Annotated in this window: 44 protein-coding genes and 4 tRNA genes; 33 read left to right on the top strand and 15 right to left on the bottom strand. The window is 47.6% G+C overall.

All coding sequences use genetic code 11. The annotated features are described in order from the left end of the window. Positions 1 to 435 (top strand): RNA-guided endonuclease InsQ/TnpB family protein (locus tag EHN07_RS13320; RefSeq protein ID WP_148085471.1); only part of this gene is annotated, 435 nt, incomplete at its 5' end. Between the two features lie 39 nt (positions 436 to 474). Here the strand turns inward: EHN07_RS13320 and EHN07_RS13315 are convergent. Beyond that, positions 475 to 1,389: a LysR family transcriptional regulator gene (locus tag EHN07_RS13315; protein ID WP_124024594.1), complete on the bottom strand. Its 915-nt coding sequence runs from the start codon at positions 1,387 to 1,389 to the stop codon at positions 475 to 477. 111 nt (positions 1,390 to 1,500) lie between these two features. Here EHN07_RS13315 and EHN07_RS13310 point away from each other — a divergent pair, with 111 nt between their 5' ends. The 8 genes from EHN07_RS13310 (at position 1,501) to EHN07_RS13275 (ending at position 7,578) form a co-directional block, all read left to right on the top strand. Continuing rightward, complete coding sequence (locus EHN07_RS13310; RefSeq protein WP_124024593.1) at positions 1,501 to 2,508, top strand: zinc-binding alcohol dehydrogenase family protein; 1,008 nt, start codon at positions 1,501 to 1,503, stop codon at positions 2,506 to 2,508. A 27-nt stretch (positions 2,509 to 2,535) separates the two neighbouring features. Continuing rightward, positions 2,536 to 3,189, top strand: coding sequence for an oxygen-insensitive NAD(P)H nitroreductase (nfsB, locus tag EHN07_RS13305; RefSeq protein ID WP_124024592.1), 654 nt, complete (start codon positions 2,536 to 2,538; stop codon positions 3,187 to 3,189). A 2-nt stretch (positions 3,190 to 3,191) separates the two neighbouring features. Then, positions 3,192 to 3,494, top strand: a complete 303-nt coding sequence (locus EHN07_RS13300; protein WP_124024591.1) for a putative quinol monooxygenase — start codon at positions 3,192 to 3,194, stop codon at positions 3,492 to 3,494. 308 nt (positions 3,495 to 3,802) lie between these two features. After that, complete coding sequence (locus tag EHN07_RS13295; protein WP_124024590.1) at positions 3,803 to 4,714, top strand: LysR family transcriptional regulator; 912 nt, start codon at positions 3,803 to 3,805, stop codon at positions 4,712 to 4,714. A 117-nt stretch (positions 4,715 to 4,831) separates the two neighbouring features. Beyond that, complete coding sequence (locus EHN07_RS13290) at positions 4,832 to 6,007, top strand: MFS transporter (RefSeq protein ID WP_124024589.1); 1,176 nt, start codon at positions 4,832 to 4,834, stop codon at positions 6,005 to 6,007. Between the two features lie 2 nt (positions 6,008 to 6,009). Then, a complete protein-coding gene (locus EHN07_RS13285) occupies positions 6,010 to 6,411 on the top strand; it encodes a VOC family protein (RefSeq protein ID WP_124024588.1) in 402 nt (133 codons plus the stop codon). Beyond that, the gene (locus tag EHN07_RS13280) at positions 6,408 to 6,773 is read left to right on the top strand and encodes a cupin domain-containing protein (protein WP_124024587.1); all 366 of its coding nucleotides are present in this window, start codon (positions 6,408 to 6,410) and stop codon (positions 6,771 to 6,773) included. Before EHN07_RS13285 ends, EHN07_RS13280 begins: the two co-directional genes overlap by 4 nt. Before the next feature lie 28 nt (positions 6,774 to 6,801). Next, complete coding sequence (locus tag EHN07_RS13275; RefSeq protein ID WP_124024586.1) at positions 6,802 to 7,578, top strand: glycine betaine ABC transporter substrate-binding protein; 777 nt, start codon at positions 6,802 to 6,804, stop codon at positions 7,576 to 7,578. Positions 7,579 to 7,640: 62 nt separating this feature from the next. Here the strand turns inward: EHN07_RS13275 and EHN07_RS13270 are convergent, their stop codons facing one another. From EHN07_RS13270 to EHN07_RS13260, 3 genes are all read right to left on the bottom strand, one after another. Further along, on the bottom strand, positions 7,641 to 8,456 hold the full coding sequence (locus EHN07_RS13270) for a DoxX family protein (protein ID WP_167467311.1): 816 nt from the start codon (positions 8,454 to 8,456) through the stop codon (positions 7,641 to 7,643). Positions 8,457 to 8,714: 258 nt separating this feature from the next. After that, positions 8,715 to 10,892 carry a catalase/peroxidase HPI gene (katG, locus tag EHN07_RS13265; RefSeq protein ID WP_124024584.1) on the bottom strand — a complete coding sequence of 726 codons (2,178 nt, stop codon included), beginning with the start codon at positions 10,890 to 10,892 and terminating at the stop codon, positions 8,715 to 8,717. Positions 10,893 to 11,350: 458 nt separating this feature from the next. After that, positions 11,351 to 11,426, bottom strand: a tRNA-Asn gene (locus EHN07_RS13260). Positions 11,427 to 11,946: 520 nt separating this feature from the next. On the opposite strand from EHN07_RS13260, the gene nac reads away from it, so the two are divergent. From nac to EHN07_RS13235, 5 genes are all read left to right on the top strand, one after another. Continuing rightward, on the top strand, positions 11,947 to 12,864 hold the full coding sequence (nac, locus tag EHN07_RS13255; RefSeq protein WP_124024583.1) for a nitrogen assimilation transcriptional regulator NAC: 918 nt from the start codon (positions 11,947 to 11,949) through the stop codon (positions 12,862 to 12,864). Positions 12,865 to 12,969: 105 nt separating this feature from the next. Continuing rightward, complete coding sequence (gene cbl, locus EHN07_RS13250; protein WP_124024582.1) at positions 12,970 to 13,914, top strand: HTH-type transcriptional regulator Cbl; 945 nt, start codon at positions 12,970 to 12,972, stop codon at positions 13,912 to 13,914. Between the two features lie 197 nt (positions 13,915 to 14,111). Further along, positions 14,112 to 14,187, top strand: a tRNA-Gly gene (locus tag EHN07_RS13245). 49 nt (positions 14,188 to 14,236) lie between these two features. After that, a tRNA-Cys gene (locus tag EHN07_RS13240) sits at positions 14,237 to 14,310 on the top strand. A 12-nt stretch (positions 14,311 to 14,322) separates the two neighbouring features. Beyond that, positions 14,323 to 14,409: transfer RNA gene (locus tag EHN07_RS13235), tRNA-Leu, on the top strand. 242 nt (positions 14,410 to 14,651) lie between these two features. On the opposite strand, the gene EHN07_RS13225 is transcribed toward EHN07_RS13235, so the two are convergent. Then, the gene (locus tag EHN07_RS13225; protein WP_064554573.1) at positions 14,652 to 15,392 is read right to left on the bottom strand and encodes a hypothetical protein; all 741 of its coding nucleotides are present in this window, start codon (positions 15,390 to 15,392) and stop codon (positions 14,652 to 14,654) included. Positions 15,393 to 15,472: 80 nt separating this feature from the next. On the opposite strand from EHN07_RS13225, the gene EHN07_RS13220 reads away from it, so the two are divergent. The 7 genes from EHN07_RS13220 (at position 15,473) to EHN07_RS13185 (ending at position 19,859) form a co-directional block, all read left to right on the top strand. After that, the gene (locus tag EHN07_RS13220) at positions 15,473 to 16,675 is read left to right on the top strand and encodes a site-specific integrase (protein ID WP_064554571.1); all 1,203 of its coding nucleotides are present in this window, start codon (positions 15,473 to 15,475) and stop codon (positions 16,673 to 16,675) included. A 376-nt stretch (positions 16,676 to 17,051) separates the two neighbouring features. Further along, entirely contained in the window at positions 17,052 to 17,423 is a 372-nt protein-coding gene (locus EHN07_RS13210) for a hypothetical protein (RefSeq protein WP_244202400.1), read from the top strand. A 25-nt stretch (positions 17,424 to 17,448) separates the two neighbouring features. Beyond that, positions 17,449 to 17,979 (top strand): hypothetical protein, encoded by a 531-nt coding sequence (locus tag EHN07_RS13205; RefSeq protein WP_064554567.1) that lies wholly within the window; start codon positions 17,449 to 17,451, stop codon positions 17,977 to 17,979. Between the two features lie 72 nt (positions 17,980 to 18,051). Beyond that, positions 18,052 to 18,486 carry a DUF2787 family protein gene (locus tag EHN07_RS13200; protein WP_064554565.1) on the top strand — a complete coding sequence of 145 codons (435 nt, stop codon included), beginning with the start codon at positions 18,052 to 18,054 and terminating at the stop codon, positions 18,484 to 18,486. A gap of 295 nt (positions 18,487 to 18,781) precedes the next feature. Then, positions 18,782 to 19,018 carry a DeoR family transcriptional regulator gene (locus tag EHN07_RS20895; protein WP_080473482.1) on the top strand — a complete coding sequence of 79 codons (237 nt, stop codon included), beginning with the start codon at positions 18,782 to 18,784 and terminating at the stop codon, positions 19,016 to 19,018. 85 nt (positions 19,019 to 19,103) lie between these two features. Next, positions 19,104 to 19,424 carry a hypothetical protein gene (locus tag EHN07_RS13190; protein WP_064554563.1) on the top strand — a complete coding sequence of 107 codons (321 nt, stop codon included), beginning with the start codon at positions 19,104 to 19,106 and terminating at the stop codon, positions 19,422 to 19,424. A 42-nt stretch (positions 19,425 to 19,466) separates the two neighbouring features. Further along, entirely contained in the window at positions 19,467 to 19,859 is a 393-nt protein-coding gene (locus tag EHN07_RS13185) for a hypothetical protein (RefSeq protein ID WP_064554561.1), read from the top strand. A gap of 59 nt (positions 19,860 to 19,918) precedes the next feature. Here EHN07_RS13185 and EHN07_RS13180 read toward each other — a convergent pair whose 3' ends face one another. From EHN07_RS13180 to EHN07_RS13145, 7 genes are all read right to left on the bottom strand, one after another. Further along, positions 19,919 to 20,806 carry a GTPase family protein gene (locus tag EHN07_RS13180; RefSeq protein WP_064554559.1) on the bottom strand — a complete coding sequence of 296 codons (888 nt, stop codon included), beginning with the start codon at positions 20,804 to 20,806 and terminating at the stop codon, positions 19,919 to 19,921. Further along, complete coding sequence (locus EHN07_RS13170; RefSeq protein ID WP_244202399.1) at positions 20,799 to 22,124, bottom strand: helix-turn-helix transcriptional regulator; 1,326 nt, start codon at positions 22,122 to 22,124, stop codon at positions 20,799 to 20,801. The genes EHN07_RS13180 and EHN07_RS13170 overlap by 8 nt, the downstream gene beginning before the upstream one ends. Before the next feature lie 262 nt (positions 22,125 to 22,386). Further along, on the bottom strand, positions 22,387 to 24,987 hold the full coding sequence (locus EHN07_RS13165; RefSeq protein ID WP_425267187.1) for a hypothetical protein: 2,601 nt from the start codon (positions 24,985 to 24,987) through the stop codon (positions 22,387 to 22,389). A 61-nt stretch (positions 24,988 to 25,048) separates the two neighbouring features. Continuing rightward, a complete protein-coding gene (locus EHN07_RS13160) occupies positions 25,049 to 25,651 on the bottom strand; it encodes a hypothetical protein (protein WP_064554555.1) in 603 nt (200 codons plus the stop codon). 31 nt (positions 25,652 to 25,682) lie between these two features. Next, positions 25,683 to 25,871 carry a helix-turn-helix transcriptional regulator gene (locus tag EHN07_RS13155; protein WP_048206749.1) on the bottom strand — a complete coding sequence of 63 codons (189 nt, stop codon included), beginning with the start codon at positions 25,869 to 25,871 and terminating at the stop codon, positions 25,683 to 25,685. A gap of 135 nt (positions 25,872 to 26,006) precedes the next feature. Continuing rightward, positions 26,007 to 27,128 carry a tyrosine-type recombinase/integrase gene (locus tag EHN07_RS13150; protein WP_064554554.1) on the bottom strand — a complete coding sequence of 374 codons (1,122 nt, stop codon included), beginning with the start codon at positions 27,126 to 27,128 and terminating at the stop codon, positions 26,007 to 26,009. A 148-nt stretch (positions 27,129 to 27,276) separates the two neighbouring features. Next, positions 27,277 to 28,425 (bottom strand): hypothetical protein, encoded by a 1,149-nt coding sequence (locus EHN07_RS13145; RefSeq protein WP_064554552.1) that lies wholly within the window; start codon positions 28,423 to 28,425, stop codon positions 27,277 to 27,279. A 330-nt stretch (positions 28,426 to 28,755) separates the two neighbouring features. Between EHN07_RS13145 and EHN07_RS13140 the strand changes: the two genes are divergently transcribed. The 10 genes from EHN07_RS13140 (at position 28,756) to EHN07_RS13095 (ending at position 43,501) form a co-directional block, all read left to right on the top strand. Further along, positions 28,756 to 30,279 (top strand): type I restriction-modification system subunit M, encoded by a 1,524-nt coding sequence (locus EHN07_RS13140; RefSeq protein ID WP_064554550.1) that lies wholly within the window; start codon positions 28,756 to 28,758, stop codon positions 30,277 to 30,279. Next, positions 30,269 to 31,498: a restriction endonuclease subunit S gene (locus EHN07_RS13135; protein WP_064554548.1), complete on the top strand. Its 1,230-nt coding sequence runs from the start codon at positions 30,269 to 30,271 to the stop codon at positions 31,496 to 31,498. The genes EHN07_RS13140 and EHN07_RS13135 overlap by 11 nt, the downstream gene beginning before the upstream one ends. After that, the gene (locus EHN07_RS13130) at positions 31,495 to 32,178 is read left to right on the top strand and encodes a YecA/YgfB family protein (RefSeq protein WP_064554547.1); all 684 of its coding nucleotides are present in this window, start codon (positions 31,495 to 31,497) and stop codon (positions 32,176 to 32,178) included. Before EHN07_RS13135 ends, EHN07_RS13130 begins: the two co-directional genes overlap by 4 nt. Further along, the gene (locus EHN07_RS13125) at positions 32,123 to 33,985 is read left to right on the top strand and encodes a cold shock domain-containing protein (protein WP_244202398.1); all 1,863 of its coding nucleotides are present in this window, start codon (positions 32,123 to 32,125) and stop codon (positions 33,983 to 33,985) included. The genes EHN07_RS13130 and EHN07_RS13125 overlap by 56 nt, the downstream gene beginning before the upstream one ends. Before the next feature lie 70 nt (positions 33,986 to 34,055). After that, positions 34,056 to 37,340, top strand: coding sequence for a type I restriction endonuclease subunit R (locus EHN07_RS13120; RefSeq protein WP_064554542.1), 3,285 nt, complete (start codon positions 34,056 to 34,058; stop codon positions 37,338 to 37,340). After that, on the top strand, positions 37,337 to 38,092 hold the full coding sequence (locus EHN07_RS13115; RefSeq protein ID WP_064554541.1) for a M48 family metallopeptidase: 756 nt from the start codon (positions 37,337 to 37,339) through the stop codon (positions 38,090 to 38,092). Before EHN07_RS13120 ends, EHN07_RS13115 begins: the two co-directional genes overlap by 4 nt. A gap of 58 nt (positions 38,093 to 38,150) precedes the next feature. Continuing rightward, positions 38,151 to 39,989 carry a DUF262 domain-containing protein gene (locus tag EHN07_RS13110; RefSeq protein ID WP_064554539.1) on the top strand — a complete coding sequence of 613 codons (1,839 nt, stop codon included), beginning with the start codon at positions 38,151 to 38,153 and terminating at the stop codon, positions 39,987 to 39,989. Positions 39,990 to 40,047: 58 nt separating this feature from the next. Further along, positions 40,048 to 41,175, top strand: coding sequence for a PD-(D/E)XK nuclease family protein (locus EHN07_RS13105; protein WP_124024581.1), 1,128 nt, complete (start codon positions 40,048 to 40,050; stop codon positions 41,173 to 41,175). Between the two features lie 104 nt (positions 41,176 to 41,279). Then, on the top strand, positions 41,280 to 42,461 hold the full coding sequence (locus tag EHN07_RS13100) for a restriction endonuclease (RefSeq protein ID WP_124024580.1): 1,182 nt from the start codon (positions 41,280 to 41,282) through the stop codon (positions 42,459 to 42,461). Positions 42,462 to 42,916: 455 nt separating this feature from the next. Then, on the top strand, positions 42,917 to 43,501 hold the full coding sequence (locus EHN07_RS13095; RefSeq protein WP_124024579.1) for a UPF0149 family protein: 585 nt from the start codon (positions 42,917 to 42,919) through the stop codon (positions 43,499 to 43,501). Positions 43,502 to 43,945: 444 nt separating this feature from the next. Here EHN07_RS13095 and ftnA read toward each other — a convergent pair whose 3' ends face one another. Both ftnA and yecR read right to left on the bottom strand, forming a co-directional pair. Next, positions 43,946 to 44,443 (bottom strand): non-heme ferritin, encoded by a 498-nt coding sequence (gene ftnA / locus EHN07_RS13090; RefSeq protein ID WP_124024578.1) that lies wholly within the window; start codon positions 44,441 to 44,443, stop codon positions 43,946 to 43,948. Positions 44,444 to 44,668: 225 nt separating this feature from the next. Beyond that, positions 44,669 to 45,013 (bottom strand): YecR family lipoprotein, encoded by a 345-nt coding sequence (yecR, locus tag EHN07_RS13085; protein ID WP_124024577.1) that lies wholly within the window; start codon positions 45,011 to 45,013, stop codon positions 44,669 to 44,671. A 333-nt stretch (positions 45,014 to 45,346) separates the two neighbouring features. On the opposite strand from yecR, the gene EHN07_RS13080 reads away from it, so the two are divergent. Beyond that, positions 45,347 to 45,985, top strand: a complete 639-nt coding sequence (locus EHN07_RS13080; protein ID WP_124024576.1) for an RpiB/LacA/LacB family sugar-phosphate isomerase — start codon at positions 45,347 to 45,349, stop codon at positions 45,983 to 45,985. Positions 45,986 to 46,043: 58 nt separating this feature from the next. Here EHN07_RS13080 and EHN07_RS13075 read toward each other — a convergent pair whose 3' ends face one another. Then, complete coding sequence (locus EHN07_RS13075; RefSeq protein WP_124024575.1) at positions 46,044 to 47,462, bottom strand: MFS transporter; 1,419 nt, start codon at positions 47,460 to 47,462, stop codon at positions 46,044 to 46,046. Between the two features lie 215 nt (positions 47,463 to 47,677). Here EHN07_RS13075 and azuC point away from each other — a divergent pair, with 215 nt between their 5' ends. Then, entirely contained in the window at positions 47,678 to 47,761 is an 84-nt protein-coding gene (gene azuC / locus EHN07_RS13070; protein WP_124024595.1) for a stress response protein AzuC, read from the top strand. Positions 47,762 to 47,794 lie beyond the last annotated feature (33 nt).

Genomic DNA, 47,794 nt, shown 5'->3' with positions numbered 1-47,794 from the left:
AAAAACCACGCCATGATCGTCATTGAAGACTTGAAGGTTGCCAACATGTCAAAGTCGGCAGCGGGTACGGTAAGCCAACATGGGCGCAACGTCCGGGCAAAAACCGGCTTAAACCGTTCGATATTAGATCAGGGCTGGCACGAGCTTCGCCGCCAGCTTGAGTACAAACAGCTTTGGCGGGGTGGTCAAGTGTTGGCGATAAACCCAGCCTATACGAGTCAAAAATGTGCTTGCTGTGGTCATACAGCGAAAGAGAACCGGCAGACACAAAGCAAGTTCAAGTGTCTGGAATGTGGATATAGCGCGAACGCCGATATCAATGGCGCACGTAATATTTTAGCGGCGGGGCACGCCGCGCTAGCCTGTGGAGAGATGGCAGTTTTAGGCCGCTTGATGAAGCAGGAACCCACCGAGGCGAGTCGGACTTCGGTCTGAACGCTGCAGGAATCCTCGCCCTTTAGGGCGGGGAGGATGTCAATTAACGGGCAGCAGCGCTTGCAGCACATCGCAGCGCTGTTTTACCGCTTCATGCAATAACCTTACGGTGGTGGAAAGCTGTTTACGGTGTGGGCAAATCATATTTAACGGCACGCTGTCACCCTGGTACTGAGGCAGAATAATTTTCAGCCGCCCCTCGTTCACATCTGCGCTGACATCCAGCCAGGATTTATACGCAATCCCTTCGCCCGCAATGGCTAAGCGGCGAATAACTTCGGCATCGTCGCTCATCATCGCGCTTTTTACCGCCACATGGTGCGTGTCGCCGTCGAGGCTTAATATCCATTTGTCATAAACCCGTCCGCGCAGGGCGTAGGTTAATGCGTCATGCTGGGCCAGTTCGCTGATGGATTTCGGTTCACCGAAGCGCTCAAGATAAGCCGGCGCTGCCACCACTACGCGGCGGTTAAGCGGTGCCAGCGGAAGCGCCACAAACGAGGCGTCATCATTGTTACCATAGCGAAAAGCGATATCCACCGGATCTTTGAAAACGTCCGTCACCTGGTCTGAGAACAGGATTTTTAAATGCAACGCCGGGTGTTCGCGGCGAAATGCCTGGAAAACGGTGAGTAACATATTGCGCCCGAGATCGGACGGCACCGCAATTTGCAGCACGCCGCGCACCTCATCAGAGGCAGGCTGAATTTGCTCAAACCCGGCTTCCAGCGTTTGTAGTGCGCTAATGGCGTAAGGCAGCCAGGTTTCGCCTTCCGGGGTCAGCCGCAGGCTGCGTGTGGACCGGGCAAAGAGACGAATATTCAGCGTCTGCTCAAGGCGCTTGATGGCGGTGCTGACCTGCGCGGGCTGTAATCCTGCTTCACGTGCGGTATCGCTAAAACTGTTTAACGCAGCGGCCCTGACAAACAAAGTGAGGTCTTCCAACCTGAGCATTTTAACTCTCCGAGTATAAGTGTTGTTTCCTGAGGACTATTTTTCGCCCGTGGCCTACCTTGTACCATGAGTTCAATCATATGATGAACCCTTTAATCTCTGGAGCACACCATGAAAGCTATCGCCATTACTCAGGCCGCTCAGGCAGGCAGCAATCTACAATTTCTCAGCGAGATCGACTTACCGACACCTGTCGCGTCAGGCCATGATCTGCTGGTGGAAGTCAAAGCGATTTCCGTTAACCCGGTAGATACCAAAGTGCGTGCCGGTTTTAAAGCTGACCAGCCGCGCGTGTTGGGTTGGGATGCGGTAGGCGTGGTGGTGGCAGTGGGTGAAGCCGTCACGCTGTTTAAGCCGGGCGACGAAGTCTGGTATGCCGGTTCGCTTACTCGCCCTGGCAGCAACAGCGAATATCAGCTGGTGGATGAACGTATTGCCGCGCTGAAGCCGAAATCCGTTGATAACGCCTCGGCTGCTGCTCTGCCATTAACCGCCATCACCGCCTGGGAGATGTTATTCGACCGCCTGGGCGTTGCAGAAGGCGGCAATGAGAATGATGTGCTGCTGATTGTCGGCGCGGCGGGCGGGGTGGGTTCAATTCTTACCCAGCTGGCGCGCAAGCTGACCAACATCACGGTTATCGGTACCGCCTCGCGTCCGCAAAGCCAGCAATGGGTGTCCGAACTTGGCGCCCATCATGTTATCGACCACAGCAAACCGCTGAGCGAAGAGCTGGCGCGTATTGGGGTGAAAAACGTGACCCACGTAGCCAGCCTGACGCACACCGATCAGCACTATACGCAATTGATTGAAGCGTTAGCTCCGCAGGGAAAACTGGCGTTGATTGACGATCCCGACACCCTGGATGCGCGCCCGCTGAAAGCCAAAAGCATTTCCCTGCACTGGGAGTTTATGTTTACCCGTTCGATGTTTGAAACCAGCGACATGATTGAACAGAACCGTCTGTTAACGCGCGTTGCCAGCCTGATTGATCAGGGCGTGCTGCAAACGACGCTGGGCGAGCATTTTGGCACCATTAATGCCGCAAACCTGCGTCGTGCCCATGAATTAATTGAAACCAACCGTGCGGTGGGTAAAATCGTGCTTGAAGGTTTCTAATTAATTAAAAATCATAGAGAAATAGCGATGGATATTATTCAGTCTGCGGCATCACGTTATTCAACCAAAGCGTTTGATCCGAGCAAGAAAATTAATGCTGAGCAGATCGACAAGGTAAAAGAGTTGCTGCGTCTTAGCCCGTCCAGCACCAACGTGCAGCCGTGGCACTTCATTCTGGCCAGCACCGATGAAGCAAAGGCGCGTATTGCCAAAGCGACTTCCGGTTTTTACGTGTTTAACGAGCGTAAAGTGCTTGATGCCTCTCACGTGGTGGTGTTCTGCGCCAAAACAGCGATTGATGAAACGCACCTTGCTAAACTGCTCAACCAGGAAAGCCACGATGGCCGTTTTGCCAACCCGCAGGCGATGGAAGGGCAGCACAAAGGGCGCTCATACTTTGTGAATATGCACCGCTTTGATTTGAAAGATGCGCAACACTGGATGGAAAAGCAGGTTTACCTCAACGTCGGGAACTTCCTGCTGGGCGTCTCGGCGCTGAATATTGATGCGGTGCCCGTCGAAGGTTTTGACGCCCGCATTCTGGATGAAGAGTTTGGCCTGCGTGAAAAAGGTTTCACCAGTCTGGTTATCGTGCCAATTGGTTATCGTAGCGAGACAGACTTTAATGCGGCACTGCCAAAATCGCGTCTCAACTTTAATGAAATTTTAACGGAATGCTAACTATGAGTGATAACACCCTGTCGATTATCGCGGTGCTGAAAGCCAAAGAAGGGCAACGTGATAACCTGAAGTCTGCGTTGCAGGCGCTGGTTCTGCCAACGCGCCAGGAAGCGGGCTGCCTTGATTATGCTTTGTTCCAGCTCGAGGAGACGCCGGATGTCTTTTACGTGCGTGAGTCCTGGAAAGGGCAGGAAGCGCTGGATACCCATATTGCACTGCCGCATTTCCAGGCGTTTGTCCAGCAGATGGATGCGTTGCTGGCAGAGCCTTTACAGCTGGTGCGTTTGAACGCGGTTGAGCCGTAAATACCCGATCTGTTTCCAACCTGGCCGTTGCCATCAGGTAACGGCTTTAGTGGTGTGCGCCAGCACGCGTCGACGAGTCATCTTCCCTTCATTCTTGTAGACGTCACCTGGTGCCATCCTGCACTCGCTTTGCGGACCCTCTCTCTGTAGCGCCTGTGGGCTATAACGATATGTTTTCTAACCCGATGACATCAGGGTGTCAGACGGCATGTTTGCTGCTGCAAGGCTGATTATGGCTTGACTCTATCTCACGTAAACCGCTTTATAATGCCGGTGAAAGCTGATTTTTTATTCAGGAAAATAAAATAATGGGCAAGCTCGAAGATCTTACTTTACTGGTGGAAGTGGTAGAGGCGGGTGGGCTGGCGGCTGCAGGAAGGCGGATGAATCTCTCTCCGGCCACTATGACCGCGAGGCTCAAAGCGCTGGAAGAGCGTTACCAGACCCGATTTTTTAACCGCTCCACCCGATCCATCGCGTTGACCCGCGCCGGGGAGGACTTTTATCACGCCGCGCTTCGCGTGCTGGAAGAAATGGCGCAGGCCGAATCGAAACTGACACAAAAAGAGGGCGTGCTGAGCGGCAGCCTGCGGATTTCAGCACCGTCTGATTTTGGCCGTCAGTACCTGTCGCCCGCGCTGCTGGATTTTTCCCGCCTGCATCCGGAAGTCAGAAGCTCGGTTTATCTCAGCGAGAACATAGTGGATTTGATTGCTAACCGTCTGGATATGAGCGTGCGTTTCGGCAATCTCCCGGACAGTAATCTGGTAACGAAATTTATTCGCCCTAATCACCGGGTGCTGGTTGCCGCCAAAAATTACCTTGAAACACATGGTGTACCTCAGCATCCGGCTGAGCTGCACGGACATCGCTGCCTGGTCATGGAGCAGCGCGGCACGCTGATGAACGAGTGGCGCTTTGAAGAGCAGGGGGAGCCTGCTGTCGTGCGGGTCACGCCTGCGATGGTGTGTGATGACGGGGCATTATTGCGCCAGTGGGTACTGGCCGGGGCGGGGATCGCCAGCAAATCGTGGTGGGATGTAAAACGCGATGTGGAGCAGGGGCGGCTCACGGTGCTGTTTGCTGACACCTTTATCGGCTTCAGCCGTCATGACAAAAAACAGGTTGGCCTCCAGTTTGTCTACCCGCAGCGGCGTTTCCAGCCCCAGCAGGTGACCGCTTTCAGCGAATTTTTTATCCACTGGCTGGAGAATGAATAACTCGCCCCCCCGTATATTGTTTATAAAAATAAAATAATTAATTCTATTTTATCGCCATTATCAAAAGTAAATACGTAGCCCAGAATGGCTCTTATCATTTATCTGACAGAGCCATTTATGAAACCGCAACGTATTCCTTTACAGGTCTGGATCCTGACCTTATCCGCTTTTGCTATCGGCACCGCTGAATTTGTCGTCGCCGGGTTATTAACCACCCTGGCCCACTCGCTGAATATCAGCGACGGCCAGGCGGGAAATGTTATCACCGCTTACGCCATGGCGATTGTTATCGGCGGGCCGGTGCTGACGCTGTGGCTTGCCCGCTTTGAAAAACGTAACGTGTTGGCCGGGCTGATGGTGATGTTTATTGCCGCCAATCTCGTCAGCGCCTTAGCTACCAGCTATTCGGTGCTGCTGGTCAGCCGGGTGCTGGCAGGTCTGGTTCAGGGGCCGTTTTACGGGATCGGCGCGGTGGTGGCGACGCGGCTGGTGGCCGAGAGTCTTGCCGGACGCGCTGTCGGGCAGATGTTTGCCGGATTGACGCTGGCAAACGTGCTGGGCGTGCCGTTCGGTTCGTGGATTGGCAATATCTTCGGCTGGAACGTGACGTTTTATGTCGTTGCAGCCCTTGGTGCAGTGGCGCTGGTTGCCATCATGCTGACGATTGAACGCCAGCCGATTGAGCAGGCCAGAAGTATTCGTCAGCAGCTGAAGGCATTTCGCCACGGACCGTTGCTGGCAAGCCTTGCGATTACCGTTCTGTGCTGGACCGGCTTTATGACCCTGTACGGCTATATTGCGCCGCTGGCCGAGCAGGTGGCCGGTTACAGCGTCCAGGCGTTAACCGTGCTGCTGTTTGTGGTGGGTATCGGCCTGGTGGTGGGCAATCATATCGGAGGGATTACTGCTGACCGCAACCTGCGGCATGCACAGCTGTTATGGCCGCTACTGATGGTCGCCTCGCTGGTGATTGTCGGCCTGGTCAGCAGCCACTACTGGTTGTTTATGGCGGCTACGTTCCTGTTCGGCATTGCCTCCTTTGGCAACGTCCCTCCGCTGCAGATGAGTGTCCTGAAACACGGCAGTGCGGCACCAGAGCTGGCAGGCACCGCCAACATCTCGGCCTTTAACCTTGCCAACGCGCTGGGCGGTATTATTGGCGGACTGACGGTAGATAGCACGTTGGGCGCGGTGGGTATTCCTTGGGTGGCCACACTGATTCCCGTTGCCGGAATTGCATTTGTGCTCTTTAACCGGCGTAACAGCAGCCTGAAGGTCCAGGCAGTGAGGTAATTATGTATATCGACCATATCACTTTCCGCACTCATGACATGGACGGCACGCGTGATTTTTTTATCTCGGTGTTTGATTTACAGGTCGGGCAACGCCCGGCGCTTATTCACAGCCGTATTCCCGGTTACTGGCTGTACTCCCAGGGTAAACCGCTGGTACATATCATTCCTGCCAGAGTACAGGGGGCGCCGTTGCCCTTCGCCGCGTTAAAAGAAGGTATCGACCATGTGGCGTTTCATCTTGAAGGCTACGGTGCCTTTCGCGAAAAGCTCGATGGTCTGGGGATCAATTATTCCCTGATGGACCTGGCCGATATTCAGGAGCGGCGGATTTTTATGCGGGCGCCCGGCGGGCAGTTAATTGAAGCGGTGTTCAGTGAGGCTGTGCCAGAGGTAACACAATGAATAACTTCATTTTTCCACAAGCGGTAAACCACGATCGGATTGGCACCTCGCTGGTGCTGGAAACCGAGCAGATGCGGGTCTGGCAAATCCATCTTGAACCGGGAGAAACGCTTCCTGCGCATCGTCATGACAGGCCCTATTTCTGGACCGTATTAACCGATGGAAAAGCTTGTTCGCGTTACGGGGACGGGCGGGTGGTGAATATCGTCTATCGGCGCGGCGAGTCAAAAAACTTTCCGGACCTGAATGCTGAGACCATGTTTGTGCATGACATCACTAACACCGGAGAGGCGGCGCTGATATTTGTGACGGTGGAATTTACGCCTCCTGTCGGCGATCGGCAAATGAAGTCGTCCTCCTGAATATATTGTCCAAAGAGGTAACGAACGAATGAAAAAGATACGCATCGGCCATATCGGATTAAGCTTTCATGCGGCCAGCGCGGCGCTGGTAGAGCAGGTTTTTGAAAAACATGGCTGGCAGGTTGAAAACAGCGCCAGTCCACATCAGGAGATGTTTGAGCGCTACGGGCGAGGCGAGGTTGATATGCTGGTCTCGGCCTGGCTACCGGCCAGCCATGAGGTATATCTGGCCCCTTTTATTGATAATACGGTTAAGCTGGGCGTACTTTATCATCCCTACTGTATCTGGGGCGTGCCTGATTATGTTCCTGAACGGGATGTCGCCTCGGTTGAGGATTTACTAAAACCGGAGGTGCAGGCGAGGATGGAAAAACGTGTTCAGGGAATTAATCCCGGAGCCGGTATTAGCCGCTTTTCCCGTGCCATTATGGAAGAATATGCGCTCGAACAGGCAGGGTACCAGTTTCATAACGGCCGTGAAGAAGAGTGTTACGGTGCCTTTGAGCAGGGCGTAAAGGAAGAGCGCTGGATGGTTATCCCGCTGTGGCACCCGCAGTTTTTACATCACCGTTATGCTATTCGCGCGCTACGGGAGCCGAAAGGTTTACTTGGCGGTCAGGATGAAGCCACGCTGATTGCGTCAAAGTCTGTGGTCGAAAACTTTTCCACCCCCCTACTGGCAGAGCTGCGGGCGTTGTCGCCTGGCAATGCGGCTATCAGCGAACTGGATTATCAAATTTGCCGACAGCATAAAACTCCGCGTCAGGCGGCGCAATTGTGGAGCCAGCGCCAGTCTCTTAAATAAGCGACAGTATTCTCAGCCCGCCAGTAACGGCAAGCCAGGCTTGCCGTTATTGGTTAAAGCGGTTAATCAAAATCATTTAAACGTGCATCGACGCCCGAAAACAGGTTAAGGAACGGCTGAAAAGCCAGCTTCCATTCATGATCCAGAGATAGCTGACCCGCCGAATTTGGTAATAAGAAGGGAAGGGTGACCATAAAGTAGAAGAAGGGAAACTCCCATCCGCCACCCGGCATCATCCAGGTATAACCAATGCCAAAATGCCCACTCATCACTTCCGCAGCCACCAGATACAGCGCCGCAATAAATGCCCCGGCTCGCGTCAACAGCCCAAAGCCAATTAATATGGCTGAAGTCAGTTCGACCAGACCGCCAATAACGATCAGGGTTACAGCGAAGTTTTCGCTAAGTACGGTGCCGAAAGTGTGCATTCCCACGACATTCTGAAAGAAGCTGACCAGACCGGCATCATGTGAAGAGCGAAACAGCTTTTCGGTACAGTGGGTCAGAAAATTAAACCCGACAAACATTCTGAAAAAAGAGAGTGCCGCCTCCTGCGTGCCGTATTTTTCGATACCTTCCCGGAACACAATCGCGGCCTGTATCAGTAAAGGGATAAAGGTGATTGCCGTTAACCATCCCACCTGCGACCAGTCGTGCTGGTCAGCATTACGCACCACTATCACGGTAAAAAATAACGTTAACATAAAGCTGATAAGCCGGTTCTTGCGCCAGAGCCATGCGCTGAGCGGGATCAGCAGAGAAAAGATAATCATCACCACCATGGACCAGACGCCATCATACTGCCCGATATAAGCTATGGCCGAAATGAAAGAAACCAGCCCGGTTAATATAGTCAGATAATATATTCTGGATTTCATTTTATTCACCTTGTTTTCTTGCGGACGATTTATTTTAACTAGCGGAGCAGGAACGTATTTTCCTTTTTCAGGAGTAATGCGAATAGAAAAATGCTCAATGCATACCATGATTTATTAATCGGAAGGGCTTACGCAGCCTGCTTTTTCTGGTGGCAGTTGACTGTTATTAAAATATAGTAATATTGGTATCTTATCTTTATTGTTTTTTTTGGAAAGGCTCAGGCAGGTGGGTAATATATTACCCACCTTAGACCACTGTTATACTAAATCAAAACGATCCAGATTCATGACGCGCGTCCATGCAGCGATGAAATCATGAATAAATTTGTCCAGGGCATCATCACTGGCATAGACTTCCGCCAGCGCGCGGAGCACAGAATGGGAACCAAATATAAGATCTGCACGGCTTGCATGATATTTGACGACGCCACTATGACGATCGCGACCTTCAAATAATTCAGCTGAATTATCCAGCGGAAACCATTCCGTTCTCATATCCAGCAGGTTGATAAAAAAGTCATTTGTTAACACTGCTGGCCGGTCGGTGAGTACCCCAGTCTGGCTACCATCATAATTAATGCCTAATACCCGCAGCCCGCCAATCAGCACCGTCAGTTCCGGTGCGGTGAGCGTTAACTGCTGTGCTTTATCAATCAGGAACGCTTCTGTTAAGGAATGCGTGACGCCGCGCTGGTAGTTGCGGAACCCGTCTGCTACAGGTTCCATCACGCTGAATGACGCAATATCGGTATGTTCCTGAAGCGCATCGACCCTGCCCGGCGTAAAGGGGACATCCAGGCTAAAACCCGCTTCGCGAACAGCCTTTTCTATCCCCACGGAGCCTGCCAGCACAATAATATCCGCCAGTGAGGCCAGCTGGGTTTTCTGTTGTATCTGGCTTAATACCGGCAGGGCGCTGACAGCGATTTTGTTTACCTCCCACTCTTTTTGCGGTGCCAGCCTGAGCCTTGCACCATTTGCGCCACCACGCTTATCACCCCCGCGAAATGTGGAAGCGGAGGCCCATGCCACAGAAACCAGTTCACTGATGGACAAATCAGACTCGGAAATTAACCTTTTTAATTCCGCAATATCTTCCGGTTCAGGATGATAAACGGCCTCTGGCAGAGGGTCCTGCCATATCAGATCTTGATGAGGAACTTCCGGACCCAGATAACGCGATTTTGGCCCCATATCGCGGTGAGTCAGTTTAAACCAGGCGCGTGCAAACGCCTCATTAAACGCCTGGGGATCGTTCAGAAAACGACGGGATATCGCTTCAAAATCGGGGTCATAACGCAAAGCCAGATCGGTGACCAACATGGTTGGTTTACGTTTTTTTCCCACCTCAAAAGGATCGGGTATTACCTCCGGCGCATCCTTTGCTTCAAACTGAATTGCGCCAGCCGGGCTGCGCGTTTGCTGCCATTGGTATTTAAAAAGATTGTCTAAAAAAGCATTGCTCCATTGGGTTGGCGTCTGCGTCCATATCACTTCCAGGCCAGAGGTAATGGCATCAGCACCAGCCCCTTTACCATAGCTGCTTTTCCAGCCCAGCCCCTGATTTTCCAGCGGGGCCGCTTCTGGTGGCGGGCCGACATAGCTGGTTGGGGCTGCGCCATGGGTTTTGCCCAACGTATGCCCGCCTGCAATTAATGCGACGGTTTCCTCATCGTCCATCGCCATATTGCGGAAGGTGGCGCGAATCGCTGTGGCAGCCGCAAGGGGATCGCCACTGGCGTTTGGCCCTTCAGGATTAACGTAGATAAGCCCCATTTCCGTGGCTGCAAGAGGGCTTTGTTTCAGCGTTTCTGGTTCGCGGTGAGCAAGCCAGGTTTTCTCATCACCCCAGTTGACATCTAAATCAGGCTCCCAGACATCTTCTCTGCCTGCGCCAAATCCGAAGGTGCGAAATCCAGAGTTTTCCAGCGCGACATTACCGGCAAGCACGATTAAATCCGCCCAGGAAATTTTTTGACCATATTTCTTTTTGACGGGCCATAAAAGCCGTCTGGCTTTATCAAGGCTGGCATTATCAGGCCATGAGTTTAGCGGGGCAAATCGCTGCTGCCCCCGGCCTGCACCACCACGCCCATCCCTTAGTCGGTATGTTCCCGCGCTATGCCAGGCCATACGGATAAACAGTCCGGTATAGGTGCCCCAGTCGGCGGGCCACCAGTCCTGAGAGTCGGTCAGTAATTTTTTTAAATCGGTTTTTAACGCCGAATAATCAAGTTTTTTAAACTCATCACGATAATTGAAAGCGTTACCCAATGGGTTAGAGCGCTGTGAATGTTGATTCAGTAAGTCGACGCGTATTTTATCTGGCCACCACTCCTCATTGCTTGTCCCTTCACCGGCAATACTTGCGGGTGAAGGCTGAGAAACGGGACATTTCCCAGAGGTTGATTCTGGCAATGTGCTATCAATATTCATAATCTTCTCCTTAACTTCAGGCTTCATATAAATAAAAGAGTGAGCTGTTTATATGATTGTTAGGGAAGAGTGATAATACAATCCCAGATGCTTTTCAATTCTGTACTGTCTGTTAATTTAAAATGGTCAATTCCGATTGGCTAAATAATAAGTTTTGTTAAATGATTTTTCGTATGCTGGCTTATATATCAGAATGGGAAAGTAAATCAAGTAATGATAGCCGGGCTGGTAGCGAAGGGGGATGATTTTCGCGATGAGGCAGGGTTGGTATTTGATGGTTTAATTGGCGCTTAGGAAATAAGAATCTGGTTACGCCGGGTATTGTTATATTAAGAAAAAGTGATATGGGGTGTATTGAGACATGGGAGTGGCTGTTTACTGGTAATACGCAGCTTGAAATGCCAGGAATGTGAAAAATCGAGATTTAAAAGAAGATAAACGACGTCAAAACACAGATTTGGCTCCTCTGACTGGACTCGAACCAGTGACATACGGATTAACAGTCCGCCGTTCTACCGACTGAACTACAGAGGAATCGTGTGAACGGGGCGCATAGTAGCGAGGCATCCCGAACTTGTCAAAGCCTCTCATCACACCCCGAGTGCGTTTGCTGATAAAACAGACAACCCCGGCCATTTGGACGTACCGAGATATTATTTAAAGCGCATTTGTTGTTAAGCGAGAACGCTCATTTTAAGGCGCACTGCTTGTTTTCAGGTGTTCCTGCTGGCGGCAACTTCCTGCATTGTTCCCGTGCGGGAAAGTTGCCTCTGCAACCACCGGCTGGACTAACGCTGCGGGCATGAAACTCCGGCTGTAGTGGGCAAGCCTGCCGTTTGCCTTCGGGTGCACCGTGATGGTGCACCTGTACCTCTAATGGAGCATAAGAGAACCCCTGTTTCCATCTTATTATCCGCTTTCTCAAATCACTTTTGCTTATTATCCAGTTTGTTAGCTCTCCTGAGCGAAGGCTTCTCAAAAGTGGCAGGCATATTGCTATGGTTAAAAGAGAGGCCTGCCGGGACTGGCGTTGGCATTGCGTGTAGGAGGCAAAATGAATTTAAGACGACTCAAGTATTTCGTCACCATCGTCGATATCGGTAGCCTGACTCAGGCTGCAGAAGTGCTGCATATCGCGCAGCCGGCGCTGAGCCAGCAAGTTGCGACTCTTGAAGGTGAAATGGATCAGCAGCTGTTAATTCGCACTAAGCGCGGCGTTACGCCAACGGAAGCTGGAAAAATTCTCTATACCCACGCGCGTACTATTTTACGCCAGTGCGAGCAGGCGCAATTAGCCGTTGGCAATGTGGGCCAGACTTTAGGTGGCCAGGTTTCGATTGGCCTGGCACCCGGTACGGCGGCTTCTTCTATCACCCTGCCTTTATTACAGGCCGTACGGGCGCAATTACCCGATGTGCTGGTCTATCTGCATGAGAACAGTAGCGCTGACCTGAATGATCAACTGTTAAGCGGCAAGCTTGACATGGCGGTGCTGTATGACCGTTCGCCAACGGTGGGCATCGTTAGCCAGCCGTTACTCAAAGAGGAGTTATTTCTGGTCGGCACCCGCGGCTGTCCTGGTCAGGCAGTCGATCTCTGCGCGGTGGCCGAAATGAAACTATTCCTGCCTCGTAACTATAGCGCCGTGCGTAAGCGCGTCGATGAAGCCTTTTCCCTGCGCCGGTTAACCGCGAAATTTATTGAAGAGATTGATGCTATCCCGACGCTAACCGCTGTGATTGCCAGCGGTATGGGGGTAACCGTGTTGCCAGAGTCTGCGGCGCAGTCGCTGGTGAGTTCGGCAAACGGCTGGATGGCACGCATCACTAATCCAGCGCTAAATCTGTCGCTTGCGGTTAATTTGTCAGCACGCGCCGGGCTAAGTCCACAGGCTCAGGCAGTGAAGGACATTCTGATGTCGCTAATCGTGCGTCCCCTACAGGAAAATCGAGAGTTGCTGCTGGTGGGGTGAGCTGGTTTATTGCTAAATCGAATAAGCTGCTGGTTTTTATTATTTGTTATCCCGGGGTGACCACTTTAACAATAGTGTAAAGAACGATCGGGCCCCGGGGGCAGAGTGAACTTCCAGCAGCTTAAAATCATCCGCGAGGCGGCCCGGCAGGACTATAACCTGACCGAAGTGGCCAATAGGCTTTTCACTTCGCAATCGGGCGTCAGCCGCCATATTCGTGAACTGGAAGAAGAGCTGGGTATCGAGATCTTTATCCGCCGCGGTAAACGCCTGTTAGGTATGACGGAGCCGGGTAAAGCCTTGCTGGTGATGGCTGAACGCATTCTCAATGAAGCCAGCAACGTCCGGCGCCTTGCGGATGTGTTTACCAACGATGCCTGTGGGGTACTTACCATTGCCACTACCCATACTCAGGCGCGCTACAGCTTGCCGTCGGTCATCAAATCCTTCCGCTCCTTATTCCCTGAAGTGCGTCTGGAATTAATTCAGGGCACGCCGCAGGAGATAGAAACGCTGCTGCATAACGGTACGGCAGACATTGGCATTGCCAGTGAACGCCTGAGCGCCGATCCTTTAGTCGTCGCTTATCCGTGGTTTAACTGGTATCACACGTTGCTGGTGCCGCGCGGACATGCATTGATTGATGCGACCCCGCTTACGCTTGACGATATCAGCCGCTGGCCGCTGATTACCTATCGTCAGGGCATTACCGGACGAGCGCGAATCGACGAAGCGTTTTCACGTCGTGGGCTGACTCCCGATATCGTGCTGAGCGCTCAGGATTCTGACGTGGTGAAAACTTATGTCGAGCTGGGGTTGGGTATCGGGCTGGTGGCGTTTCAGGCCAGTGGTGAGCAAGAGGGGCTGGTCAGGCTCGATACTCGTCACCTGTTTGCTGCCAATACCGTGTGGCTTGGATTAAAGCGTGGCCAGCTCCAGAGAAACTACGTCTGGCGCTTTATCGAGTTATGCAATCCAGCACTTTCGGTTGCAGAGATTAAAAGGCTGGCGCTTGAGCCTGCGGAAACGGTGCTGGATTATCAAATCTGATGCCTGTTTTCTGCGTAATAAGCCAATATTTCACCGTTCTATGAGGTTGTTTGCTTGAAGTGTGATCGGTACGGTGCAAAATTCAGCAAACGACACGCGGCGACGGAAAATTTCATTGACTCATTGCGTCAGGTAAGTAGAATGCAACGCATCGAACGGCAGCACAGCTTGCCAGAAGATAAAGAAATCAAGATTTTGCGGGAATAGCTCAGTTGGTAGAGCACGACCTTGCCAAGGTCGGGGTCGCGAGTTCGAGTCTCGTTTCCCGCTCCAGATTTAGGTAGCAGAAGTTCTGTTACAGCCTGCAAAGGTAAAAAGTTTTGGCGCGTTAGCAAAGCGGTTATGTAGCGGATTGCAAATCCGTCTAGTCCGGTTCGACTCCGGAACGCGCCTCCACTTTCTTCCCGAGCCCGGGTGGTGAAATCGGTAGACACAAGGGATTTAAAATCCCTCGGCGTTCGCGCTGTGTGGGTTCAAGTCCCACTCCGGGTACCATGGGAAACATCAGAATAATCAAAGCAATAAGCAGTGTCGTGAAACCACCTTCGGGTGGTTTTTTTGTGCCTGAAATTCACGCCCTGTGCATATCCTGTGCTCACGGGGTGCAATGAACTGCAATCTCCAGCCTGGCAATGCCGAATCGAACGTGTCGCCTCCAGCATAGAGAACCAGGCCGCTTTGCCTGTTTTCCGGTACTCTTCCGGGAAAGGGAGGCCTGCTGAGCAAGTTGTAATGCTCTAGCCACCCTGAGTATAAAGTTGCTTAATTCGTGCTATCACCTCATCTCTGTACTTCTGGTGTCCGCGCATAGCCCTTGGATGGGCAATTCTGAAACAGATTGCATTACCTGTTTTGAACTCCCATAGCTTCCCCGGAATGACTGAAGAAGTCTCATAGCCGCCTAGCTCAGTAAGCACCTGTTTTATGATGTAGTCTGTTCTCCGGGCTCCAGATGCAAAGATGATGAAATTAGGATCAAGGTGTTTAATTTGTACCGCCAGCAGTTTCAGTGAGGCTAATATGACTTCCTGCACTTCATTTTGAGGGCGATTGAGAGGGGTCAGTCCGTCGTAATCCCACGCCAGTAGATTGGCATATACGATTGCCAGGGGAGGAATGTTAAGCTCCCGGGCCAGCCTGAAATGATATTGTGTGAAGCGGCTACGTGATTTGAGGTTGGTGGTGCCATCATTTTGTACCGGAAGATGATTCCTGTAACGAGCTACAGCCTCTTCAACCACTTGCCCGATAGTGACGTCAGGTATATGTCCCAGCACCCGTGACATCGTATTCTTACCATTCAGCGTATTCCAGCCAGCGGTTTCACGTCCAACCAGCATGATTTTTACCGGTGAATGCCAGTATTCTTCAAACGGCACAGGTAAAAAGACGCCTGAGTATTTATCTTCATTCAGGTTAAATGACAGGGCGTCAACTTCCTGTAATATCCGTTTGTACGCGTCTAATAGCCTTTCCATTATTCAATCCTGCCCCGTAATAAAAACACCTTCAGATATATATTATTTTCATGATATAAATCAGATACATGAGGATAAATATGCAAAAATCCTTCCGATTCACCAATTCATCCATCAAAGCCCTTCCGGCAAACACAGATACCCGATCTACAGAGCTTGAGGTATCTGATACCGAGGTCATTGGCCTCAAATGCCTCTCAGGTCGAACGGGCAACAAACGTTTCCTCCTGCGCTACACATTCCACGGTACCAAAAAAAGTATCAGTATTGGCAGATTCCCTGAAATTGATGTGGGGACAGCTCGCCAGATAGCTCGCCGTCATAAGGAGGCGATTGCACTGGGAAATGACCCTAAGGCAGAGCGCGATAATTATCGTGCGATGCCAACGCTTAGTGAGTTTTTTCACCAGACCTATGTTCCGTTCATCAAGCGGCATAAAAAGTCCTGGGATAAGGATGTTCAGCGTTTCACGCAATACATTGAACCTCGTCTGGGAAAGATACGTTACTGCGACCTTCGGGCCCGGGAAATCCAGCAGGTGCTTTTCGACATGCTTGAGGGTCGTATTCATAGCCAGCAGTATGCACCGTCTACCTGTAACAGGGCACTGGCTATTCTGAAAACTATGGGGCGTTATGCGCTACGACAGGATGTCCTGGAGAAGAATGAAGCCGATAAGATCCCTTTGCTGAAGGAGAATAATCAGCGGACGCGCTTTTTTGATGCCGATGAGATCAGAAGGATCCTCGACGCTGCGGCACGATACCCCAATAAGGCAGCCGGGGGACTGATAGCCATGCTGCTGTTAACCGGTACACGCAAATCAGAAATGCTGAACGTCATGCACAAACATATTGATCGGGATAACAGGTCGTTATTCATTCCTTATACTAAGAATGGTCGCAGCAGAACTGTGTATCTCAGTGATGTTGCATTATCCATTATTGATTCGATCCCACGGGCTGGCAGCAACCCCTATCTGTTTGCCGTAAAAGATAATGGAAAACCGATATCAGAACCCCGGTGGGCCTATGAAAAAATACTGGCAGAATGCGGGATAGATAAAAGTGAAGTCTGTTTCCACACCACGCGCCATTCTGTCGCATCATTACTTGTCTCCAGTGGACAGTACAGCCTGTATGACGTTAAAGCCCAGCTGGCGCATGCCAGTATTCAGAGTACGGAGCGCTACGCAAAACTGACACCAGAGCGAATGCGTCAGACCGGGCAGGGTGTTACCGACCTTCTTTTAACCCCTGTAGCTACCAGTAAAGAACAGTGATTTTTGCGTCTCTTAAACGTGGAGAATGATTATGCCGTTAAAGTGCCCTAAGTGCGGTAGTCGGAATACAGTCACAGAAACTGCCGGAAATATAGCAAAGGTGGCTCGCGATGACCGGTTTCTGACATCAACATCCGGTTATATTAGCCCGGATCAATTACCAGAATTGCTTAAAGAAATCATCAGGGCGATACAGCGTCTCTTTGGATTCCTTGAACAGCGTGAAAGGAATAATGCTCCAGTGCTTATCTGCAAGGATTGTAGATATTATGAAAGAATATAGATGACCACTGAAGGCAATTCCAGATTCTTTACCCTGTCTATGTAACCCCGATACTTAAAACGTATCGGGTTTTTTGTTTATGAGGATTATTCAATGAAATTTATCTCGAACTGGCAAGACCTGCCGTCGCTCCTTCTTCCCGATTCAGTTATGACTGTCTTGAGAAAAGAACTGATACTTCCATTTGATGATGAACTTTCCGCAATGAATTTTTGGGGAGAGGTGGGTGTAACATTAATGTACATTGAACCCGGTGATGTTCCCGAAGATATTAAACGGCACGTACTGGATGTAATTCATCATTTAATTGCAAACCCTGAGTTCGTGGTCCATCTGACAGATGAATATTACTTGATGCTATCAATTACAGAAGATAATGGAAATGGTATTTATCTGTTGTTTCATCCCAATTGTCCTCTGGGTGGGATTGATAAATTAATGTCTATGCCGGAATCCCGTCTGTAAATCAGATTAAAATCAGGAGATGAAAATGAGAAAATCAAAGTCAGGAAAAAATGATAATGAACACGAGGCGCTGGAGTTAAATAATGATTTAAGTGATATTGAAAAAGGTATCACTGAAGATGAGCAAATATTACCTGAAGAGAGTTATAAGCTGCTCATTGAATCAGGTCAGGCGGAAAAAATCAGCCCTAAAGCCAGTGGCATGCTGACATGGCAACTGGCAAAATCTGAAGCAGATAATGAGCTTTATCTCCGACTGATTGCAAATGGCAGCGGAGGGTTATTCTCAAAAGACTGGGTACCAATTACGAAGATTGAAAGTGTACTGGAAAATCAACCTGCAACGGGTTTCACTTCTGGAGTATTCAAATCGCTCTTCAAAGGGGCAAGTGCCAATAACGCAGGTTTTCTGGCTGCAGTTTTACGTTCCCCGGATATATGTTTGCTGGAGGAACATCCGGATAAGTTATTTACGCATGTTTTATATCCTGACTGGCGGGATCGTCTGAATAAACTCAGTGCAATCGATATTCAGGAAACGATTACGGAGGATTAATTCTTTACCAGAGCTGCTATACAACCAGAAACTGCAACACATCTCTACTCACCTTTTACAGGAAAATCCATTATGCAAACCCAGGATGTCTTAAAACAGGCAGGATTAACGCTGCCTGTAACAAAACAATTTCAGCAGCACATTGCGACTCTTCTGTCAGAGCACGCGCTGAAAACGAAGGTAAGGGCGGTGGTCATTAATTTCCGTGATCCGGATTACAGCGTAGAATCCGGTGGCTTTCATCCTGTTGAAATGAGGTTCATCCACAAGGATGACGAATGGTATTTCGATTATGTCACAGACTTTAGTTTCATGGGGAGAGTCTACCCGGAACTGGAAAAGGAAATAGACTTTTGCTGGTCGGGTCATTATGTCTTTCATTATCTCGCTGGAGATATTTCACTTGCAGCAGAGAAGAATGATCTCTGGTCATTGTGGGAGAGTAATTTTATGGAATATCTCTCTATGGATATTTACCGGGTAACGGTAACAGAGGAAAGTTGTTGACCCGTTATGAACAGGAAGAAAGCAGGTATCTTTGTAATCCACTTCATGAGCAGCACATCACAGCATGAGGATGATGCCGTTTTTTCCAGGCTGTTCGCATAAACATGTTCAGACACGGGGGATCTCAGATCCCTCGTGGTTTAGGCCCAAATGGCGCATTCCTCAGTGACAGGGTGATAACGATTACTCTATTACCCCAACGGCAGTTTTACACCGCATAAAGAATATCGAAATTACAGCATGTTAGGTGATGAATTGTCCGATGGATTGTTAAAACGAAACCATACAGGTACCCATGATGCGTCAGTCACGAGGCGAGAAGATCGCTGAAAGACTGGGGTGGATATTGCTCCAGCTCTATACCGGTAATTCTCTGTCGGTTAATGATATTTGCCAGCAGTTTTCTGTTTCCCGTCGGACAGGGCGACGGGACTTATTGAGGGTGGAAACAGTAACGGAAGTTATTTCCCCCGGGAAAGTGCGGTTGGCTCCTCTGATAAGAGAGCGAGTCAGGCAAGGAATATTCAAATAATTTTCTCTACATGGACATAACCTGTCCTCGCATTGCATTAGGCTCTGCAATGAACCAAAAAAATCACCTTAATGAAGGATGTAAGATGAAAAGAATGATAATAGCAGCTCTGTTATTCACGGGTTTTTTGTCACAGGCGCATGCCGGGCTTGTTCAGGTAAATAACCGTGTAGCCTGTTACCTTGCGATGGACAGTATAAACAGGCAACTCATGGAGTCAGATAAAAAGGTCACTGCTGAAATTTACAAATATTTGGAGAGAGAACTACAACGTTATGGCGTTGACGAAGAATCGATTAATGAAAACACCATCGCCCTGGATAATGAACTGCCTCGGGCATACCAGCAGGCAGCGTTTGCAGATAAGTGTGTGACATTTTACCGAAAACCATCAAACAGACAGTAGTCAGAACAGATCAACCTTCTCATCCAAGTGGGTAATAATGATATGAAAAAGATAATTGCTGCATGTATTGTGGCCATCATGCCTGTCACCTCAATTGCTGCTTCTGTTTCGCTTGATAGGGCAGGACGTTGTTATGAAGCAACCCGCCAGTCAACCCAAATGGCGATGTTACTGGATCCAAACGCGGCAGAATACAAAAATCTTAACAGCAATGCCAAAGAGCTATTTGGTACGCTCTCCGGTGGCGTAGGTGAAAAAGATTCAAAGAAAGTTCGGGATGCCTGGAAGGCCATTCTGGATAATGCCGGAATGGAAGGCAGCATGGCTAAATCCGATGGGTATAGGGAAATGAAAAAATATCCGCAGGACGTCATTATGCAGGAGGCTAATAGATGTGTCCGTCTTGCAATTAAAGCAGGGATTGTAAAATTCTGAAGAATATTGAGGTGTAAACAATTCGGGAGCTGCTGCTCCCGTTACTTTTTTTAGCGGTGTTAGCCAAAGATCCAGTTCCAGGCCTTTTTGAGCCCACTGACTACAGCTTTTTTGGCGGCTTTCACCACCACGCGCAAAGGCGCTGGCAGGGTGTTATCAATAATATCATCAAGAACGCGATCAACGGTATCACCGAATCCTTCCGTTGCCTCTTCTGTAACTGTACGGGTTTTGTGCTCGTCTCTCACCTGAGAAGCGACGCCGCTTTGAGCGTGCTTTGGGAGCGCACGAACCATTGCCTCCACCAAATGGGTCACATTGTATCCCTCACTGGCGGCAACAGCGATCACCGGATGGTCAGTAAACCCAAATCGCTGTGTGATATACGCTTCTTTATCGAGGATATTTTGCATCTGGGATGGAGAAGGCCGGGCGTTGACAACATCCCATTCACGGAATGGCTCAATTTTGTCGACCTGATTGAGCACAAACAGTGTTTTAGCCTCACCGCCAGCAGGGGCAAGCACATTTTTGTAGAAATGTTCATCCGCAGAAAAGGCGCGGTCATCACCTTTAATCACCCAGAGAACCAGATCCAGTTGTGGTAACAGGTCGCGATAAAGTTGTTCATATTCAACGTCACGCTCAGCATTTTCTCCCACACCCGGAATATCAATCAACCGCACTGAGCGTTTGCCAAACTGGATGCGCATTTCCTGCGTTTCACGGGTACAGGCCGCGACATCGCTGACTGCACAAATATCACCCTTAAAAATCGCATTACATAAGCTGGACTTCCCGGCTCCGGTCTTTCCCATAATGCCAATGACCGGCTCATAACTGATAATGTCATTGATGCGTTGTGCAATACTGTCCCTGATATTTTCAGGTAATATTTCAAGAGCATCCTTCACGGGATTTCGATTTTTAGTTTCTGTATTATTCATCTTTAGCACTATTCTCCATTTTCGCTTTAATTAACGCACACTCGTAATAAGAAATAATTACTTTTAGCAAGGCATTCACTTTTTCCAGATCACGGGGGGCCGCGTAACCGACGACCCCTTTTTTCATAGGGCTGAAGCGTTCCTTGCGGGAAAGGTTCATTGCGGCCAGTTGATCATCAATACCGTGCATTAACAAATGACCGTCTTCACCAACACTGAAGTGATTGCAAATCATCTCGGCATGCCTGAGAAGGTTTTCGGGAACCACATTGAATGGCGCGTCAAGCCAGGCTTTAAGATGCGCATTCTGTTCATTATCGTTGGCGTCAAGAAGACCGCTGAGTAAATCTGCTGCTATGGTTTCGAAAAAATTCTCGAGCGCTTTTTCATCTTTATTCATTAGAGGTATCTCCGGTTGATTCCGTATTTTCATTCTGCTCGTATCGTTCCAGGGCAAGGCGTATGTCTTGCTTAACCTGATTACGAATCGATGCTGGTTTAGAACTTCGACCTCGGGCATCCAGTATTTAATGAGAGGGATTATTTGGTCGAAGTGAGCCACCCGTGAAATCACGAGCAAATCACCGCTTGCGGAAGTGTGAATAATTTCCTGACCCGGCAACAGCGCGCGGCGCAAGAACCACGGGGCTACACGTGCAGAAACTGACATCAGTACTTCAGTAAGCTCTGCGCCATACCAGATACTTTCCGCATTCTCGATTTGCAGATGAATTTCCGGCGACATGGCAAATGACATGTTACTGGGGAGAACCTGTTTCATCGCTGAAATGACGAAACTTTTCAGCACTCCTCCCTCAATGGCAGCGAGATACCAGATCCCTCTGTCACTGACGAGACGATAGGGTTCAATGGCGCTGTAACTTTTCGCTTTATACATAAAGCTTATTTTTTTGCTGCCGCGAATCGCGTCTGACAATGTATTCAATGTAGACATAAAAACCCCACAATTTTCGTAGGGACGCTGTTTGATCAGAAACGGGTTATTTTCGGCATTGCCCAGTAATATGCCTAACAGGCGGTCATCCCAGCGTGGAAATAACCCGTCAATACCCAGAATACGCGTAAATCGGCGCAAGTCCGTATTGCTGCGCTGTCCCAGTACGCCAACGGGAAGGTGATATTTCTTACCACAGCGAAGAAGGTTGAGATAAGCCAGCCGCTGCGTAAGGTCACGCCGGATGGTCTTATCACAGACATTAAACTCTTCAGCGAGCCCACTCACCGTGACCGATTCACCGTTGTTAAGGCGAGTCAGTATCAATCCAAGGCGATACCCAAGTTTGTCATGCTTATCCATTCAGGCATCCAATCAATTGAAGCTGGAAGGATATTTTCAACAGGGTGCTGGACAAGATGAGTCCAGGCTGAAGCAGGATTTCTAAAAAATAAAATCCAGAAAATTCAGTGATATATTTTCTGTATGGTTTTTATGGACTCAACCTGTCCATGTTGTGGTGGTTGCGGGAAGCAGCTTTATTACCGGTGCCTCATTACATCCAAACAGTAAAGCCCACGACAGGGAGCGTGGGCTTAGCAAACAGGTATCTAGCGTGAAGGATTTACAACACTGCCGAGGGCAATGCGAAGCCGGGATATACAGGCTTTATAAGGTCCATCAGGCGATTCATTCTGGAAGTCAGGGAACCAAAGATAATAGGTGGGAGCTTGGCCCGACCTGCATTTTTGACATCACAGGCTGTTACAGAGTAGCCTGCTGCGACCAGCCATGCTGCGACCTCAGTGCTGGTTTGTCGCTTTTTGTCGTCGGGCGTGAGCCCCCATTGATGTTGCGCCAGGGCCCGCAGGAAAAGACGAACGAGGACATCATCGCTTCGATTTTGGCCTACTTTCAGTTTCAGAGGGGTATAAACGTTTCTGCAATAGAGAAAATCACACCAGTCATCCCAGTCGGCTTCATCTTTCAAAGCATGTGTCTGCCGCCAGTCATCGAAAAGCTGGCGTTGCTTAAGTGCCTTTGACATATCATCCCACGGACGGGAATGCATTAACAAATGCCCTTCATTCATCGTGGGTGTTATCAATTGGCGTTTGAAGTCGAATTCCAGGTTTAACCTGATCTCGGACTCAACAGCGACCAGATCGCTTTCATTCAACCACATATCACGGGTTGAAATGAGAGATCCCCTGCGGAGCTTCTGACCCGGAGCCCTGTTCATATAGAGATTTACCATATAGCGGTTATAGTCGTCGCGTGGAATATCAGCAGGGGGTTTAACGCCTGCACGTGCGTGGACGATTGGGAAGCCTTCTGATTCCTTATAGGTCAACTGCCCCCGGGTTTTCATGGCGACCAGTTGTCGGACCTGATGTTTACAGGTCAGCATAGACGAGCCCGGATCCGCAATGTCGCATAACGCCTGAAAACGTGAAGATAGCGGACCAGACATATCGATATTCTCGAGAGAGACATCTGTCAGAAAACCATCTGTAGTCACACTGACCACTATTGCATTCGGCGGAAGTGCATTCATCAACTCGCCCACCACCGCGCGGACAAATCCCGTGACATGTGCAGCAAAAAATGGCTGGGTGACTGACGAAGGCGGCAGAGGGCTGTTCAGCCCACGGGCGGTATCAAATGCAGTCTTTGCGTGAAGACCCTGAGCGAGTTTTCCATACAGTGAATTTCCGATCTCTTTCCAGAATTTTTCCTCCAGAGAACCTTTAGCATGACGGTTACGGTTTTCACGTACCTGCTGCACAAAAGGTAAAAACACCGAGCATTCTTGTTCACGTGAATTTGTAACATCACCCGATTCATATAGGTGCCATGGAACGATGATACCTTGCTGAATTGTAATCTCAGCACCCAGAGACAAAGCGAGGGCAATTTCAGGTGCCGTAGCCCACGATTCACCTGCTAGCGGGAAAAATAGACCAAACTGTTCGGTTCTGACAGGCAGGCAGGGAAACCGTACCGAGTCCGGAAATTGAAAACTGACAAGCGCAAATCCCATGACATGACCGCAATAATCTTCAGGATTGCGGCTATGGAAAATATTATCGTAATCAGGCTGCAAAATATCCAACAGCCCAGTAGTGTAAGCACCTGCTAAATCGTAGTCATACCATTCCCTTTCCGGGGTAATACCCATCATGTAGCATTCGTTACGACCGCCGTGATAACAGTTTATGGGGAAGGTTTCATAGAGTTCTCTAGCTGGTATGCTCTGCCTTGTCTTCACCGTTCGGAACCCCTGGGTTTCGGGATTCCAGCACTGTTTCGTTACCGTTCGTGTGCCCATGCAAATTTCAGAAGATATGCCACTTTCGTTAATGGTTTTGAGAAAACGTGAAACACCGATCCCACCAATAGTTGCAGGGACCCGCGTAATCATCAGACTTTCAGCGCAGAAGGATTTCACCTGCAAGGCATAACGCACTGCTATTTCGGCGTCACGCAAGGCATAGGCCTCGAAACCGCGTCGGTCCCCCTTTAAATAGTGTCGCATATCGCTTATCGAATAGGGCGCTGGAATAGTCAGTTTCGGCAGGCCAAGTAGTTCACCACATTCTGACAGTCCCATACCGCCCGGAGTGATCAACAGGGTATCGATAAACGTCACATTGCTGCAACGGGGTGGGCTGGTTCGCTTATCAAACGTGATGAGGCTATTTTTTTCACGACGATTTTCGACTTCATCAAAATCAATACCGTAGCGGTTTTTAAAACTGCTAACTGTACTGCGAATTCCTTTCAGCAGTATTTTGTGATCGCTCCAGAAATCGGAAAACGAGGCAACATCAGCCCGCAGGAAATGAGCATACAGCGTAATCGAACCCGGCCATTCGTTAATCTGCTCATTCTTCAATAGCGGCGTCAGGGTTTTCGCGAGAAAGTTTTTCAGCGACAGGCGATCTTTTTTGTGGGCGCTGGCGGGGTACAGGATACCGGGAACACCCGTTCCATCAGGCAGCACGACATAGCTCTGATAAGACAGAATGTCGTTTTGCTTTGTCTGTGGGTTATAGACATATTCAGTGTCAAAGCCGATATCAAGATGTAACTGGCTGCTGACGTCCAATCGTTTTTTTGATTTTTGCGGTAGTAATGGGAAGCTATCAAGTGTTTTAGTCGGTCTGGAGTCAGATTGCGTCACGCCAGCCGCATTCGCGAGCAGTGCATTCATGTCAAACATAAGTATTTTTTTCTTATTCAGGTGTGCGGTGTCATTATCGACACCGCTAATTGAGGGGAAATCAGATAAGGGCTGTGCGAATATCCGCAAAAAGTTGCTCTTTGTGTTCATCGTCATTGGTCGCGACGAACGAAACAAACTTATCGCTTACTTTAATAACCACGCCATTCGGGGTCTTTTCTACCATCGGCAGGAGTCGTGAGGAGATAAGGCAATTTGCATGTAACCAACGGAAGCGCATTGCTTCAAATTCGCGACCGCCAAGAGCGGTAGCCAGTTCCTGAAATGCATCATCAAGAGTGTCAGATTTGGCTGATTCACTGACGAGAGTGCCGCCATAGCGGTTAATCAGCATCAGGATAGCCTGCTCGTCGTTCTGAAACAGGCTGATGCCGTATACAAATCTCAGTCGGGCAATGCAGCGATTACCTTCGTAAATAGCCTCGTCAGTCAGGCCGCTTTTGAAAATGCTGGCATAGACGGTAAATGCGGCTTTCACAGCCTCGTCCGAATCAAAATGCTCAATGTGCAGTGCGCGGCTTGCCCGGCCAATAAAGTACAGGCGGTTTTCAACGATACCGATGCCACTGACATCAGAGACAGGGATGATCTTATCGCTTGAGTTCACCAGGTAATCAGTGCTGAGTGTTGTTGAAGTTGTCATAATTTTTTCGCCTTATCAGGAAGTAATATTTTTAACGTGAAATTTGGATGTTCGTGAGTTGCTGCCGTTCCCAGGCCTCCACCTCAGATACTGGAAATCGAATAGCACGGCCCAGCCTGATAAACGGAGGGAGTTTCGCCGGATTTCGGGTGATATCGCTGGCAATCGTGCTGGGTGAAATGCCCCAGCGGAGAGCAAGCTGTTTACTGGTGATGTACATAACGGGGCTCCTCTGAGCAAAAAATAGTTAAGGCTGCTGGCAGCCACTGCCGGGTCCAGCAGTGGCGTGCTCACATTACGAGTTGCGCAGTTAGATGGCACTTCATAAAATTCACAGCTCATGCCGTCAGATTTTTTATTTAAATGTATCAACCACTTGTGATACTACCGCCTGAGCATCCGCTGTATTATGAAAGGCATAGCGGCGGGTGGCAGTGAGTGAATGGTGATTCAGTAACCGGGAGGCCATGGCAATATCGCTGGTCGCCTGTAGCACGCGGGTTGCAAACGTCCGGCGAAGGTCATGTATGCGCAGATTTTCAATGCCAGCATCCCGGCAGATTCGGGCAAAGGTTTCACGCGGATAGCTCAATTGACGAGTGGCGTCAGTAAGGCGAGGAAAAATCCAGCTCATACTGAGTGCCAGTTGTTCCTGTCGCTGAATAATGGACACTGCGGGCTTTGCAAGCGGGCAGGTGAATGGATGCCCTGATTTCGTATCCGGGAGAAGTAACTGCTGTGCATCAGGATGCCAGTAATCCCATTTAAGGGTACAAACTTCGCCAATGCGCATACCGGTATAAAGTGCGAGCAATATGGCATCAGCAGCGGGTGTATTCAGTGCTTCAGCGGCAGCAATAAATAATGGGATTTCCGTGGCAGAAAGTGTGCGATACCGGACGTTATTCTCTTTCAGATAACGAACGTGGGTCATCGGAGAATGATTTATCCATTCAGCACGTACAGCCAGAGAACATATCTTAGAGAGTAGTGCAAGGAGGCGATTTATGGTTGCCGGACGTAATGTTGAACGCAGGTCAGCCGCGAATTTTTCGATTTCACCGGCAGTAATATCACGCAGGCGACGCTGTCCCCAGAAGGGACGGATATAGCGATTGAGCTTCGACAGTTCAGACTGAGGGCTTTTCTTATATAGCTGCATATCAGGAAGCCATAAGTCGTTGATAGCCTGTTCAACGGTATGACGGCGGGACTGTATGGCAAGGCGTTTTTTATTACCAAGCCGAATCATAGTGTTCAGGCGGGCATCTTCAATATCGAGATGTGGGAACGTCCCAAGTGTTTCATAAATACGTTGATTGTTAATGGTCGCCCGAAACGCGAGCGTAATTTGATTGGGATAGACCAGCGCCCTCAGATGGGGGCAGTGAATATCACGGTATTCCTGGCAACCAGTCGTCGGATGTGGCAGTTGCTGAAGTGATTTAGTGCTGAAACGCAGATCAATAATGGACATCGTAGTTCTCCTGTGAATGTGTGCCAGGAAAAATACGATGTCAAGTGAGCTAATTGCGAGTTGTCATTTTCACAGTTCATCATTTCAATTTAGAACTGTGTTTTTTATCTACAGATGACCTTTCTCTGCGGGCCGTGACGCTATGAGTTCATTTAGTCTGAGCAAGTAATAGTAATCGGGTGACATATTCCTCTTTGCTGAGACGACCTACATCGTTAATCTTTGAAGGTAGTCCAAACGCTGTCGATTTTAAGTCCAATAATCCTTTAATAGTTGGGCCGTTTTTTTTAACAGTAAGGCTCTTTCCTTCAAGAAAAAGGATGATTTCTTTGGCTGTGGGTTTCCATTCTGGGAAGATAAGCAGTGCAATGTAAATATAGGTTTTGTATAAGGTCTGGTTTATGTTTTTTTGGATTCCTGTCAGGTTTTCTTTGTTTCTGGGGATGGTTTCATTAATAACAAATTTGTCAGGACAAGTTGGTGTGATTGTATGGTCTTTACCATCAAGAGCATGCTGTATAACTTCATAGGGTAACATTGCAAGGGTAATTAATTGCATCATGGCAGGGTGGTGGAGGTGATTACCTTCAATAAGTCCATGAGTTTTCATTCTTTTTATTATTTGCAAAAGAAAGTGGAAATAAAATCCATTACAAAATCGCGCAAAGAAAAGGAGGGCGGTATCCTGAGGTTCCAGATTTGAAACTTTCGGGAGTGAATTTGTGAAATCTGAGGATTTGATATAGGTTATGATTTTTCTGCGGGCAATTTTGAGTGCTATGTTATGAATGGATATTGAAAACTTACCATTCCAGATGTAGGGTTTGTTATTTTGATATGTTTTTTCATCCGCAAGTGTATCAAGAATATTTAGCAATGTGAGAATCGGATTTGTTGGCTCGTCGGTTGCCTTATTCAGTAATTCTTCCATAAAGGCATCAACTTCCTTTAAAACATTGCCCGGAATTCTATTTTGTTTAATGGAGTTAAGGCCGTAGATATTAATGGTCAGTACGTCGAACTCCTTACGTTGTAGTTTGCACCATTTTTCAAGGTAATCAGTATACTGAAAAAAATTAATATAATTGGACAATAATGCGGAGGGCGCGAATATCTCGATAGAGGCTAATGACGGGCGCATCTTACGCGTGCCATCCGGTTGTTCTTGTGTCATCAGATATAGTAAATCATCCTCAGTGAAAATTTCGGATAATTTATCAATATCAGGCTGATATTTAGCGAGCAGTTGAGCGTTTTTAGGATGCCGGTCAGGGTGTTCAAGATAGTTTTCAAACATAATGTGCCTCTTTATATAGGGCAGATACCCTTTTACTGATGGAGGTTTGCAAGGTAGTGCTTTGATTACAAGAGTATGAGTAGGTTATTTACCCCAACGGTAGTTTTACACCATAGCTTACATCGAGTCTATCCTGCTAATAGTATTAGAATTTATAAGCTTGTAAGCATAAGGGCATCCGTAAGTCATCTGTCAGTATCAATTGGACAATTCCCTTCAAGATACCGCGATTCTGGTGTGTCCAGGGGCGTGTCTTGAGGTATCATTTAACGCAATTTTTTACGATGCAATGCCCTGCATCGCAGGCTTTTCTTCAGACCAGGATGATTCATGAACGACAAAATCAGTCAGGATACGATCAACAAAGCCCTGTGGGCCGCGTGTGATACGTTCCGTGGCACCATCAGTGCTGATACCTATAAAGACTTTATCCTTACCATGCTGTTCCTTAAGTACATTTCGGATGTCTGGCAAGATCACTATGATGAATACAAAGAACAGTATGGCGATGCGCCGGAACTGATTGAAGCGATGATGGCTAACGAGCGTTTTGTGCTGCCAAAAAGTGCCAGCTTTTATGCGCTGTACGAACGCCGCCATGAGCCGGGTAACGGTGAGCGTATCGATCAGGCTCTGCATGCAATCGAAGAAGCCAACGGAACCAAACTGAAAGATGCCGGGAAAAGCGTGTTCCAGGATATTTCGTTTAACACCGATCGTCTTGGCGAAGAAAAACAGAAAAACACCATCCTTCGCCAGCTACTGGAAGACTTCGCCGGTGAAGATCTCAACCTGAAGCCGAGTCGTGTCGGTACGCTGGACGTTATCGGCAATGCTTACGAATACCTGATCAAAAACTTTGCCGCCAGCGGTGGGCAGAAAGCCGGGGAGTTCTATACCCCGCCGGAAGTTTCGGACCTGATTGCTGAACTGCTCGATCCGCAACCGGGTGATACCATCTGCGATCCAGCCTGTGGTTCCGGTTCATTATTGATGAAGTGTGGGCGTAAAATTGTCTCCGGGCATGATAGTCGTAACTATGCCTTGTTCGGTCAGGAGGCGATTGGATCTACATGGTCGCTGGCGAAAATGAACATGTTCCTTCACGGCGAAGACAACCATAAAATCGAGTGGGGCGATACCATTCGTAACCCGAAGCTGCTCGATAAAAATGGCGATCTGATGCTGTTTGATATCGTGACCGCTAACCCGCCGTTTAGTCTGGACAAGTGGGGCCATGATGAGGCCGAGAACGATAAGTTTGGTCGTTTCCGTCGTGGTGTACCGCCGAAGACCAAAGGTGATTACGCTTTTATTTCGCATATGATAGAAACCCTGAAACCGGGAACTGGCCGTATGGGCGTAGTTGTGCCACACGGTGTGCTTTTCCGTGGCTCCAGCGAAGGTAAAATTCGCCAGAAACTGATCGAAGAAAATTTACTGGATGCGGTAATTGGTCTGCCGGAAAAACTGTTCTACGGTACGGGGATTCCGGCTGCGATTCTGATTTTCAAAAAGCAGAAAGTTGATGACAAGGTGCTGTTTATCGATGCCAGCCGTGAATTCAAGGCAGGTAAAAACCAGAACCAGCTTAGCGAAGAAAACATTAAGAAAATCGTCAAGACCTACCGTGATGGCGATAACGTCGAGAAATACGCCTATCTTGCCAGCCTGAAGGAAATTCAGGACAACGACTACAACCTCAATATTCCGCGCTATGTCGATACCTTTGAAGAAGAGGATGAGATTGACCTGGTGGCGGTGCGAGCAGAGCGTGAGCAACTGAAGGTGGAACTGGCAAAGCTGGAAGTTGAGATGGCGGGTTATCTGAAGGAGTTGGGTTATGGCGTTTAATTACGAGATAAATCAACTAGAATTGATGCAGGCAAGAATTAAAAGCGTGCCTCACGGGTGGCAATTCACTTATGTAGGTAAGGCGTTTTGCATCCGTAATAACTTACGGAAGCCGATTAGCGAAGAAGAACGTAGTATGAGTCCGGGCAACTATCCTTATTACGGACCGACTAAGATCCAAGGTTATATTGGCGCTTTTGAACAAGATGGAAGTTATGCTTTGATTGGAGAAGATGGTGATCACTTCCTGAAGTTTGAAAAATATTCAATGACGCAGTTGGTGGATGGGAAATGTACAGTTAATAACCATGCTCATATTATTGAAGGAACGAAAGAGGCCTCAAGAGAATGGTTTTACTACTATTTTATGCATAGGGACATTTTCAGTTTCTTGAGTCGGCAAGGGGCGGGTAGGTACAAGCTAAACAAAGCATCCCTTGAAAAAATGCCTTTGTTGCTCCCTCCTATCGTTGAGCAAAAGAAAATCGCCCAAATTCTGTCGACCTGGGATAAGGCAATTACGGTGACGGAAAAGCTTCTCGCCAACAGTCAGCAGCAGAAAAAAGCCCTGATGCAGCAATTGATTACCGGGGAGAAACGGTTGCTGGATGAGAATGGGGTGAGGTTTAGTGGGAAGTGGAAATGGCTTAGGGCAGCAGAACTGTTTAAGACTATTTCGCAAAAGAATAATTCTGAGGATGAGGAGCTTCTGGCAGTAACTCAAGACCTGGGCGTAATACCTCGTTCGATGTTAGAGCGTAGGGTTGTAATGCCTGATGGCTCAACGAAGGGCTATAAGTTGGTTGTTTCGGGTAATTTTATAATTAGCTTACGATCATTCCAAGGGGGATTGGAATACTCTCGTTATCGAGGATTGGTGAGCCCTGCGTATACAGTGTTAACCCCAATAAAAAAAATAGTAGATGAGTTTTATATGCAATATTACAAATCTTACAATTTTATTGGGCATCTTGCCGTCGCAGTTATTGGAATTAGAGATGGAAAACAAATCAGCTATGAAGATTTCTCTTTTTTGAAACTTCCTTATCCTGAGATTGAAGAACAACAAAAAATCGCCACAGTCCTGTCCGCTGCCGACGACGAAATCGCCACGCTGGAGAAAAAACTCGCTTGCCTGAAAGACGAGAAAAAAGCCCTGATGCAGCAATTACTGACCGGTAAACGTCGGGTGAAAATCGATGAGGCTGTTGCTGCATGAAACTGACGAAAAGCGGGCCGCTGATTGACCGGGAAATCGACTGGCTGGAAGAGGTGTTGCTGAAATACGGCAATGATGGCTCTGTACTCTGTTTCTCTGAGCTGGATGGCTTCCTGACGGCGGTTGTCTCTGGCCCGAATATGATCCCCCCTAATACCTGGCTTAGTGCTATCTGGGGTCGTGGTGACTACCACCCTCACTGGACCACTGAAAAAGAGATGACGCGTTTTGTGGGGCTGTGTTTTCAGCATATGAACGATATCGCTGGCTGCCTGTATGAGGCCCCTGAACAGTTTGAACCGATTTTCAATGGACGTGAGGTGAAGGGGAAGACATATACCATCGTCGAAGAGTGGTGTTTCGGGTATATGAAAGGCCGGTCTCTGGATGACTGGTCAGCCTTGCCAGAGGCCTTACGTCCCTCGCTGGAGGCGATAGCCCTTCATGGTATCGAAAAGAACTTCCCAGTGGTTGAGAAAATGTCACCTGTTCAATTTGAACAGAGTATTACTCTAATTCAGCCTGCGGCACTGGCGCTTTACCAGCACTGGTTGTCGGTGAGAATGTCAGAGGCATCATCCCGGCCTGTTCCCGTGAAGGGGGCAGAAAAACTGCCCGGTCGTAATGACCCGTGTCAGTGTGGCAGCGGTAAAAAATTTAAAAAGTGCTGCCTGCACTGACAAAGCGGAAGGGGGCTTGCTCATGGCAGTGAACAATCTGGATCGTTCCCGGTGGTACATGGGAAATGTTCTCTGGTTTGGAGGCTACAACAGCAAAACGGATCGGGAGAATAACTTTGGCTTTCTCTTATCAGAGAATGGTAATGAGCTGTTTTTTCATAAGAATGAGATAAGCCGGAACTATACACCCGCTGACAATACACCGGTGCTGTTCAGGGAAGGTATAGGTAAAAATGGTAAGCCTACGGCTTTTAACGTTCACATTCTTGATAAAACAGATGAGGAGACGGCTGAGCTCCTCATTGAATATCTCCGGGCTATTATTGAGGAGGGCGTTGATTTCGCTCGTTGGCGTTATCGTGACAGCGTTGTTAATTTCCTCACTCAGTCCTTTGGCGAAAGGGCTATAATTCGGTTAGTTACCAGTGATATAGCTGTTACAAAAGTCTTGCCGCTATTTTTAAAATCACGTAACTACGATAACCAGTTTGCACTTTTCGCCTCTGATAAGAATTTTGATGATTTGACCGCACAACAAATATCTCCTGCGGTCATGCCTTCGTCATTTATCGATAATAACATTGATCAGTTCGCTGTTTGGGTGAAAAGGTGTTCTGCGGCTACGGATTGCCAGGGGGCTTCAACATCGGACATCATCAATGAATTACTCAGCCATATATCTATAAGTGCTATTCTCTACCTGGCATTTTACGATTGTATAAGCAGCGAGCGGATTCTTGAACATCGGCATGATGATATAGAGAATTTTGTTCGACGTAGTTTCACGAAAAATAAAATGGATATACAACCATTTGTCCGTGATGCCTATCAGCAGAAATTCTCATCGAGAGAGCAATTTTATAAACATTCCGTGATTAGTCCTTTTATCAATACGTATTTGATTAAACAGAAGATGTTCAGGAAAGATTTCAGTTTTGTTAATGATATCGAGTCGAATACTGAAATTTCTTCTGATCCTGAATACTTCATTCTGAGTAAATTGTTACCGTTGCTTGGGCGCAACGATGAACAGTCCGTTCTGAGTATTATTCTGCATGAGATATGGCACGGAGTCTTGTCGGGTAAAATTCCGGTAAATCATCCTTCTGTTTTCAAATTGTTCCCACAATGTAGTTCATTACAAATTCGTTTCCCAAGTTTAGAATTATCCTGTGAGGCGTTTCACTGGAATGCAAAACAACCTGACGGAACGATAGAGAAAAAATTCCTTTGTCGTTCGAAAATCTGCCATGATCCGCAGGTACTACCCGACCTCAGTCGGGATTACATCGACTTCACTATTTATGACTGGCTTGCCCACTATGGCATGACCTATCTGATTGCAGGCGAACCTTCTAAGCGGGATTTCCCAATTAAACTGGCTGGGTATTTCAACCGTATCAGAGAATTACATTCCCGCTTGCATTGCCGAAGTTGTGGGGTGCTGATGGTTCCAGATATGAAATATGCTCGTGTCGAAGTCAGCGTCTGGGATACAAAGTCGAAAGGATTTGTGAAAAAACCTTTCCAGGCCGCGTATCGCCTGACCGTTTTTAAATGTGCCAGTCATTCCTGCGAACAGTTTGGTATCGGGCATTACATTAATCACTGTATTGGTTACAAATGTAGCGAAATAATTGACGGCAGAGATTTGCATGAAAAATGTTCAGAAGGACGATTTATTTGTGCATCCTGTGGTTCCTGCTGTACGACGCATCAGGAGAAATTTGGTAATGTAAACAAGGGTGAAACAGAACAGGTCAAGTACAATCGCCTTTATCGGGACTCGCCGTTCTTTTCATCATAAGTCTTCGCTCATTTTTGAGTATGTCCGTACAGACATACAGTGTCACCTCTTAGCCAAGAAGGATTACCGGGTGGATAAGCACTACCAACCTAAATTCCAGGAAGAATACAGCGCCAAAATCCCGGCACTGACGTTACTGACCAGCCTCGGCTGGACGTTTTTACCCCCGAAACAGATTATGGATTACCGGGGCTATAAACAGGATGAGGTGCTGCTGCGTCCGGTTCTTCGTGAGGCGTTGTCTAAGCGTTCCTTTATGGCGGGTGGTAAAGTCTGCCAGTTATCGGAAAAAGCGCTGGATAACCTGATATCACAGGTCTGTTCACCGGCACTGAATGAAGGGCTGCTGAAAGCTAACGAGCGAATGTATAACCATCTGCTCTACGGGATCGCTGTCACGGAATTTGTCGATGGCAAGAAGGTGAACCCCACGATCGCGCTGATTGACTGGGAGCATCCGGAAAATAACCAGTTCCATTTTACCGAAGAATTTACGGTATTGCGGTCAGGTGGTGTCGAAACCCGCAGACCGGATATTGTCTGCTTTGTTAATGGTATCCCGCTGGCAGTCATTGAAGCGAAAAGCCCGGCAGGTCACGGTAAGAAAGGGCCAACCATTGACGAGGGGATATCTCAGAGTATCCGTAATCAGCTCAACGATGAAATCCCGCAGCTGTTTGCTTACAGCCAGATATTACTGTCGATTAACGGGTATGACGGGCGCTACGGTACCTGCCATACGCCAATGAAATTCTGGGCAGCATGGCGTGAAGAAGATATAACCGATCCGCAGATGCATGCTCTGCGCAACCATCAGTTATCGACGGAACAAATGCATGCTTTGTTTGATCATCGTCCTTCAGCCGATCTCGACTGGTACCAACAGTTAATAGCCGCTGGTGAACTGGCTGTCAGTGGACAGGATAAGCTGCTTATCAGTCTGCTTTCGCCGGAACGTCTGCTGGAGATGACCCGCTTCTTCACCCTGTTTGATAAAAAGACCGTGAAGATAGTCGCTCGCTATCAGCAGGTGTTCGGCATTAAAAGACTGCTGGAACGCATCAGTACCCGCAGACCGGATGGGGGCAGAGAAGGTGGGGTGATCTGGCATACCACGGGTTCCGGCAAATCGTACACTATGGTGTTCCTCAGCAAGGCGCTGATTCTTCATGACAGCCTGAAGCAGTGTCGTATTGTGGTGGTGACGGATCGTGTAGACCTTGAAGGGCAGCTCAGCGGCACTTTCGCCTCTGGTGGTGAACTGGCCGGGAAGGATGATAAGGCCAAAGCGATGGCGACCTCAGGTCAGAAGCTGGCACAGCAGATTGGCTCTGGTAAAGAACGTATAATCTTTACCCTTATTCAGAAATTTAACTCAGCGACAAAATTGCCTGAATGCGTTAATACCAGCCCCGACATCATCGTTCTGATTGATGAAGGACATCGCAGCCAGGGCGGTGAGAACCATGTGCGAATGAAACTGGCCCTGCCGAATGCCGCCTTTGTGGCATTTACCGGTACACCATTGCTGAAAGAAGATAAGACCACCAATAAATTCGGGCCGATTGTCCACGCTTATACCATGCAGCGAGCGGTAGAAGATCAGGCGGTGACGCCTCTACTTTACGAAGAGCGTATTCCTGATCTTGAGGTAAACGATCGGGCAATAGATGCATGGTTTGATCGTATTACCGATGGGTTAAGCGAAGCGCAAAAAGCCGACCTTAAGCGTAAATATGCCCGTAAGGGTGAGGTTTATAGTGCAGATGACCGCATCCGTCTGATTGCGTTAGATATCGCCACACACTTCTCGAAGAATATTGATGAGGGGCTGAAAGGCCAACTTGCCTGCGACAGCAAGATTTCCGCCATCAAATATAAAAAGTATCTTGATGAAGCCGGGTTGTTTGAGTCAGCTGTAGTTATCAGCCCGCCGGATACCCGGGAAGGGAATACCGAAGTGGATGAAAGCAAACTGCCGGAAGTGACGAAATGGTGGAAGGATAATGTCGGCACGCAGGATGAGTCTGTGTATACCCGTAATGTCATCAGTCGTTTCGATACCGATGAGAAGCTCAAATTGCTGATAGTCGTTGATAAACTGCTCACCGGGTTTGATGAGCCGAAGAATACCGTGCTGTATATCGACAAGCCGCTTAAATCACATAATCTTATCCAGGCTATTGCCCGGGTGAACCGACTGCATCCACTGAAAAAGTTTGGCCTGCTGATTGATTATCGCGGCATTCTTGCTGAACTGGACACGACGATCGGTAAATATCAGGATCTGGCCTCCCGAACTCAGGGGGGATACGACATCAAGGATATTGATGGGTTGTACAACGCTATGAGTTCTGAATACAAACGTCTGCCTCATCTGTATAACCAGCTGTGGGCCATATTTGCTGGTGTCAAAAACAAAAATGATACTGAGCAGTTACGTGCGGTACTGGTGCCTAAAATGGAAGAACGTGACGGAGAGATGGTCGATATCCATCAGAAAACCCGTGATGATTTCTTTGAGGCGTTAACGGCCTTTGCCGGATGCCTGAAAGTGGCACTGCAGTCTGCAACCTTCTTCACCGACAAGAGTTTTACGGAACAAGACCGAAATCTCTATAAAGAAACCGTAAAACAGATGTCCAGCCTGCGCCAGTGGGCAATGCAGGTCAGCGGCGAGCAGGTCAATTATGACGACTACGCTGAGCAGGTGAAAAAATTGCTGGATAAGCATGTCACCGGCGTTGAGGTTCGTGAACCCGATGGCGTGTATGAAGTCGGTAAAATGGGCAAGAGCGAAAAACCCGAAGAGTGGGATAACAATAAAACCCGCAATGAAACCGACATCATTAAAACCCGTGTGACGAAGATGATTGAGCAGGAGCTGCGTGATGACCCGTACGCTCAAGAGGCATTTTCCAGACTCCTGCGCATGGCTATCGAAGAAGCAGAAAAACTGTTCGACCATCCACTAAAACAGTATCTCCTATTCCGTGAGTTTGAAGAAAAAGTTGAAGCCCGTAAGCTCAGCGACATCCCGGATGCACTGGCGGTGAACAAGTATGCTCAGGCGTATTACGGTGTATTTAAAAAAGAGCTACCTGAGGTTTTTGCGGTAAACGATGTTCAGGTGCAGGAGAAGTGGACGAAGCTGGCTTTTGAAGTGGACAGTATCATCGTCAAAGCAGTGGCAGAAAACTCCCTAAACCCTCAGGATATCGAGAAAGCAGTCAAGACAAATCTCTTACCGCTACTGTTTACGGCCTGCCGGGAAATAGGTGCCGGAATGAACCAGGTAAACCGTATTGTGGAAACTATCATCCAGATACTGCGCGTTGGTTTGATGAAATCATGAGTGAAAAAGAGTCGCCAGCAATGAAAGCGTTACGCATTGTCTATGGTGATGAAGCCATTATCGTACAGTGTGTTCCGCGTCAGGTCGTTAAGGGCAGGGTGCTCATCAAGGTGCATCCGGACTGCCGGGTTGTGGCCTCTGTACCACCAGAAACACCTGAGCACGAGGTGTTGTCTGCGCTGAAAAAACGAGGGCGCTGGATATATCAGCAACTACTTGATTTCAGGGAGCAACAGACGCACATTGTTCCGCGTCAGTATGTCAGTGGCGAAAGTCATTACTATCTTGGCAAGCAATATCAGTTGAAAGTGACAGAAGACGCTACTGCACCGCAACGAGTGAAAATGTTGCGTGGGCGTCTGGAAGTGACGGTCAGACACAAATCGGCTGAAAAAGTTAAAGCGTTGCTGGCTGAATGGTATCGGGAACGCGCCAGAGATGTCTTCCAACGCAGACTAGATTTATTGATACCACAGACCCTTTGGGTTAGTGAGTGTCCGCCGATACGTTTGCGGGCGATGCAAACGCAATGGGGTAACTGTTCTGCAAAAGGTTGTCTGACCTTGAACCCATGGCTGGTTAAGGCATCCTCAGAATGCATCGATTATGTCTTGCTACATGAGTTATGCCATGTGGCTGAGCACAACCACAGCGAAGAGTTTTACCGTCTGATGGGGCAGGTTATGCCGGGCTGGGAAAAGGTCAAGAAACGGCTGGATGGCATGGCTGGGATGTTGTTGGCTGATATGTAACTTATCAATATGAGTTCTTAAGGGTTTGGTCAGTCTCGTTAATGCAGGGAGTATAATAATGAGTAAGTTAGATAATAAAATTGAAGCACGCCATCGTAATTTGTTTGATGTTCTAAATGCGCAAAAATATACCGTTGATTACTTTCAGCGCGAGTATAGCTGGGGTGAGAAACATATTGAAGAGTTGGTTACAGACTTAACATCTGCGTTTCTCAATGAATACACAGTCGGTGATTCTCGGGAGCAGGGTGAAAACTACAATAATTATTACTTAGGACCATTTGTTGTGAGTAGTAAAGATGGGAAACGGAGTATTATTGATGGTCAGCAACGACTGACTTCATTAACTTTATTTCTAATTTACCTCCATAACCTTCAGAAAGAACTTAAATATGAAGAGAAAATAGAATCAATGATTTTCTCCGAGCTACGTGGCAGCAAATCATTCAATATAGTAGTTGAAGACAGAATTGCTTGCATGGAAGCATTGTTTAATTTTGGTAGCTATAGTTTAGTTGATGGGGATGATGAGTCAACCCATAACATGGTGGAGAGATATCAGAATATCACAGATGCTTTTCCTGATGAGTTAAAAGGTCAGGCTTTTCCTTTTTTTATCGACTGGCTTAAGTATAACGTTATTATGGTTGAGATAGTTGCCTATTCAGATGAAAACGCATATACCATCTTTGAGACTATGAATGACCGAGGATTGAATCTTACTCCGTCCGAAATGCTTAAAGGTTTTTTACTTTCACGCTTTCATCAGGGAGATAAACGCCAAAAGGCAAATGAACTCTGGAAAAAAGCGATGATGGATTTAAAAAACTATGACAAAGATGAAGACCAACGTTTTTTCCAGTCATGGTTGCGAGCTCAATATGCTGATACAATACGCCCGGGTAAAGCTGGTTCAAAAAATGAAGACTTTGAAAAAATAGGTACGCGTTTTCATAGTTGGGTTAGAGATAATCTTCAGGCGGTGGGATTGGACCCAGATAATGGAGAGACATTTGAACGATTTATACAAAAAAACTTTTTGTTTTATTTAAATGCTTATACACAAATACTGAATGCTGAGAGAGCATTAACGCATCAACTGGAATATGTATTTTATATCCACCATTGGGGTATTGCACCTACTTTAAGTTTCCCTTTGATGTTGGCTCCATTAAATGTTGGTGACAGTTCTGAAGTTGCGAGAGCCAAAATAAACCTGGTGGCTCGCTATATTGAAACGTTTGTTGTTCGCCGTTCTGTCAATTTCCGTAAATTCTCTGCCAGTTCTATTCGTTACACAATGTACAGTCTTGTTAAAGAGATTCGTGGTAAAAGTTTTGAAGAATTAAAAGATTTATTATCTAAGAAGTTATCCGAAATGCCAGATACTTTTGCAGGAATGGAAGAGTTTCGTCTCCATGGTCAAAACTATCGTTTTGTGAAGTTTTTGCTTTCTCGTATAACTGCGTGGGTTGAGCAGCAAGCTGGAATGAGTACAACCTTCATTACATATTATCAGCCAGAACACGGTAAGCCATTTGAAGTCGAGCATATTTGGGCCGATAAATATGAACGTTACTCTGATGAGTTTGAACAAGAGCACGAATTTAACAATTACAGAAATCGCTTAGGTGATTTGGTTTTATTACCTAGAGGCTCAAACCAGTCATATGGTGATTTGTGTTACGATCAAAAGCAACCTCATTACATCAAAGAGAATCTCCTGGCTAAATCGTTATGCCCATTGGCATATATGAATAGCCCTAATTTCAATCAGTTGAGAAATGTATTCGGATTGCCTTTCAAACCACATGATTCATTTAAAAAACAAGATGTCGATGAACGACAGTCTTTGTATAAAATAATTTGTGAGAATATTTGGGACCATAATTTATAGCAAAGTTAGGGTGTTAATTAAGCTGTAATGGCATCATGATTTTTAAAAGGAGGTTGAATTGCGTTCTGAAACGTTTTTTGTCAAATTTATTGAACAACTGAAGGGCATTTCGGTTGAAGATGATGTTGAATTCAATTTTTTTGAATTGGGTGGTTCCGGATATCTCGAAAATCCAACTACGGATTTGATGGCTTTGTTTATGGGAGCCCAGAAAATGGTGCCGCCATGGTTGCTCAAAGCATTGCTATGTTGTCTGGATGATTCCCTCGATGTTGATGAAATTGATTTCACTTCTCTGGAGCTAATGAGAGAGGCCCGAACAGAAGATGGGAAATATATTGATATTCTTATCAGACATGATGAATTCATTATAGGTATTGAGCATAAAGTTCTGGCTGATACATATAATCCTTTTCCCAGCTATGTAAGTCTCATTGATAGTTACGGCGGCAACAATCAAAAACTATTTCGCTGTATATTAAAGCCTGACGGTAACAGCGCTAAAGGCGTAGACGGTTGGCAACTGATCAATTATTCACTGCTGCTGGAAACCGCCATTCGACGTCTGGGGTTAGAGATGATGAATCAAGAGTTCAGCAAGTGGACTTTTTTTTATCAGGAGTTTTTAAGTCATCTTAAAAAATTGAGTGAGGTTAGTATGGATAAGGTTTCTGATAAAAATGTGGAGTTTGTCACTGAAAATTTCACAGCTTTGATAAAATCGGTTCAATTGCTGGAAATGTACCAAAATGCTATCACCGAGGAAGCTAAATCGGTTGTCTCAGAGGTATTGCCTGATATTCATATTGCAACAGGTATTAATAACTGGAAGGGTTACTATAAAGCAATTCATCTGATGCCGGGATGCTGGGGACAAGGTAAAACAGGAATTACGTTAGTTTATCGCCCTTCAGTGGATGGACGAGATGAAGCGGAGTTCTACGTATATGGCTGGATACATTCAGATGATTACCCTGAAGTTAATGTACTAAAAGAAGAAATAAGAGTTGCTTTAAGTGCTGGAGATTTCATTCCAACAGCTAGCCCTGAGGACTACGAAGTATCAATTACTGGGAAGGGGAAAGTGCTTGAACTGAGTTTTTGGGGGAATACGAGAAGCAAAAAAGATGCACTGGTTCTTCTGAAGGATATGACTAAGTGGATGGACTCAAAAATAAGAACATAAAGTAATATGACTGAGCGATGACGATCTTTTTTATATTGTGGATTATTAGGCTGGTAATTGAAGCGCCGAATAGACAGATATTGGAATAAAAGGAGAATATTCAAATGATTTATCAGTGTGATACTTGCAGTAGAACGACCTTTGAGATTCATTGCCCATGGTGTAGTGGAGTTTCGCCTGTAAAAACGTCTGCATGGGGTTCAGCATCATCGACCTCACAAGCAATAGATATACAACGTATGACACCATTGAATCCATCGTTTTATCCCGAATTTCAGTATCGTTCAAAGGGGGTTCTGAAAGATCTATTTGGGAAAAAGAAAGAACAAACGCAGCTTAATCAATTGCTTGAAAATGTTCTCGAAAAATACTCCAGTTTAAAAGATCCATATTTTACTAACTTCATTTACACTTCCAGATTCTCACATAATAATAAATCGGAAGCAGATTTCTCAACAGATAATGGCACATACTCCGAATTACAACTTTTCCGTGAGGTGTTGGTCAGAAAAGGGTTCAATGAGCTTGAGGAGTTACCTGAGCTATTAGATAAATTACTCCTTACCACGTCATTTAACGCTCTTTATTATGGTTTCGCTAAGGAAGTTAAACGGCATATTAAATCTACACTTACTGAATCCTTGAAGTCATGGATTGAGGAAGCGGGCACCACTTTTCGGGCAGATCTTTCATTATTTCTATTCTATATATGGAGTAATAAGATAGAGTTCTCATCAGTAGAATTCAATGAAAAAGCGGAGGCCACGCCTGGTGTCCCTTTGGTTTTATTTGATGAAGTTAAAAAATACTTGGCTGTGTGCGAACGTATTTATTTTGATATTCTGGTTGATAGATTAGCTACACGCCTTGAGCATTTTAACCCTAATAAATTCGTCACCATGTATTTAGTTGATGCAATGGACGGTTTCCAGTTCGAAGATTTCCTTGTGGAAATATTCCAGACTATGGGTTACGACGTCAAAGAAACCAAGAGAACGCAAGATCAGGGTGCAGATCTTTTCGTCACTCGATTTGGTAAGGATATGGTTATTCAGGCGAAAAATTATTCTGGTTCTGTAGGTAACTCGGCGGTGCAGCAGGTGATCTCTGCTAAAACGTTCTATGGTTGTGATGAGGCGATGGTTGTGACTAATTCCTACTTCACACGCTCTGCTAAAGAGTTAGCTGAGTCAGCCTTGGTACGTCTGATCGACAGGGATGAACTGCAAAAGTATCTGGATGATTACAATCAGAAGATAATCGAAGATTTCCAGTCAAACTCGTAACTTTGCAGTCATATAGATATAGCAAAGTACAGGTAGGCCTCCGTGAGAGGGGGACTTACCTGTGCAGATTCTATGCTCAAAGTTATCCAAGCCTATCTATTTACTGCTAATTACAGTAAAGTAGAAGGACAATTACAGCAAAGTTTCGCAATGCACTGCTATGTAACTCATTGATCCTGCGTAGAATTTAAAATCCCTCGGCGTTCGCGCTGTGCGGGTTCAAGTCCCGCCCCGGGCACCATGGGAATAAAAGCTATAAAATCAATGATAAAGCAGTGTCGTACAAGCCACCCTCGGGTGGTTTTGTTCGTTCTGTGCGCCGTATACCTGAAACTCTTCCCGATCAATTTTTCACTGCTGGATAACTATTACGGCATACTACCGGCTGCCCCCGGTGGCATGACTTCTGGCGCCAATCCTGGTTGAAAAACCGCACAATCTCTGGAGAACTCAGCATGAATCAAGGGCCGCTAAACGAAGAAGAACTGGAATGGCTGGACGACACTCTGGCTCAGTATGGTAACGACGATTCCGTGCTGGATGTCTCCGAGCTTGACGGTATGCTTACCGCTATTCTTTCCGCGCCAGCGCAGATTGAAACCTCGGTCTGGCAAAACGCGCTGTGGGGCGACGAAACGAACCTGCCTCACTGGGAAAGCGCCCAGCAGCAGCAACGCTTTACCGATCTCACCACACAGCATATGAATGATATCGCCGAACGTTTGCGTCATGCTCCCGATCAGTTCGATCCGCTGTTTGGTCTGCGTGAAATAGATGGCATTGAGTACACCATCGTTGAAGAGTGGTGCTTTGGCTATCTGCGCGGAACCGCGCTCAGTGCCAGCAAAACCTTACCAGAGCAGTTACAGCATGCGTTCGAGGCGATTGCCTTGCATGGTGATGAAGCAAATGTCGCAAAGCTTGAGCAAATGACCGGGCAGGAGTATGAAGCCAGCCAGCAAGCCATTGGCCCTGCGGCACTACAGCTGCATCAATATGGCTATGAACAGCGCCAGGCTGACACGCAAGCGTTACATTAATCGAACCCGAAAAATATGTCTTTATTAACAGCCAGGCCGCTGCCAGGCTGTTAACCTTCCTCTGCAATTCCAGATATTCTGCGTAAGTTAAAATAGCGTGAGCTAACTAATACTTAAAAATAAAAAAAACAACCCTTTGCCAGAAAATAAAGCTACTTTTCCACTTTAAAGCCTGCGGTATTTCATGTTGTTTATACTTAGTGCCAACCTAATTTCGAGATAATTAATCCGCAGAGGGAGATATCAATAACAACTCAATGGATAATGCAACAAATGATGCCGGGGAATCCTTTAAAGTATCTATGGAGTGGCTAAGATTGCTGCTGATTTGGAGTGTAGCCGCGGAATGAATATTTGCCACCGGGGAGGTCACGGAAGCGAAGAGGGGGCATCATCATTAGTAAAAACCGGCAAGTATCAACCATCCTCGCCGGAAAGAGGTACTTAAGCCTGGGTATCCAGTGTAGAAAGCTCTTTATCGATAAAATACAAACCTTCGCCGCTTTTTCCAACCAGGCTTAATTTATCCAGTACCGATTTAAACAGCTTCTCTTCTTCATGCTGCTCAGCCACATACCACTGCAGGAAATTAAAGGTCGGATAATCCTGGGAGATCATCGCGGCATGTGCCAGCTCGTTAATTTTACTCGTGATCAACTGCTCATGCTGGTAGGTGGCGTTAAACAGATTATCCAGAGAGGTGTAATCATGGTCTGGTGCCGGCACCGCATTAATACGCGGCAAACTTCCGGTGTCGGTCAGGTAAGCAAACAGACGCTGCATATGCTCCATCTCTTCCTGGGCATGGCGGCGCAGGAAAGCGGCAGCCCCTTCAAAGCTATGGTAGCTGCACCATGCACTCATTTGTTGATAAAGCAGCGAGGAATAAAGCTCCAGATTCATTTGTTCGTTAAGCTTGTCGATCATTTCAGTTTTTAACATGGTGCACTCCGGCAGATGTTTATCTAACAATAGCGCTACTTTAATTTTATTATTTCGACAATGCAAAGAAATTGTTAATTATATTATTGCAATGAGAATGATTGTTAATTTTATTTCATGTTTATTATCAATTCGTCTTTATAATAAGAATGATTATTATTTAATTTAAAGGTCGGCGGATAACGCTCAGCCAGACATTTTTTATTCTCCAGCGCGCGATGGAAATTATTGAATAAGGCTCTCGCCTCGCAGATATTTCTCCATTCCCACGCCGCGACACTGGTACTCAAGCGTTACTTTCTGATTCAGGCACAGTGCGCCGCTGCTCAGGCTACAGGTTTTGATTGGCTCTCCATAAGGGAATGCGGCGCTATAACCCCACTGCTGGCACTGATGGCTGGCTGCTGATTGGGCAATGTAGGTATCCACTTTTGCGGTTTGCAGTGGAGCAAGATCGAATCCCAGGCGAACTACGCCTGCAGCTTCACTGCTTTTTACGGGCTGCGGCGTTTTATTGATGGTGCATCCGCTTAATAACATCACGCTTAATGCTATATAAAGAGTTTTCATCTTATTGATACCCGAATGATTTTTTTATCATTTTAGCACGCTGAAAAGAGGTGGCGTAAGCGGATAAGGCAATAGGTGAGATAGCCAACGCATCCGTCAGCCCTGTCGTCGATGGCGCAGGAAAACAGGTGCATCAACCTGATGATATTGCGCGTAGCAAAACCAGCCTGAAAAGGGGAGGAGACGCGGAACAAAATGCAGAAGTGTGAGCGCCTCTTAATTTTTTAAAACAAAATTTCATTAAATTTGAAAGTATGTTTGCCAGGTAGTATTGTTACGGCATACCAACGCTATTCACCACGGGAAATCCCGTGCCCCAATCAGGAGACGGAAATGAAAATAGCACTGATGATGGAAAACAGTCAGGCTGGCAAAAACGCAATCATTCTTAATGAGTTGCAAGCGGTTGCTGCTGAAAAAGAGTACCCGGTTTACAACGTAGGCATGAGCGATGAGCAGGATCACCACCTGACTTACATCCACCTCGGTATTATGGCCAGCATCCTGTTGAATTCTAAAGCGGTTGATTTCGTGGTAACCGGTTGTGGCACCGGCCAGGGCGCAATGATGTCACTGAATATCCACCCGGGTGTGGTTTGTGGCTACTGCCTGGATCCAGCCGATGCGTTCCTGTTCTCGCAAATCAATAACGGTAACGCGCTGTCTCTGGCATTCGCTAAAGGCTTCGGCTGGGGTGCTGAGCTGAACGTCCGTTATATGTTTGAGAAAGCCTTTACCGGCCGTAAAGGCGAAGGTTACCCGATTGAGCGTAAAGAGCCGCAGGTTCGTAACGCCGGTATCCTGAATCAGGTTAAAGCTGCGGTAGTAAAAGAAAACTACCTGGATACGCTGCGTGCAATCGATCCTGAACTGGTGAAAACCGCGGTATCTGGCGAGCGTTTCCAGCAGTGCTTCTTCGAAAACTGCCAGAACAAAGAGATTGAAGCGTTCGTTCGCGAAATTCTTGCTTAATATCTTTTGATATGACTTACGGCCAGCCTTTGCTGGCCGTAATTATTTATGCATTAACCTACTGTTTTTTAGACACGCTACTGCCCGCATCCTGCGGCAAACGCAGTAAATCGACCAGCCCAATCAGGCAAATCAGCGTAATCATCACAAATGAAATCTTGATTGAGAACCCCGCAATAGCCGTGATATCAAGCCACTGAGCGACTTTCTCACCCAGACGAATTCCAATCGCACCCAGCGTAATCCCCAATCCAACCGACAACTGGGTTGCCGTGCTAAACAGCGTATTGGCATAACTCATTTGTGTGGAGGGCACGTCAGAAAAGGCGAGGGTACTGATGCCGGTAAACTGCATGGAGCGGAACATGCCGCCGAAAAACAGTATCGCCACCGTCAGCCATACCGCAGTCTGGGGAGTGAGAAAGGCGCAGGCCAGCAGGGAAGCGACGTTCAACAGCCCGTTAACTATCAGCAGCTTTTTAAAACCTAACGCGCGTATCAGCGGTGTGGTCGCCGGTTTCATCGCCAGGTTTCCGGCAAACACCGCTAAAACCAGTAAGCCCGAATGGAAAGCGTCCATCCCGAAACCGACCTGAAACAGCAGCGGCAGCAAAAACGGCACGGCGCTGATGGACGTCCTGAACAGCGAACCGCCATACATCGTCACGCCAAAAGTTTGTACCTTTAATGCGTCAAGGCGAATCATCGGGTGCGCTGCGCGTTTAAAGTGCCTGAGCGAAAACCAAAGCGCCGCCGCTCCCAGCACCAGAATACTCACCGTTGGCAGCAGCTTTACCTGAGATTGGCCGAGCATCTCCAGACCGTACACCAGACTAATCATCGCCACTGCGGTAGCGGTAAAACCGATGGCGTCAAACGGACGGCGTTCATCATCATGAATATCCGGGATAAGCCGCCAGGCCAGCGCCATCGCCACTAACCCAAGCGGCAGGTTGATATAAAAAATCCAGCGCCATGAAGCATAGCTGGTGATAAAACCGCCCAGCGGCGGGCCAATAATAGGGGCGACCAGAGCAGGCCAGGTGAGGGTGGCGATGGCCGTGATCAACAGATGCTTGGGCGTGGTGCGTAGCACCGCCAGGCGGCCGACCGGGACCATCAGCGCACCGCCAACGCCCTGCAAAACACGCATGGCTACAAATTGTTCAATGGTATTGGCAATACCGCACAGCACCGAGGCGAAAGTAAAAATGGCCAGGGCCAGGGTAAATATTTTACGGGCGCCAAAGCGGTCGGCAATCCAGCCGCTGGCGGGTATCAGGACCGCCAGCGTCAGTAAATAGGCGCTCATGCCGATATTGAGATCGACTGCATCAACGCCGAACGTCCTGGCCATTTCCGGCAGCGCGGTGGCGATCACCGTCCCGTCGAGAAATTCCATGAAAAAAGCGCCAGCCACCAACAGCGCCATACCAGAAATGCCGCGTTTTGCTACCGGAGAAGGGGAGTCAGTCATGAGTGAAATTCAAAATTAAAATTATGTTTTAAAAAAATGTTGAGCCAATTAACCAGTTAAGTGGTGGATATGCAAGCCATTTTATGTGACTGAGATGTAAAAACCACACCTTTAATATGTGATGCGCATCACAAAATGGTTGATTTATGTGATGGGTGTCATATTATGAGCGACATAAAGAGCACCACCTGTAAAAATAAAAACTGGAGCACACAATGAAACTACGCAACGTTCTGAAAAGCATGTTCGAAAACTACTGCAAAACCTTTAAAGACGTTCCACCGGGCGGCATGTTCTAAGCTACCGCACCGAAGAAAAACCTGCCGCGGCAG

The sequence above is a fragment of the Buttiauxella warmboldiae genome (assembly GCF_003818135.1).
Classification (GTDB): domain Bacteria; phylum Pseudomonadota; class Gammaproteobacteria; order Enterobacterales; family Enterobacteriaceae; genus Buttiauxella; species Buttiauxella warmboldiae.
This window is presented reverse-complemented; position numbering and strand designations above follow the sequence as displayed.

What these genes read in the sequence shown, in the direction of transcription:
- EHN07_RS13315 (WP_124024594.1), bottom strand. Translation starts at nt 1,389, where the DNA reads ATGCTCAGGTTGGAAGACCTCACTTTGTTTGTCAGGGCCGCTGCGTTA.
- EHN07_RS13310 (WP_124024593.1), top strand. Translation starts at nt 1,501, where the DNA reads ATGAAAGCTATCGCCATTACTCAGGCCGCTCAGGCAGGCAGCAATCTA.
- nfsB (WP_124024592.1), top strand. Translation starts at nt 2,536, where the DNA reads ATGGATATTATTCAGTCTGCGGCATCACGTTATTCAACCAAAGCGTTT.
- EHN07_RS13300 (WP_124024591.1), top strand. Translation starts at nt 3,192, where the DNA reads ATGAGTGATAACACCCTGTCGATTATCGCGGTGCTGAAAGCCAAAGAA.
- EHN07_RS13295 (WP_124024590.1), top strand. Translation starts at nt 3,803, where the DNA reads ATGGGCAAGCTCGAAGATCTTACTTTACTGGTGGAAGTGGTAGAGGCG.
- EHN07_RS13290 (WP_124024589.1), top strand. Translation starts at nt 4,832, where the DNA reads ATGAAACCGCAACGTATTCCTTTACAGGTCTGGATCCTGACCTTATCC.
- EHN07_RS13285 (WP_124024588.1), top strand. Translation starts at nt 6,010, where the DNA reads ATGTATATCGACCATATCACTTTCCGCACTCATGACATGGACGGCACG.
- EHN07_RS13280 (WP_124024587.1), top strand. Translation starts at nt 6,408, where the DNA reads ATGAATAACTTCATTTTTCCACAAGCGGTAAACCACGATCGGATTGGC.
- EHN07_RS13275 (WP_124024586.1), top strand. Translation starts at nt 6,802, where the DNA reads ATGAAAAAGATACGCATCGGCCATATCGGATTAAGCTTTCATGCGGCC.
- EHN07_RS13270 (WP_167467311.1), bottom strand. Translation starts at nt 8,456, where the DNA reads ATGAAATCCAGAATATATTATCTGACTATATTAACCGGGCTGGTTTCT.
- katG (WP_124024584.1), bottom strand. Translation starts at nt 10,892, where the DNA reads ATGAATATTGATAGCACATTGCCAGAATCAACCTCTGGGAAATGTCCC.
- nac (WP_124024583.1), top strand. Translation starts at nt 11,947, where the DNA reads ATGAATTTAAGACGACTCAAGTATTTCGTCACCATCGTCGATATCGGT.
- EHN07_RS13225 (WP_064554573.1), bottom strand. Translation starts at nt 15,392, where the DNA reads ATGGAAAGGCTATTAGACGCGTACAAACGGATATTACAGGAAGTTGAC.
- EHN07_RS13220 (WP_064554571.1), top strand. Translation starts at nt 15,473, where the DNA reads ATGCAAAAATCCTTCCGATTCACCAATTCATCCATCAAAGCCCTTCCG.
- EHN07_RS13210 (WP_244202400.1), top strand. Translation starts at nt 17,052, where the DNA reads ATGAAATTTATCTCGAACTGGCAAGACCTGCCGTCGCTCCTTCTTCCC.
- EHN07_RS13205 (WP_064554567.1), top strand. Translation starts at nt 17,449, where the DNA reads ATGAGAAAATCAAAGTCAGGAAAAAATGATAATGAACACGAGGCGCTG.
- EHN07_RS13200 (WP_064554565.1), top strand. Translation starts at nt 18,052, where the DNA reads ATGCAAACCCAGGATGTCTTAAAACAGGCAGGATTAACGCTGCCTGTA.
- EHN07_RS20895 (WP_080473482.1), top strand. Translation starts at nt 18,782, where the DNA reads ATGATGCGTCAGTCACGAGGCGAGAAGATCGCTGAAAGACTGGGGTGG.
- EHN07_RS13190 (WP_064554563.1), top strand. Translation starts at nt 19,104, where the DNA reads ATGAAAAGAATGATAATAGCAGCTCTGTTATTCACGGGTTTTTTGTCA.
- EHN07_RS13185 (WP_064554561.1), top strand. Translation starts at nt 19,467, where the DNA reads ATGAAAAAGATAATTGCTGCATGTATTGTGGCCATCATGCCTGTCACC.
- EHN07_RS13180 (WP_064554559.1), bottom strand. Translation starts at nt 20,806, where the DNA reads ATGAATAATACAGAAACTAAAAATCGAAATCCCGTGAAGGATGCTCTT.
- EHN07_RS13170 (WP_244202399.1), bottom strand. Translation starts at nt 22,124, where the DNA reads ATGGATAAGCATGACAAACTTGGGTATCGCCTTGGATTGATACTGACT.
- EHN07_RS13165 (WP_425267187.1), bottom strand. Translation starts at nt 24,987, where the DNA reads ATGTTTGACATGAATGCACTGCTCGCGAATGCGGCTGGCGTGACGCAA.
- EHN07_RS13160 (WP_064554555.1), bottom strand. Translation starts at nt 25,651, where the DNA reads ATGACAACTTCAACAACACTCAGCACTGATTACCTGGTGAACTCAAGC.
- EHN07_RS13155 (WP_048206749.1), bottom strand. Translation starts at nt 25,871, where the DNA reads ATGTACATCACCAGTAAACAGCTTGCTCTCCGCTGGGGCATTTCACCC.
- EHN07_RS13150 (WP_064554554.1), bottom strand. Translation starts at nt 27,128, where the DNA reads ATGTCCATTATTGATCTGCGTTTCAGCACTAAATCACTTCAGCAACTG.
- EHN07_RS13145 (WP_064554552.1), bottom strand. Translation starts at nt 28,425, where the DNA reads ATGTTTGAAAACTATCTTGAACACCCTGACCGGCATCCTAAAAACGCT.
- EHN07_RS13140 (WP_064554550.1), top strand. Translation starts at nt 28,756, where the DNA reads ATGAACGACAAAATCAGTCAGGATACGATCAACAAAGCCCTGTGGGCC.
- EHN07_RS13135 (WP_064554548.1), top strand. Translation starts at nt 30,269, where the DNA reads ATGGCGTTTAATTACGAGATAAATCAACTAGAATTGATGCAGGCAAGA.
- EHN07_RS13130 (WP_064554547.1), top strand. Translation starts at nt 31,495, where the DNA reads ATGAAACTGACGAAAAGCGGGCCGCTGATTGACCGGGAAATCGACTGG.
- EHN07_RS13125 (WP_244202398.1), top strand. Translation starts at nt 32,123, where the DNA reads ATGACCCGTGTCAGTGTGGCAGCGGTAAAAAATTTAAAAAGTGCTGCC.
- EHN07_RS13115 (WP_064554541.1), top strand. Translation starts at nt 37,337, where the DNA reads ATGAGTGAAAAAGAGTCGCCAGCAATGAAAGCGTTACGCATTGTCTAT.
- EHN07_RS13110 (WP_064554539.1), top strand. Translation starts at nt 38,151, where the DNA reads ATGAGTAAGTTAGATAATAAAATTGAAGCACGCCATCGTAATTTGTTT.
- EHN07_RS13100 (WP_124024580.1), top strand. Translation starts at nt 41,280, where the DNA reads ATGATTTATCAGTGTGATACTTGCAGTAGAACGACCTTTGAGATTCAT.
- EHN07_RS13095 (WP_124024579.1), top strand. Translation starts at nt 42,917, where the DNA reads ATGAATCAAGGGCCGCTAAACGAAGAAGAACTGGAATGGCTGGACGAC.
- ftnA (WP_124024578.1), bottom strand. Translation starts at nt 44,443, where the DNA reads ATGTTAAAAACTGAAATGATCGACAAGCTTAACGAACAAATGAATCTG.
- yecR (WP_124024577.1), bottom strand. Translation starts at nt 45,013, where the DNA reads ATGAAAACTCTTTATATAGCATTAAGCGTGATGTTATTAAGCGGATGC.
- EHN07_RS13080 (WP_124024576.1), top strand. Translation starts at nt 45,347, where the DNA reads ATGAAAATAGCACTGATGATGGAAAACAGTCAGGCTGGCAAAAACGCA.
- EHN07_RS13075 (WP_124024575.1), bottom strand. Translation starts at nt 47,462, where the DNA reads ATGACTGACTCCCCTTCTCCGGTAGCAAAACGCGGCATTTCTGGTATG.
- azuC (WP_124024595.1), top strand. Translation starts at nt 47,678, where the DNA reads ATGAAACTACGCAACGTTCTGAAAAGCATGTTCGAAAACTACTGCAAA.